This is a genomic window from Microbispora amethystogenes, from assembly GCF_016863015.1.
Classification (GTDB): Bacteria; Actinomycetota; Actinomycetes; order Streptosporangiales; family Streptosporangiaceae; genus Microbispora; species Microbispora amethystogenes.
The window spans coordinates 1-56,958 of record NZ_BOOB01000046.1 but is presented as its reverse complement, the minus strand read 5'-3'; the positions used below and the strand labels follow the sequence as shown (position 1 = coordinate 56,958).

Annotated in this window: 53 protein-coding genes and 1 pseudogene (1 of these 54 only partly in view); 32 read left to right on the top strand and 22 right to left on the bottom strand. The window is 69.8% G+C overall.

Going from position 1 to position 56,958, the window contains the following annotated elements; all coding sequences use genetic code 11:
* Positions 1–105, top strand: partial view of an MOSC domain-containing protein gene (locus tag Mam01_RS28220; protein WP_204288188.1) — the final stretch only. 543 nt of this gene lie to the left of the window's left edge; only the last 105 of its 648 coding nucleotides appear in the window; its start codon lies beyond the left edge, outside the window; it ends in the stop codon at positions 103–105.
* Positions 106–580: 475 nt separating this feature from the next.
* Positions 581–2,242, top strand: a complete 1,662-nt coding sequence (locus tag Mam01_RS28215) for a cellulose binding domain-containing protein (protein WP_204288187.1) — start codon at positions 581–583, stop codon at positions 2,240–2,242.
* A 59-nt stretch (positions 2,243–2,301) separates the two neighbouring features.
* Here the strand turns inward: Mam01_RS28215 and Mam01_RS28210 are convergent, their stop codons facing one another.
* The 3 genes from Mam01_RS28210 to Mam01_RS28200 form a co-directional block, all read right to left on the bottom strand.
* Positions 2,302–2,760, bottom strand: a complete 459-nt coding sequence (locus tag Mam01_RS28210; RefSeq protein ID WP_239101683.1) for a glycosyl hydrolase family 18 protein — start codon at positions 2,758–2,760, stop codon at positions 2,302–2,304.
* Entirely contained in the window at positions 2,750–3,982 is a 1,233-nt protein-coding gene (locus Mam01_RS28205) for an RNA-guided endonuclease InsQ/TnpB family protein (RefSeq protein WP_204288186.1), read from the bottom strand. Before Mam01_RS28205 ends, Mam01_RS28210 begins: the two co-directional genes overlap by 11 nt.
* A 983-nt stretch (positions 3,983–4,965) precedes the next feature.
* Entirely contained in the window at positions 4,966–5,562 is a 597-nt protein-coding gene (locus Mam01_RS28200) for a fascin domain-containing protein (protein WP_204288185.1), read from the bottom strand.
* A gap of 157 nt (positions 5,563–5,719) precedes the next feature.
* On the opposite strand from Mam01_RS28200, the gene hemW reads away from it, so the two are divergent.
* Positions 5,720–6,940 (top strand): radical SAM family heme chaperone HemW, encoded by a 1,221-nt coding sequence (gene hemW, locus Mam01_RS28195; protein WP_204288184.1) that lies wholly within the window; start codon positions 5,720–5,722, stop codon positions 6,938–6,940.
* Here the strand turns inward: hemW and Mam01_RS28190 are convergent.
* Positions 6,937–7,752: a DUF3097 domain-containing protein gene (locus Mam01_RS28190; RefSeq protein ID WP_204288183.1), complete on the bottom strand. Its 816-nt coding sequence runs from the start codon at positions 7,750–7,752 to the stop codon at positions 6,937–6,939. The genes hemW and Mam01_RS28190 overlap by 4 nt on opposite strands.
* Before the next feature lie 176 nt (positions 7,753–7,928).
* Here Mam01_RS28190 and hrcA point away from each other — a divergent pair, with 176 nt between their 5' ends.
* The 3 genes from hrcA to Mam01_RS28175 all read left to right on the top strand — a co-directional run bounded on the left by hrcA (position 7,929) and on the right by Mam01_RS28175 (position 10,900).
* Positions 7,929–8,942, top strand: coding sequence for a heat-inducible transcriptional repressor HrcA (gene hrcA / locus Mam01_RS28185; protein ID WP_111697206.1), 1,014 nt, complete (start codon positions 7,929–7,931; stop codon positions 8,940–8,942).
* Positions 8,943–10,079 (top strand): molecular chaperone DnaJ, encoded by a 1,137-nt coding sequence (gene dnaJ, locus Mam01_RS28180; protein ID WP_204288182.1) that lies wholly within the window; start codon positions 8,943–8,945, stop codon positions 10,077–10,079.
* A gap of 86 nt (positions 10,080–10,165) precedes the next feature.
* Complete coding sequence (locus Mam01_RS28175; RefSeq protein ID WP_204288181.1) at positions 10,166–10,900, top strand: 16S rRNA (uracil(1498)-N(3))-methyltransferase; 735 nt, start codon at positions 10,166–10,168, stop codon at positions 10,898–10,900.
* A 30-nt stretch (positions 10,901–10,930) separates the two neighbouring features.
* Here the strand turns inward: Mam01_RS28175 and Mam01_RS28170 are convergent, their stop codons facing one another.
* Both Mam01_RS28170 and Mam01_RS28165 read right to left on the bottom strand, forming a co-directional pair.
* The gene (locus tag Mam01_RS28170; protein WP_204288180.1) at positions 10,931–11,605 is read right to left on the bottom strand and encodes a hypothetical protein; all 675 of its coding nucleotides are present in this window, start codon (positions 11,603–11,605) and stop codon (positions 10,931–10,933) included.
* A complete protein-coding gene (locus Mam01_RS28165) occupies positions 11,602–12,081 on the bottom strand; it encodes a SigE family RNA polymerase sigma factor (protein ID WP_150937145.1) in 480 nt (159 codons plus the stop codon). The genes Mam01_RS28170 and Mam01_RS28165 overlap by 4 nt, the downstream gene beginning before the upstream one ends.
* Positions 12,082–12,328: 247 nt before the next feature.
* Between Mam01_RS28165 and Mam01_RS28160 the strand changes: the two genes are divergently transcribed.
* The 8 genes from Mam01_RS28160 (at position 12,329) to era (ending at position 20,221) form a co-directional block, all read left to right on the top strand.
* Positions 12,329–12,673, top strand: a complete 345-nt coding sequence (locus Mam01_RS28160; RefSeq protein WP_239101682.1) for a histidine triad nucleotide-binding protein — start codon at positions 12,329–12,331, stop codon at positions 12,671–12,673.
* 59 nt (positions 12,674–12,732) lie between these two features.
* Complete coding sequence (locus tag Mam01_RS28155) at positions 12,733–13,755, top strand: PhoH family protein (protein WP_204288178.1); 1,023 nt, start codon at positions 12,733–12,735, stop codon at positions 13,753–13,755.
* 28 nt (positions 13,756–13,783) lie between these two features.
* Positions 13,784–14,254, top strand: coding sequence for an rRNA maturation RNase YbeY (gene ybeY / locus Mam01_RS28150; protein ID WP_150937078.1), 471 nt, complete (start codon positions 13,784–13,786; stop codon positions 14,252–14,254).
* The gene (locus tag Mam01_RS28145; RefSeq protein WP_204288177.1) at positions 14,251–15,546 is read left to right on the top strand and encodes a hemolysin family protein; all 1,296 of its coding nucleotides are present in this window, start codon (positions 14,251–14,253) and stop codon (positions 15,544–15,546) included. The genes ybeY and Mam01_RS28145 overlap by 4 nt, the downstream gene beginning before the upstream one ends.
* 39 nt (positions 15,547–15,585) lie before the next feature.
* Positions 15,586–17,913, top strand: a complete 2,328-nt coding sequence (locus tag Mam01_RS28140; protein WP_204288176.1) for an ATP-binding protein — start codon at positions 15,586–15,588, stop codon at positions 17,911–17,913.
* Between the two features lie 250 nt (positions 17,914–18,163).
* Positions 18,164–18,976, top strand: a complete 813-nt coding sequence (locus Mam01_RS28135; RefSeq protein ID WP_204288175.1) for a hypothetical protein — start codon at positions 18,164–18,166, stop codon at positions 18,974–18,976.
* Positions 18,973–19,308: a cytidine deaminase-like protein gene (locus tag Mam01_RS28130; protein WP_204288174.1), complete on the top strand. Its 336-nt coding sequence runs from the start codon at positions 18,973–18,975 to the stop codon at positions 19,306–19,308. The genes Mam01_RS28135 and Mam01_RS28130 overlap by 4 nt, the downstream gene beginning before the upstream one ends.
* 1 nt (position 19,309) lies before the next feature.
* Positions 19,310–20,221 (top strand): GTPase Era, encoded by a 912-nt coding sequence (gene era / locus Mam01_RS28125; protein WP_204288173.1) that lies wholly within the window; start codon positions 19,310–19,312, stop codon positions 20,219–20,221.
* 9 nt (positions 20,222–20,230) lie between these two features.
* Here era and Mam01_RS28120 read toward each other — a convergent pair whose 3' ends face one another.
* The 7 genes and pseudogenes from Mam01_RS28120 to Mam01_RS28085 form a co-directional block, all read right to left on the bottom strand.
* Positions 20,231–20,710: a hypothetical protein gene (locus Mam01_RS28120; protein ID WP_204288172.1), complete on the bottom strand. Its 480-nt coding sequence runs from the start codon at positions 20,708–20,710 to the stop codon at positions 20,231–20,233.
* Between the two features lie 289 nt (positions 20,711–20,999).
* The gene (locus Mam01_RS28115; RefSeq protein WP_239101681.1) at positions 21,000–21,767 is read right to left on the bottom strand and encodes an urease accessory protein UreD; all 768 of its coding nucleotides are present in this window, start codon (positions 21,765–21,767) and stop codon (positions 21,000–21,002) included.
* 293 nt (positions 21,768–22,060) lie between these two features.
* A pseudogene (ureG, locus tag Mam01_RS28110) lies at positions 22,061–22,717 on the bottom strand (urease accessory protein UreG); the annotation flags it as partial.
* A 76-nt stretch (positions 22,718–22,793) separates the two neighbouring features.
* Positions 22,794–23,897: an urease accessory protein UreF gene (locus Mam01_RS36990; RefSeq protein WP_239101680.1), complete on the bottom strand. Its 1,104-nt coding sequence runs from the start codon at positions 23,895–23,897 to the stop codon at positions 22,794–22,796.
* A gap of 8 nt (positions 23,898–23,905) precedes the next feature.
* On the bottom strand, positions 23,906–25,624 hold the full coding sequence (locus tag Mam01_RS28095) for an urease subunit alpha (RefSeq protein WP_204288171.1): 1,719 nt from the start codon (positions 25,622–25,624) through the stop codon (positions 23,906–23,908).
* On the bottom strand, positions 25,617–25,964 hold the full coding sequence (locus Mam01_RS28090; RefSeq protein ID WP_204288170.1) for an urease subunit beta: 348 nt from the start codon (positions 25,962–25,964) through the stop codon (positions 25,617–25,619). The genes Mam01_RS28095 and Mam01_RS28090 overlap by 8 nt, the downstream gene beginning before the upstream one ends.
* Positions 25,961–26,263, bottom strand: coding sequence for an urease subunit gamma (locus Mam01_RS28085; protein ID WP_150937091.1), 303 nt, complete (start codon positions 26,261–26,263; stop codon positions 25,961–25,963). The genes Mam01_RS28090 and Mam01_RS28085 overlap by 4 nt, the downstream gene beginning before the upstream one ends.
* Positions 26,264–26,493: 230 nt before the next feature.
* Here Mam01_RS28085 and urtA point away from each other — a divergent pair, with 230 nt between their 5' ends.
* The 5 genes from urtA to urtE all read left to right on the top strand — a co-directional run bounded on the left by urtA (position 26,494) and on the right by urtE (position 31,181).
* Positions 26,494–27,672, top strand: a complete 1,179-nt coding sequence (gene urtA / locus Mam01_RS28080; RefSeq protein ID WP_239101694.1) for an urea ABC transporter substrate-binding protein — start codon at positions 26,494–26,496, stop codon at positions 27,670–27,672.
* Positions 27,673–27,747: 75 nt separating this feature from the next.
* Positions 27,748–28,602: an urea ABC transporter permease subunit UrtB gene (urtB, locus tag Mam01_RS28075; RefSeq protein WP_204288169.1), complete on the top strand. Its 855-nt coding sequence runs from the start codon at positions 27,748–27,750 to the stop codon at positions 28,600–28,602.
* Entirely contained in the window at positions 28,599–29,684 is a 1,086-nt protein-coding gene (gene urtC / locus Mam01_RS28070; protein WP_150937097.1) for an urea ABC transporter permease subunit UrtC, read from the top strand. Before urtB ends, urtC begins: the two co-directional genes overlap by 4 nt.
* A 56-nt stretch (positions 29,685–29,740) precedes the next feature.
* Positions 29,741–30,502: an urea ABC transporter ATP-binding protein UrtD gene (gene urtD, locus Mam01_RS28065; RefSeq protein WP_204288233.1), complete on the top strand. Its 762-nt coding sequence runs from the start codon at positions 29,741–29,743 to the stop codon at positions 30,500–30,502.
* Positions 30,489–31,181 (top strand): urea ABC transporter ATP-binding subunit UrtE, encoded by a 693-nt coding sequence (urtE, locus tag Mam01_RS28060; RefSeq protein ID WP_204288168.1) that lies wholly within the window; start codon positions 30,489–30,491, stop codon positions 31,179–31,181. Before urtD ends, urtE begins: the two co-directional genes overlap by 14 nt.
* Positions 31,182–31,320: 139 nt before the next feature.
* Here urtE and Mam01_RS28055 read toward each other — a convergent pair whose 3' ends face one another.
* From Mam01_RS28055 to Mam01_RS28040, 4 genes are all read right to left on the bottom strand, one after another.
* Positions 31,321–33,579, bottom strand: a complete 2,259-nt coding sequence (locus tag Mam01_RS28055; RefSeq protein WP_204288167.1) for a tetratricopeptide repeat protein — start codon at positions 33,577–33,579, stop codon at positions 31,321–31,323.
* 302 nt (positions 33,580–33,881) lie between these two features.
* A complete protein-coding gene (locus Mam01_RS28050) occupies positions 33,882–34,340 on the bottom strand; it encodes an alpha/beta fold hydrolase (RefSeq protein WP_275409094.1) in 459 nt (152 codons plus the stop codon).
* A 103-nt stretch (positions 34,341–34,443) separates the two neighbouring features.
* Positions 34,444–35,457 carry a GNAT family N-acetyltransferase gene (locus tag Mam01_RS28045; RefSeq protein ID WP_204288166.1) on the bottom strand — a complete coding sequence of 338 codons (1,014 nt, stop codon included), beginning with the start codon at positions 35,455–35,457 and terminating at the stop codon, positions 34,444–34,446.
* Positions 35,458–35,564: 107 nt separating this feature from the next.
* Entirely contained in the window at positions 35,565–35,810 is a 246-nt protein-coding gene (locus tag Mam01_RS28040; protein WP_150937108.1) for a DUF2630 family protein, read from the bottom strand.
* 307 nt (positions 35,811–36,117) lie between these two features.
* On the opposite strand from Mam01_RS28040, the gene leuA reads away from it, so the two are divergent.
* The 6 genes from leuA (at position 36,118) to Mam01_RS28010 (ending at position 44,841) form a co-directional block, all read left to right on the top strand.
* Entirely contained in the window at positions 36,118–37,842 is a 1,725-nt protein-coding gene (gene leuA / locus Mam01_RS28035; RefSeq protein WP_204288165.1) for a 2-isopropylmalate synthase, read from the top strand.
* A gap of 359 nt (positions 37,843–38,201) precedes the next feature.
* On the top strand, positions 38,202–40,667 hold the full coding sequence (gene hsdR, locus Mam01_RS28030; RefSeq protein WP_204288164.1) for an EcoAI/FtnUII family type I restriction enzme subunit R: 2,466 nt from the start codon (positions 38,202–38,204) through the stop codon (positions 40,665–40,667).
* A gap of 82 nt (positions 40,668–40,749) precedes the next feature.
* Entirely contained in the window at positions 40,750–41,352 is a 603-nt protein-coding gene (locus Mam01_RS28025) for a type IV toxin-antitoxin system AbiEi family antitoxin domain-containing protein (RefSeq protein WP_204288163.1), read from the top strand.
* The gene (locus Mam01_RS28020; RefSeq protein ID WP_204288162.1) at positions 41,349–42,218 is read left to right on the top strand and encodes a nucleotidyl transferase AbiEii/AbiGii toxin family protein; all 870 of its coding nucleotides are present in this window, start codon (positions 41,349–41,351) and stop codon (positions 42,216–42,218) included. The genes Mam01_RS28025 and Mam01_RS28020 overlap by 4 nt, the downstream gene beginning before the upstream one ends.
* The gene (locus Mam01_RS28015; protein WP_204288161.1) at positions 42,218–43,684 is read left to right on the top strand and encodes a class I SAM-dependent DNA methyltransferase; all 1,467 of its coding nucleotides are present in this window, start codon (positions 42,218–42,220) and stop codon (positions 43,682–43,684) included. Before Mam01_RS28020 ends, Mam01_RS28015 begins: the two co-directional genes overlap by 1 nt.
* Positions 43,685–43,686: 2 nt before the next feature.
* Positions 43,687–44,841, top strand: coding sequence for a restriction endonuclease subunit S (locus Mam01_RS28010; protein WP_204288160.1), 1,155 nt, complete (start codon positions 43,687–43,689; stop codon positions 44,839–44,841).
* 55 nt (positions 44,842–44,896) lie between these two features.
* Here the strand turns inward: Mam01_RS28010 and Mam01_RS28005 are convergent, their stop codons facing one another.
* Both Mam01_RS28005 and Mam01_RS28000 read right to left on the bottom strand, forming a co-directional pair.
* Positions 44,897–45,118, bottom strand: coding sequence for a DUF397 domain-containing protein (locus tag Mam01_RS28005; protein WP_204288159.1), 222 nt, complete (start codon positions 45,116–45,118; stop codon positions 44,897–44,899).
* Positions 45,106–45,930, bottom strand: a complete 825-nt coding sequence (locus Mam01_RS28000; protein WP_204288158.1) for a helix-turn-helix domain-containing protein — start codon at positions 45,928–45,930, stop codon at positions 45,106–45,108. Before Mam01_RS28000 ends, Mam01_RS28005 begins: the two co-directional genes overlap by 13 nt.
* Before the next feature lie 151 nt (positions 45,931–46,081).
* On the opposite strand from Mam01_RS28000, the gene Mam01_RS27995 reads away from it, so the two are divergent.
* Positions 46,082–46,525 (top strand): ATP-binding protein, encoded by a 444-nt coding sequence (locus Mam01_RS27995; RefSeq protein WP_275409093.1) that lies wholly within the window; start codon positions 46,082–46,084, stop codon positions 46,523–46,525.
* A 291-nt stretch (positions 46,526–46,816) separates the two neighbouring features.
* On the opposite strand, the gene Mam01_RS27990 is transcribed toward Mam01_RS27995, so the two are convergent.
* The gene (locus tag Mam01_RS27990; protein WP_239101679.1) at positions 46,817–47,329 is read right to left on the bottom strand and encodes a carboxymuconolactone decarboxylase family protein; all 513 of its coding nucleotides are present in this window, start codon (positions 47,327–47,329) and stop codon (positions 46,817–46,819) included.
* A 149-nt stretch (positions 47,330–47,478) separates the two neighbouring features.
* On the opposite strand from Mam01_RS27990, the gene sigJ reads away from it, so the two are divergent.
* Positions 47,479–48,447, top strand: coding sequence for an RNA polymerase sigma factor SigJ (gene sigJ / locus Mam01_RS27985; protein WP_239101678.1), 969 nt, complete (start codon positions 47,479–47,481; stop codon positions 48,445–48,447).
* A gap of 156 nt (positions 48,448–48,603) precedes the next feature.
* On the opposite strand, the gene Mam01_RS27980 is transcribed toward sigJ, so the two are convergent.
* Positions 48,604–49,839, bottom strand: coding sequence for a hypothetical protein (locus Mam01_RS27980; protein WP_239101677.1), 1,236 nt, complete (start codon positions 49,837–49,839; stop codon positions 48,604–48,606).
* A 206-nt stretch (positions 49,840–50,045) separates the two neighbouring features.
* Between Mam01_RS27980 and Mam01_RS27975 the strand changes: the two genes are divergently transcribed.
* A complete protein-coding gene (locus Mam01_RS27975; protein WP_204288156.1) occupies positions 50,046–50,768 on the top strand; it encodes a hypothetical protein in 723 nt (240 codons plus the stop codon).
* Between the two features lie 62 nt (positions 50,769–50,830).
* On the opposite strand, the gene Mam01_RS27970 is transcribed toward Mam01_RS27975, so the two are convergent.
* Positions 50,831–51,529, bottom strand: coding sequence for a TetR/AcrR family transcriptional regulator (locus Mam01_RS27970; protein WP_204288155.1), 699 nt, complete (start codon positions 51,527–51,529; stop codon positions 50,831–50,833).
* 107 nt (positions 51,530–51,636) lie between these two features.
* Here Mam01_RS27970 and Mam01_RS27965 point away from each other — a divergent pair, with 107 nt between their 5' ends.
* The 4 genes from Mam01_RS27965 to Mam01_RS27950 form a co-directional block, all read left to right on the top strand.
* Positions 51,637–51,984, top strand: coding sequence for a YrdB family protein (locus tag Mam01_RS27965; protein ID WP_204288154.1), 348 nt, complete (start codon positions 51,637–51,639; stop codon positions 51,982–51,984).
* 10 nt (positions 51,985–51,994) lie between these two features.
* Positions 51,995–52,927: an NAD-dependent epimerase/dehydratase family protein gene (locus Mam01_RS27960; protein WP_204288153.1), complete on the top strand. Its 933-nt coding sequence runs from the start codon at positions 51,995–51,997 to the stop codon at positions 52,925–52,927.
* A 148-nt stretch (positions 52,928–53,075) separates the two neighbouring features.
* Positions 53,076–56,081: an AfsR/SARP family transcriptional regulator gene (locus Mam01_RS27955; RefSeq protein ID WP_204288152.1), complete on the top strand. Its 3,006-nt coding sequence runs from the start codon at positions 53,076–53,078 to the stop codon at positions 56,079–56,081.
* A gap of 117 nt (positions 56,082–56,198) precedes the next feature.
* Positions 56,199–56,958: hypothetical protein (locus Mam01_RS27950; RefSeq protein ID WP_204288151.1), on the top strand; the 760-nt coding region annotated here is incomplete at its 3' end.

Sequence of the window (56,958 nt, the reverse complement as noted above, 5' to 3'; positions counted from 1 at the left end):
GGGGACCTGCTGCGGCGGATCCTCGGCCTGCCCGGCCACAGCGACAAGTGGGACAGAGTCGCCCGGCGCGTGCTCGGCAGCCGCACCGAGGCCACCAGCTCCTGATCGCCCGGCCCTGATCGCCTGGGCCCGACCCCGCGTCGCCTGATCGGCGCCGCTCTTCTGATCTCCGCCGTGGCATCGGGGGCGAGCCGGGCACGTACGCGCCCATGGGAGCCACCGCGGAGCGCGCTATCTCGGCCGTACGGTGTGACGGAGGGCGCGCGAGAATGCGGCTCGGACGCCTCTCGCCCAGGTGGGCGGGAGGTGAAAGTTACAGCCCGTGCTCCACGGCGGGGTGACCCGTCGCGGGCTCCCGCGCCCAGATCAGGCCGGTGCGGGCCGAATCGTGCGCCGGCGTCGCCCGCATGGGTGTCTTGACCGTTCTCCGTACATGGGATTGGCTCCGCGCCGTGGCGCCGTCCGTGGTGACCACCGGACCTTCGCCAAGGGGGATACGTCTGTGATCGGCAACGATCACTGGATTTGTTAACGCTAACATCCCCGTCAGTTGAAGCGCACCCGCTGAGGAGCGATGCCGATGGACAGGAAACGCATCCGCGCGAAGCTGGTCCCCGCCGTCACGGCGGCGCTGGCCCTCGCGTCGGGCGCCGTGGCGCTTACCACCGTGAGCCCGGCGCAGGCACTGGAGAACGGGGTGGCCAGGACCCCGCCGATGGGGTGGAACAGCTGGAACACCTTCGGCTGCAACATCAACGAGTCGCTGATCAGGGGGATGGCCGACGCCATCGTCAACAGCGGACTGCGTGACCTCGGCTACCAGTACGTGGTGGTCGACGACTGCTGGTTCAACCCCAACCGCGACTCGTCGGGCAACATCCAGGGCGACCCCTCCCGCTTCCCCAGCGGGATGAAGGCGCTCGGCGACTACCTGCACAACAAGGGCCTGAAGTTCGGCATCTACCAGGTGCCCGTGGACAAGACCTGCGCGCAGTACTTCAACAGCTACCCCGGCGCTACCGGCAGCCAGGGCCACGAGGCGCAGGACGCCCGGCAGTTCGCCGCGTGGGGCGTCGACTACCTGAAGTACGACTGGTGCTCCCCGAACGGCACGATCAACGACCAGATCACCACGTTCGCGAAGATGCGTGACGCGCTGAAGGCGACCGGACGGCCGATCGTCTACAGCATCAACCCCAACAGCATCCACGCGAAGACCGGCCCGCAGCGCAACTGGGGCGACGTCGCGAACATGTGGCGCACCACCGAGGACATCACGAACAAGTGGGACACCGGCCAGACGAACGGCTATCCCATGGGCATCCAGAACATCGTGAACGTCACCGTGCCGCTCGCCTCGTACGCCGGTCCCGGGGCCTTCAACGACCCCGACATGATGGAGATCGGCCGGGGCGGCATGAACGACACCGAGATGCGCAGCCACTTCGCGCTCTGGGCGATGATGGCCTCCCCGCTGATCGCGGGCAACGACATCCGGTCCATGGACTCGGCGACGCAGACGATCCTCAAGAACAAGAACCTCATCGCCATCAACCAGGACTCGCTGGGCCTGCAGGCCACCCAGGTCTCCAACGACGGCACCCGGCGCGTGCTCGCCAAGAAGCTCGCCAACGGCGACGTCGCGGTCGCCCTGTTCAACCAGGGCGGCTCGACCACCACGGTCTCGACGACCACCTCCGCCATCGGCAAGCCCGGCGGCACGGTGACGCTGACGGACGCGTGGACCAACGCGACCAGCACCACGAGCGGCACGATCTCCGCCAGCGTTCCGGCGCACGGCACCGTGGTCTACCGGGTCAGCGGCCCGGGGAGCAGCCCGAGCCCCAGCGCGAGCCCGAGCGCCAGCCCGAGTGCCAGTCCAAGTGTGAGCCCCAGCGTTAGTCCCAGCGCGAGCCCGTCGGCTTCGCCGACGAGGTCCCCGGTTCCCGGCGGATGCTCGGCGACGATCAAGACGATCAACAGCTGGGGTGGCGGGTTCCAGTCCGAGGTGACGGTGCAGGCGGGCAGCTCGGCGGTCAACGGCTGGACCGTGAAGTGGACCTGGCCGAGCGGCCAGAGCATCAGCAGCCTGTGGAACGGCCGGCAGAGCACGTCCGGTTCCTCGGTGACGGTCACCAACGAGTCCTACAACGGCTCGATCGCGGCGGGCGGCTCCACGACCTTCGGCTTCACCGCCAACGGCAACGCGGCCACCCCCACCGCCACCTGCACCAGCCCCTGACCCTCTGACGGTACGGATGGGGGACCGGGGCGGGGGCAGCGCCCCGGTCCCCCATCCGCTCACCTGAGGACGGAGTAGAGGGCGGTGGTGAGGGAGGCCTTGGCGTCGTCCTGGTCGATGGACCAGGGCATGGAGCCGCCGAGGCCCTTGAGGCGGATGTAGGCGGCCTTCTGCAGCATGACGGCGGGGTCGTCGTACGACCAGAACTCATTGCCGTCGTAGAGCCAGAGGGCGCCGGTGAGCAGGTCGCGGTGGCGCTTGCCGGGCTTGCCGACGAGGTTCTTGTAGTCGTCGCTGCCGGCGGCCCAGGTGCCGGGCGCGGGCCCGGCGGCGGGGGCGTAGCGGCCGTCGCCGCGGGAGGTGACCCCGGTCCAGCCCTGGCCGTACGCGGGGACGCCGACGACGATCTTGCGGGCGGGTACCGGGCGCTGCCAGTCGGGGGGGCCCAGGGGTCGGCCGATTGACGCGCTCCCCGGCTTGAGGGCTGGGGATTCAGTCCGTGCCGTGTTATGCGGCACCTCTGTGGCTTCCTGCTTCACCGGGCTGTGCCACCTGGTGGGGTGGTCTTACCTGCCCTCCACCGGGACGGCGTGTGCCGTCCCGCCCACGGGTGTGGGAGGCGTTTGACCTCTCCGCCCGTCCGGCGGCGAGGATGTTCTTCGCGGCGTTGACGTCCCGGTCATGGGCCGCCCCGCAGGGGCACCGCCACGACCGGACGTTCAACGGCATCGACCCGGCGACCGCCCCGCACGCAGAACACCGTTTCGAGGAGGGGAACCACCGGTCGATTCGATGGAAGGCCCGCCCGTGCAGGCGGGCTTTGTACTCCAGCATGCCGACGAAGGACGACCAGCCCGCGTCGTGCACGCTCTTGGACAGCCTCGTGCGCGCCAGTCCCTTGACCGCCAGGTCTTCCACGTAGATCGCTTGGTTGTCGCGAACTATCCGGGTGGACAGCTGGTGGTGGAACTCGCGGCGCGCGTCGGCGACCTTCGCGTGCCGGCGGGCGACCTCCTGCCGGGCTTTGGCCCGGTTGTTCGACCCTTTGGCCTTGCGGGACAGCGCCCGCTGGAGGTGTTTGAGTTTCTTCTCGGCCCGGCGCAGGAAACGTGGGGCGTCGATCTTCCGCCCGTTGGACAGGACCGCGAAGGCGGTCAGTCCGAGGTCGATCCCTGCCTCCGGCTCGACCGGCGGCAGGGGTTGTTCGGCGACCTCGACCACGAACGAGGCGAAGTACCGCCCGGCCGCGTCCTTGATCACCGTCACTGATGAGGGTTCGGAGGGTAGGGTGCGGGACCAGCGGACCGGAAGGTCTCCGATCTTCGGTAGGCGAAGCCTCCCGCTCGCGGTGATGGAGAACCGGGCGTTCTTGGTGAAGCGGATCGCCTGCCGGTTGTCCCTTTTGGACCGGAACCGGGGCGGGGCGACCTTCGGCCCCTTCCGCTTGCCGGTGATCGAGTCGAAGAAGTTCCGGTACGCCTTGTTCAGGTCCGCCAGCGCCTGCTGTAACACCACGGCGGACACTTCGCCCAGCCAGGAACGCTCGGAGGTTTTCTTCGCGTCGGTGATGACCCGCGTGGACAACTCCCCGTCGCAGATGTACGGCAAGCCGTGCTCCCGGGCGTCCTGCCGTGCCCGCAGCCCGTCGTTGAACACGACCCGCGCGCACCCGAACGCCCGTGCCAGCGCGGCACGCTGACCAGGCGTCGGGTGGAGGCGGAAGTTGTACCTGAGCTGCACACCGTGACGATACCGATTGGTCTGTGATCGAACATGGAGATGTCAGAGTCGGCAGGAATTGCGTTTTCGTCCTGCAGGCCCACGTGGTTTTCGTGACTACCGGGGCATGACGCTGCTTGAACGTCGATCCGCCTTGGCGGCGAATCGGCTTTACTTGCCCCGCTACGCGGGCGGGTCCGCTTCACCCCTGGCCTGCAGGCCAGAGCACTACGGGCGAATCCGGCAGCAGGTGCCCTCGGGGCCGACGAAGCCGAAGGCGTAGTTGAGATGGGTCAGTTTCGCCGCCGCCCCGCTGACGTCCACGTCCCGAACACGGAAGTTCTAGCCGTACACGCCCCACTGGATGAAGTACGCGACGCGCTTGTAGCGGTCCGCGCCCGTCGTGGCGTGCGCTTGGACCGGCGCGAGCCCGGCGGCCAGGTGGTGGAGCATGCTCGCGATTACGGCATGGGGGAGTTGTCTGGCCGACTTGACGATACCGTTGGAGTCGACAATTCATGGCAACGCCAGACAACCCCCCACGGAAGCGCCGAGACGTAGATGGCACAAGAACTCGCCCCGTCGGGAACCGGCGTCCGACGGTCGCTCGAAGTCCGGCGGCACAAGAGTGTTCGAGTGACTCTCGCTTTTCTTCTTTGGGTCGCCCTTGTGGCGTTTCCGATCAGTCTTTCGTGGTACGTTGACGACCAGATCGGCTGGCCGCTGCCCCTCCGGGACGCGCTGGCCGTGGGGGCTCGGCTTTCGCCTATGGCGGCCCTTTTCTTCCTGACGCCGAAGGTGTCCTACCGGCGGCGAGACTGTCTCATGTACCTGGTCCCCTTTTTCGGGGTTTTCGTATTTCCCTTCATAATCTTCTGGCGGGTCGTTCGTCTGCCTCTGCGCGACTGGCCGTTACGGCCCGACGAGTGTCACCCCTGACGGGCCTGTCCCGGTTCCGTCTCCGCCGGTCATCGCCCGCAGGCCGGACGGCCCGGGCGGCGGCCCTACTGGACGCTGAACTTCTCCCAAGGGCCGATCTTGTAGCTGACGTCGGGGGTGCGGCCGCGCAGCATCCCGTACCGGGAATCCGTCTTGCCGTAACCGAGTTCCGCCGCGACGTACTTCAAGTTGGCGGCTTCGATAAGCACGCAGCCCGTTCCGCAGGAGGTGATGAAGAACCTCTCCCAGGTGCCGGCGGAGGTCGCGCGGGCGCGCAGCATCCCATAGCGGGAATCCGACGTGCCGTAACCGAGTTCCGCGGAGACGTACTTGCCGTTGTGCCGGGACTGGATCGTGTAATTGCGGCCGTTGTAGCAGATCCGGAACTTCTCCCAGGGGCCGACGCCGGTGGCGCGGGCGCGCAGCATCCCATAGCGGGAATCCGACGTGCCGTAACCGAGTTCCGCGGAGACATACCTGCCGTTCGCCCGGGACTTGATGCTGCGGTTCTGGCACTTCAGGGCGGACGCGTCCCGAACGGTCGCCGAGGTGAGCGACGGAGCGGACGCCGGGGTCGCCGACCGGGCGAGAACGGGCGCGGGCGTGACGACCGTGCTCGCGCCGGCGAGGAGCAGGCACGCGGCCACCTTGAACTGTTTCATCAGATCCCCCATTAGTGTCCTACAGCAGCGATCATTGTGGTCGGCTGTTAAGGGGCATCCGATGATCTTCTGGTGCTCGTTGCCCATCTGTTACTCAGCGGGGGTGACGCCTCTCACGCCTGCCTCGGCAGGGTGCGACTGGCGGCAGACTGGAGGGGTGCCTTCCGTTCTTCCCGACGGCGATCCCGCCCCCGCGAGCGGCGCGCTGCCGCCCGGAGCCCTCGACGGGCTCGGCTCCCGTCCGTTCGGCTTCTACGTGCACGTGCCGTTCTGCGCGACGCGCTGCGGCTACTGCGACTTCAACACCTACACGGCCGCCGAGCTGGGCCCGGGCGCCGCGCAGCGCGACTACGCCGCCACCGCGATCGAGGAGGTGCGGCTGGCCCGGCGGGTGCTCGGGGACGCCGCGCCGCCGGTCGAGACCGTCTTCTTCGGCGGTGGCACGCCGACGCTGCTGCCCGCCGCCGACCTCGTACGGATCCTGGACGCCGTCGCCGAGGAGTTCGGCCTGCGGCCGGGCGCCGAGGTGACGACCGAGGCCAACCCCGAGTCCGTCGACCCGACCTACCTGAAGGAACTGCGGGAGGGCGGCTTCACCCGCGTGAGCTTCGGCATGCAGAGCGCGGGCGAGCACGTCCTCGCCGTCCTCGACCGGCGGCACACGCCCGGCCGCCCCGCCGAGGCCGTACGGGAGGCCCGTGCGGCCGGGTTCGAGCACGTCAACCTCGACCTGATCTACGGCACGCCTGGGGAGAGCGACGACGACTGGCGGGCCTCGCTGGAGGCCGCCCTGGCGGCCGGGCCCGACCACGTCTCGGCGTACTCCCTGATCGTGGAGGACGGCACCCGGCTCGCCGCCCGCATCCGGCGCGGCGAGCTGCCGATGCCCGAGGACGACGTGGCGGCCGACCGCTACCTCATCGCCGAGGAGGCGCTGACGGCCGCGGGCCTGAGCTGGTACGAGATCTCCAACTGGGCGGCGGGAGACGAGGCCCGCTGCCGCCACAACCTGCTCTACTGGACCGGCGGCGACTGGTGGGGGGTCGGCCCGGGGGCGCACAGCCACGTCGGCGGCACCCGCTGGTGGAATGTCAAGCACCCCGCGGCGTACGCCGCCCGCCTGGCGGAGGGGGCCTCGCCGGCACACGCCCGCGAGGTGCTGACGGCGGAGGACCGGGCCGTCGAGCGCGTCATGCTGGAGCTGCGCCTCGCCTCGGGCTTCCCGCTCGCCGACCTCGCCCCCGAGGCGCGTACGGCCTGCGCGCGGGCGCTGGGGAGCGGCCTGCTGGAGACCGAGGCGTTCAAGGCGGGCCGGGCCGTGCTCACGCTGCGCGGCCGGCTCCTCGCCGACGCCGTCGTACGCGACCTGACCCCCTAATCCGCCTGATCCGGGGCTGTGACGAAGTCGATGAGTTCTTCCACGCGGCCGAGCAGTTCGGGCTCCAGATCGGCGAAGGTCGTGACGCGGCCGAGGATGTGTCGCCACGCCTCCTGGGGGTCCATCCGCCAGCCCAGGGCGGCGATCACGCCCTCCTTCCACGGCACGCCGCGCGGCACGTCCGGCCACGCCGGGATGCCGAGCGAACGGGGCTTGACCGCCTGCCAGATGTCCACGAAGGGGTGCCCGACGACGAGCACGTCCGCGCCGGAGACCCGGGCGGCGATGCGGCTCTCCTTGGAGCCGGGCACCAGGTGGTCCACGAGCACGCCCAGCCGCCTGCCCGGCTCCGGGCCGAACTCCTCCACGATCGCGGGCAGATCGTCGACGCCCTCCAGGAACTCGACGACGACCCCCTCCACCCGCAGGTCGTGGCCCCAGATCTTCTCGACCAGCGCGGCGTCGTGGACGCCCTCGACGTAGATGCGGCTCTCCTTGGCGACCTGGGCGCGCAGCCCCTCGACCGCGATCGACCCGGAGGCGCTCCGCAGCGGGCCGGACGGCCGCGCCTGGGGACGGACCAGCGTCACCGGCCTGCCGTCGAGGAGGAACCCGGCGGGGGTCAGCGGGAACACCCGGCGCCGCCCGAAGCGGTCCTCCAGCGTCACGGCCTCCTTGTCGCAGTCCACCACCGCGCCGCAGAAGCGGCCCTCGGCGTCCTCGACCACGAGGTCGGGCTCGGCCGGGATCTCGGGGATCTGCCCCCGCCGTGGTCGCCGCCAGTCTCCGGAAAGCACGTCCCGCCCGTACATGCGGGGAACGCTAGCAAATCCCGGGCCGCCGGCTCGCCCGATGCGCCCGCAATCAAGTCGCGTTGCCCCTGATCGTCTCCTCGTTATCGCACGCCGAGCGGTCGTAGCCGTACACTTGGCACTCGGGAACACAGAGTGCCAGAGTCGGTGTTTCCAGGGCACAGGGAGGTGACACATTGCTCGACGACCGCAAGCTCGCCGTCCTGCGCGCCATCGTCGAGGACTACGTGTCCACCAACGAGCCGGTGGGGTCCAAGGCCCTGGCGGACAGGCACAACCTCGGCGTCTCCCCGGCGACCATCCGCAACGACATGGCGGCGCTGGAGGAGCAGGGCTACATCACGCAGCCGCACACCAGCGCCGGACGGGTCCCGACCGACAAGGGATACCGCCTGTTCGTCGACCGGCTGTCGCAGATCAAGCCGCTGTCCGGGGCGGAGCGCAGGGCCATCGAGACGTTCCTCGCCGGGGCGGTCGACCTCGACGAGATCGTCATGCGCACGGTGCGGCTGCTCGCGCAGCTCACCCGGCAGGTGGCCGTCGTGCAGTATCCCTCCCTCACCCGGTCGTCGGTCCGCCACGTGGAGATCGTCCCGCTGGCGGAGCGCCGGGTCATGCTGGTGCTGATCACGAACACCGGGCGGGTGGAGCAGCGGGTGGTCGACCTGCCCGAGGCGCTCGCCGAGGACCGGATCGCGAACCTGCGCTCCGTGCTGAACGGCTGCCTCGACGGGTGCTGGCTCTCGCAGGTGCCCGAGACCGTGGCCGGCATTCCCGAACGGCTGCCGCCGGAGGAGAGGCCGGTGGTGGCGACCATCATGTCCGTGCTCCTTGAGACGCTCGTCGAGCGGCACGAGGAGAAGATCGTCTTCGGCGGTACGGCCAATCTGGCGGGCGCCGACTTCAGCGTGGGCCTGCGCGACGTGCTCGAGGCTCTGGAGGAGCAGGTCGTGCTCATGCGCCTGCTGGGCGAGACCGGCGGGCTGTCCGAACTCACCGTCAGAATCGGATCCGAGAACCCCTACAGCGGGCTGCGCGGCACCTCTATCGTGGCCGCCGGATACGGTTCGGGCGACAAGGAACTGGCCCGGCTGGGAGTGCTGGGCCCGACACGAATGGACTATCCGGTGACGATGGGTGCGGTGCGCGCTGTGGCGCGGTACGTCGGCCAGATCCTGGCGGGGTCATAAGTGTCCAACGACTACTACGCGACCCTTGGCGTCCGGCGCGACGCCAGCCAGGAAGAGATCAAGAAGGCGTATCGCCGTCTCGCCCGTGAGCTGCATCCGGACGTCAACCCCGACCCGGAGACCCAGGAGCGGTTCAAGGAGATCAACCAGGCGTACGAGGTGCTGTCCGACGCGGGCAAGCGCCGCATGTACGACATGGGCGCCGATCCGTTCGCGAGTGGCGGCGGGCCGGCCGGTGCGGGCGGCTTCGGCGCGGGCTTCCCGTTCAGCGACATCATGGACGCCTTCTTCGGCTCGGCAGGCGCCGCGCGGGGCCCCCGCTCACGCGCCCGCCGGGGCCGCAACGCCACCATCCGGGTCGAACTGGACCTCGCGGAGTCGGCCTTCGGCACCACGCGCGAGATCGTGGTCGACACGGCCGTGGTCTGCGAGGTCTGCCAGGGCTCCGGGGCGGCGTCCGGCACCCACCCCGACACCTGCGACATGTGTCACGGGCGGGGCGAGGTCTCGCAGGTCACCCGCTCGTTCCTGGGCCAGGTCATGACGTCCCGCCCCTGCCCCCAGTGCGGGGGGTACGGCAGCGTCATCCGGCACCCCTGCATGGAGTGCTCGGGCGAGGGACGGGTCAGGACCCGGCGCACGATCAAGGTGCGGATCCCGGCCGGCGTCGAGGACGGCACGCACATCCAGCTCGCGGGCGAGGGCGAGGTCGGGCCGGGCGGAGGCCCTCCGGGCGACCTGTTCCTGGAGATCGTCGAGCGGCCGCACCAGATCTTCGAACGCCGCGGCGACGACCTCCACTGCACCGTCCAGATCCCGATGACCGCCGCCGCGCTCGGCACCGTGCTGTCGATCGACACCCTCGACGGCGCGGAGGCCATCGACGTGCGGCCCGGCACCCAGGCCGGTCAGGTCATCCCCCTGTACGGCAAGGGCATCCAGCGGCTCAACGAGACCGGCCGGGGCGACCTGCTGATCCACGTGAACGTCGAGACGCCGACCAAGCTCGACCCGCAGCAGGAGGAACTGCTCAGGGAGCTGTCGAAGCTGCGCGGGGAGGAGCGGCCGCCCGGCAAGTTCTCTCCCGGCCAGCAGGGCTTCTTCTCGCGCCTGCGGGACGCCTTCAACGGCCGCTGACGCCGGATGAGCGAGCGGAGCGAGCGAATCGGTGGGCACAGTGCGTTTCGCGCATGCGACCCCGAGCCGTCAGGCGAGGGGGTGGCATGAGCGTTCCGGTGTTCCTGTCGGAGGCGGCCGGTCAGGCGGGGGACACGATCGTCCTCGACGGGCCCGAGGGGCGGCACGCCGCGTCGGTGCGCCGCCTTCGGGCGGGGGAGCGGGTCGACCTCACCGACGGCGCGGGCCGGGTGGCCGAGTGCACGGTCACGACGGCCGGCAAGGACGCGCTGACCGCCGCCGTGCTGCGCCGCTACGAGGTGCCGCCCCCGCGGCCGCGGCTGGTGGTCGTGCAGGGCCTGCCCAAGGGCGATCGGGGCGAGCTCGCGGTCGAGATGATGACCGAGGCCGGGGTGGACGTGATCGTCCCCTGGGCCGCCGCCCGCTGCGTCACCCAGTGGAAGGGCGACCGGGCCGGCAAGTCGCTCGCCCGCTGGCGGAGCACAGCGCGCGAGGCGGCCAAGCAGGCCCGGCGCTTCCACCTGCCCGAGGTGACCGAGCAGGCCACGACGGCTCGGGTCCGCTCGCTCGTCTCGGCGGCGGCGCTCGCGGTCGTGCTGCACGAGGAGGCCGCCGAGCCGCTGAGCCGGCTCGAGCTGCCGGAGGACCCCGGCGACATCGTGATGATCGTCGGCCCGGAGGGCGGCGTCACCGACGAGGAGATCGCCGGGTTCCGCGCGGCGGGAGCCGTACCGGCCCTGCTCGGCCCCACGGTGCTGCGCACCTCGACGGCGGGCGTGGCCGCGGCGGCGGTCCTGCTGGCCCGCTGCGGCCGCTGGTGAGGGACCGCGGCCCGCACTCCCTGACGGCCGTCAGGGAGTGGGGGTGTCGGCCGCGTTGGGCGTGACCGTCTCCGTGGGCGGGGCGCTGGGAGTGGCCGAGGGCGTGGCGGTCGCCGTGGGCGGAGCCGACGAAGGGGCGGTGGTGTGCGTGGCCGACGGCGGCGCGGGCTGCGTCGTCTGGACGGGCGGGCACGTCGCGGGCAGGGTCGGCTCGGGGTCGACCACTCCGGCCCGTGCCGGGGGCGACGCGCAGGGGTCGGACGGCGACGGAGACGGCTTGGTGGCCGGGCCCGGCCGGTGTGAAGGAGACGGGCTGGTCCGCCCGTGCGACGGGCTCGGGCTGGTGGTGACGATGATCACCACGCCGGGCCGCGAGGGGGCCCCGTCGGCGGGCGGGCGCGTCACGGTCGAGCTCTGCGGGTCCTCCTCGCGGGCGTCGCCCGACACCGCGATACCGGTGCGGTCGGCGACCTGCTCGCGCAGGCCGGGGACGAGCATCACGACCGCGCCCGCCGCGAGGACGGCTCCGGCGGCCGCGGCGCCCACCCGCAGCCACAGCACGTTCCGCAGGCCGCGCAGGCCCCGCTGGTCGATCCGCCGGCGGATGATGTCGAGTCCTTCGGGAGACGGCACGACCGAGTCCGCCTCCGCGCGCAGGGCACGGCGAAGCGACTCGCCGTACTCGTCGTCGGACGGGAAGGTCATGAGAACTGCTCCAGTGCCATCCGTAGTGCGGCCATGCCGCGGGACGTGTGACTCTTCACCGCGCCCTTGCTGATGCCCATCGCGTGTGCGATCTCGGCCTCCGACAGGTCGCCGTAGTATCGCAGCACCAGCGCCTCGCGCTGCCGGGTGGGCAGGCCGCGGAGCGCCTCGATGACGGCGGAGCGTTCGAGCTCGCCGATCGCGCCGTTCTCGGCGCTCGGCGCGTCCGGCAGGCCCTTCGGGGCGTACTTCTCGACGACCGCGCGGTGCCGCAGCACCGAACGCGAGCGGTTCACGACCGATTGGCGAAGGTAGGCCAGTGCCTTGTCGGTGTCCCTCAGGCGCCGCCACGCTCCGTGGAGAGCGACGAAGGCGTCCTGAACGACCTCTTCCGCGCTGGCCACGTCACGGACCAGCAGCACCGCGAGACGCACCAGTGACCGATAGTGAGCGCTGTAGAGCGCCGTCACGGCCATGTCGGCATCCCACCCGACGGGCACCGTCCCCAACGACCTGTCGGCCACGAGGGTCTCGGTGGTCACGTCAATAGGACGCTCGTCATCCCCGGGGGGTTTACGTTCTTCCGAATCATTAGAGGGCATGGCCCGACGGTGTCCTCGCGCGACACTAGGGGGGTGGTCTGGTGAAGTCTCGCACAACCACAGTAGCCGGGAGGATCATTGCCGTCATCAATCATCGTCGGCGACCGTTAGGCTGAGGCGCGTGACCGACTGCCTATTCTGCAAGATCGTGGCCAGGCAGATCCCAGCGGAAATCGTCCTGGAGACCGGGCGGGCGCTCGCCTTCCGCGACATCAACCCGCAGGCCCCGACACACGTCCTCGTCGTGCCCAAGGCACACCACGAGAACGCCGCCGCCCTGGCCGCGGCCGACGACGGCCTCGCGGACGACCTGCTCAAAGCCTGCCACGCGGTGGCCGTCCAGGAGGGTGTGGCCGAGCCGGGCTACCGGGTCGTGCTCAACACCGGGCCGGGCGCCGGGCAGACGGTCTTCCACGTCCACGCGCACGTGCTCGGCGGCCGGAGCCTCACCTGGCCCCCAGGCTAGGGACACCCTAGTAGCATGAGAGGGAACCGAGGAGGCGATCAGGGCCGCAAGGGCCGCCCATGTCCGAGTCACAGCACATCAACCAGACCCAGGCCAAGGTAGTCATCCCCGAGGGGCAGCCGATGGTCAGCCTCCTCGGGTCGGGTGACGAACTCCTGCGGGTCATCGAGGGCGCCTTCAGCGCCGACATCCACGTGCGGGGCAACGAGATCACCATCACCGGCAGTCCCGAGGAGAGCGGCGTCGTCGTCCGCCTCTTCGAGGAGCTGGTGGAGTTGATCGGCTCGGGTGCCGAGCTGTCCCCCGACGCCGTCGAACGCAGCATCCACATGCTGCGGATGGCCACCGACCGCCCGGCCGAGGTCCTGTCCCTGGACATCCTGTCCTCCCGGGGCCGGACCATCCGCCCGAAGACGGTCAACCAGAAGCGGTACGTCGACGCGATCGACAGGCACACCATCGTCTTCGGCATCGGCCCCGCCGGCACCGGCAAGACGTACCTGGCGATGGCGAAGGCCGTGAAGGCCCTGCAGAACAAGAGGGTCAACCGCATCATCCTCACCCGCCCCGCCGTCGAGGCGGGGGAGCGGCTCGGGTTCCTGCCCGGCACGCTCTACGAGAAGATCGACCCCTATCTGCGGCCGTTGTACGACGCCCTGCACGACATGCTGGACCCCGACTCGATCCCCCGCCTCATGGCGGCCGGGACGATCGAGGTCGCGCCGCTCGCCTACATGCGCGGGCGCACGCTCAACGACGCCTTCATCATCCTGGACGAGGCGCAGAACACCTCGCCCGAGCAGATGAAGATGTTCCTGACCCGGCTCGGGTTCAACTCGAAGATCGTGGTCACCGGCGACGTGACCCAGATCGACCTGCCCGGCGGCCAGGACAGCGGCCTGAAGGTCGTCCAGCACATCCTCGAAGGCATCGAGGACATCCATTTCAGCAGGTTGACCAGCGCGGACGTGGTCCGGCACAAGCTGGTGAGCGACATCGTCGACGCCTACGGCCGATATGACGCAGCGATGGCCTCCGAGCCGCGGGCGATCAGCAAACGGCCGCGGAACAACCGGCGGTGAGCACGACCATGGCGGGTGAGGAGACCCCGTGAGCATCGAGGTGGCCAACGAGTCCGGCGTCGAGGTCGACGAGACGGCACTCGTCGAGCTCGCCGGGCACGTCCTGGGCCGGATGGGGATCAACCCGCTGGCCGAGCTGTCGATCCTGGTGATCGACGCGGGGGCGATGGCCGAGCTGCACGAGCAGTGGATGGGGGAGCCGGGCCCGACCGACGTGCTGGCCTTCCCGATGGACGAGCTGCGGCCCAACACCGGGCGGGACGAGGACGCCTCCCCCGACCCGGCGCTGCTGGGCGACGTGGTGCTGTGCCCGCAGGTGGCCGCCAAGCAGGCCGCCGAGGCCGGGCACAGCGCCCAGGACGAGCTGGAGCTGCTGTGCACGCACGGCATCCTCCACCTGCTGGGCTACGACCACGCCGAGCCCGAGGAGCACGCCGAGATGTTCGGGCTCCAGGACGAGCTCCTCGGCGCCTGGCGGGAGGTGCGGCGGAAGCCGTGAACAACGGCTGGCTGATCTCGGCCGTCGTCCTCATCGTGGTCGGCGGCCTCCTCGCGAGCGCCGAGACCGCGCTGACCCGCATCTCCCGCGTACGGGCCGAGGAGTTCGTCAAGGAGGCGCGGCGCGGCGCGGCGCGGCTGCAGACCATCGTCGCCGACCCCCCGCGCTACCTCAACCTGGTGCTCCTGCTGCGGCTGAGCTGCGAGCTCGTCGCCACGGTGATCGCGACGCTGCTGTTCATCGACTGGCTCGGCGACCGCGGCCAGGCGTACGCCGGGGCGGCCGTGGCCATGATCCTGGTGAGCTACGTGATCGTCGGGGTCATGCCGCGCACGCTCGGGCGCCAGCACGCCGAGCCCGTCGCCCTGGCGAGCGCGCCGGTCGTGTACGGCCTGACCAAGATCTTCGGGCCGCTGCCGGAGCTGCTGATCCTGCTGGGCAACGCGCTCACCCCGGGCAAGGGGTTCCGGGAGGGGCCGTTCACCTCCGAGGCGGAGCTGCGCGACCTGGTCGACCTCGCCGAGCAGCGCCGGGTCATCGAGCCCGACGAGCGCGAGATGATCCACTCGGTCTTCGAGCTGGGCGACACGCTGGTGCGCGAGGTCATGGTGCCGCGCACCGACATGGTCTTCATCGAGCGGGGCAAGACGTTGAGCCAGGCGCTCTCGCTGGCCCTGCGCAGCGGCTTCTCCCGCATCCCCGTCGTGGGGGAGAACGAGGACGACGTGGTGGGCATCGCCTACCTCAAGGACATCGTCCGCCGCATCCAGGACACCGGCGACGACGGCGTCCGGGTGGACGAGCTCATGCGCCCCGCGACCTACGTGCCGGAGAGCAAGCCCATCGACGAACTGCTGCGCGAGATGCAGGCGCGGCAGATCCACCTCGCCATCGTCATCGACGAGTACGGCGGCACCGCCGGCCTCGTCACGATCGAGGACGTGATCGAGGAGATCGTCGGGGAGATCGCCGACGAGTACGACCAGGAGACCCCGCGGATCGAGTGGCTCGACGACGGCGCCGCCCGGGTGACCGCGCGGCTCCCGGCCGGCGAGCTGGGCGAGCTGTTCGGCACCGAGATCGAGGTCGAGGACGTCGAGACGGTCGGCGGCCTGCTGGCGCACGCTCTGGGCCGGGTGCCGATCGCGGGCTCCGAGGCCCTGATCGGCGACCTGCGCCTGACCGCCGAGAACCTCGCGGGACGCCGCAACCGGATCAGCACCGTCGTCGTACGCCGTGAGGAGCCCGCTCCCGGCGACGAGGTCGTGGCCGCGAGCGCCGACCACGAGTGAATCTGGTCTGGAAATATCCAGCCTTGTAATGTGCCCCCCATGGCGGTCTTCTCCGTACTTGGAGCGCTACAAGCCATCGGCGAAGACGGGCCGATCGAGTTCGGCGGCCCGCGTCAGCGCTCGGTGCTCGGGCGTCTTCTGGTCGCCCGGGGCCAGGTCGTGCCGGTCGGGCGGCTGATCAGCGACCTGTGGCGGAACCAGCCGCCGCCGGGCGCCGCCGGTTCCATCCAGACGTACGTCTCCCACCTGCGCCGGGCCCTGGAGCCGCAGCGGACGATCCGCACGCCCGCGCGGCTCCTCGTGACCGTGCCCCCGGGGTACGCCCTGCGCGCCGAGAACGTGGACGCCTGGCGGTTCGAGGAACTGGTGCGGCAGGGCAGCCGCCGGCTGCTCGACGGTGACGCCACGGCCGCGGTCGCCGCCCTGGAGGAGGCACTGGCCCTGTGGAAGGGCCCGGCGTACCAGGAGTTCGCCTCGGCGGACTGGGCGCTCAACGAGATCGCCCGGCTCGACGAGGTCAGGGCGACCGCCGTCGAGCAGCGTGCCTCGGCGGTGATGGCGCTCGGCACGCCCGGCTCGGTGATCGCGGACCTGCGCGCCCACCTCGCCGAGCACCCGCTGCGCGAGGAGGGCTGGCGGCTGCTCGCCACCGCGCTCTACCGGCAGGGCAGGCAGGGCGACGCGCTCGCCGCGCTCCGGGAGGCCCGCCGCCTGCTCGCGGCGGAACTCGGCGTCGATCCCGGCCCCGCGCTGCGCCGCCTGGAGGCCGGCATCCTCGCCCATTCCCCGGAGCTGGACCTGCCCGGCCCGGCCCGTACGGCCGAGCCCGACAACCCGGCCGCACGTCTCCCTCTCCCGCGCGACATCCCCGCAGTTCTCCTCGAGGTCTCCACAGAGGTTCCCGCAACGGCTCCCGCGGCGGGCCTCGCGGAGATCTCCACAGCGGTTCCGGTGGCGGCGGCCCGCCAGGAGGGCCGGATCCGGTTGTTCGGGCGGCGGAGCGAGGTGTCGCTTCTGCTGGGCCTGTCCGAGGGGGTCGCACTCGTCACGGGCGAGGCGGGCATGGGCAAGACCGCGCTCGTGGAGGAGGTCGCCGCCGTCCGGGCCGGGCAGGGCGCGCGGGTCGCCGTCGGGCGCTGCCCGGCGACCAGGGGCGCGCCGCCCGGCTGGGCCTGGGCCGAGATCCTCCGTACGCTCACGGCGGCCGTGCAGCCCCGCGAGCACACGGCCGAGTCGATCACCCGGCTGCTCGCCGCCTTTCCCGAGGCCGCGCGGAAGGACGGCTCGTACGAGGGCGGGTCGCAGGTGAGCGAGGCGCCGGAGGAGCGTTCGCGGCGGGAGGGCGTGCGGGGGGAGGGGTTCCACGGGCGGCGGGCGGTCGCGGCCTACCTGCGCGACGCCGCGGCGGAGGCGCCGATCCTGCTCGTCGTGGAGGACCTGCACCGGGCCGACCGCGAGACGCTGGACACCCTCCTGGACGTCGTCGCGGAGACGGCCGGCGCGGCCGTCTCCGTCGTCTGCACCTTCCGGCAGGAGGAGGCGGGCCGGCTGGCGGGAACGACGGCGGCGCTCGCCCGGCACGAACCGCTCCGGGTCGGCCTGCGCGGCCTGCGGCCCGGCGCCGCCGCCGGCCTCGTGACCGCCGTCGCCGGCGTGCCCGTCACCCGCCCGGCCCTGACCGCGGTCGTCGCGCGAACCGGGGGCAACCCCTTCTTCCTCCGGGAGACCGCACGCCTGATCGCGGCCGAGGGCGAGGCGGCGGCCCTGACGACCGTTCCCGCCGGGGTTCGCGACGTGCTCAACGCGCGCCTCGCCGTCCTGCCCCCCCGGGTGCGTACGGTGCTGGGCGTGGCGGCGGTGCTCGACGCCGAGGTCCCGGGGAAGCACGCCGGGGGCGTCGACCTCGACGTGCTCGCGGCCGTCCACGGCGGTGGTGAGGACGCAGTGGTGGAGGCCGTGATGGACGCGGTGGTGGACGCGGCCGAGGAGGCGCTCCTGGCCGGGGTGCTCGTGGAACCCGACGACGGCGGGCTCCGCTTCGCCAGCCCCGTCATCCGCGACACCGTGTACGGCGCGATGCCGCGACTGCGCCGCGCCCGCACGCACGCCCGGGTGGCGGCGGTGCTCGAACGGCTGCGCCCGGACGAGGCGGCGGCGCTCGCGCACCATTACGCGCTGGGCGGCGACCCGGTGAAGGCGGCGCGGTACGCCCTGACCGCCGCCGAGCGGGCCGACCTCCGCTACGCGCGGCGGGAGAGCGGGCTCACCCGGGCACCCGGGTCGCGGCCCGCCCGAGACTACGCCTCGGTGGCCCGGGACCGGCTCCGCGAGACACAGAGCCCACCGACGGGTGCAAGCCTCCTTTAAGCAGGTTGCAAGTGTGGCCTGCCACTGTTGTCCCAGGCGCCCAGAAGGGGTTCGGGGCGCCTCATAGGGAGTCCGGCGCTTCGGGAGGGGTTCGCGGAGCACCGGCAACTCCCATGGGGGATCCGTAAGCGGTGCGGGGCTTTCACCTTCCGAGGTGGAAGCCCCGTATCGGTTACGCAAAGTGATTACCCGCTTCCGGTCCGGGGAAGGAAAACCTCCGGCAATGCGCCCGAGCGGCGGGGAGGCGGGCATGCGAATCGTCCACGCGGCAGTCGCGGGCTTCCTGGCCCTCGCCACCGGGCCCAGCGTCGCGACGCACGCCACCGTGGGAGTCACTGGGGGAGCCACAGCGGGAGTCGCAGGGGGAGCCACAGCCACCGAGCGGGCCGCCCGCGACACCCCTGCCATGCACGGCGCGGGCGCGCGAACAGGGTCCGGCGCGGGCGCGGGCGCGGGGGTCGCCCGGGGCGCGGGAACCACACGGGACGCCATGGCGGCGCGGAGCGCCGGGCGGCTGAGGGGCATGCTGGGGACGATGCGAGATCTCCCCGAGGGATTCTTCAGCCACGCGCGGGCCCCCTGGCGGGCGCCGTTCCGCCCCCGTGCGAGCGCCTGCCGTGCGCTCTTCGACGCCGCGGCGGGCAGACCTGCGCGTGACGGCCTCGGCGGCGCCACCGCAGTGACCGCCGCGACGTACGACGGCCCGCACCTCGGCGAGCTGGCCGGCGTCGGGCTCGCCGTCTACGACGGGAACGAGGCGGCCGGGCGCCTCGACGCGCTGCGTGCCGCCCTGATCCGCTGCGTCACCGCCGACGCGGGCACGCCGTACGACCGCCTGAAGGCCTCGCCGATGCCGCTGCCGGGCATCGGCGGCCCCGACGCCGCCGGGCGTGGCCTGACCGGCCGGGTCGGCGGCTATCCCTACCGCATGCACCTGGTCGTGGCCCGCTCCGGCCACACCCTGATCACGCTCGTGCACGCGGGCCTGACCCCGCCCGATCCCGCCCGTACGGCCGAACTGGCCCGTTTGCTCGTCCGGGAGGTCGGTACGCTTGACGGGTGACAGAGACGCTGGACCCCGAGGACACCAAAATCATCACGCTGGCCAGGTCGGCGCGGGCACGCGCGGGCGTCGCGGAGGGCGCCGCGGTGCGTGACGAGACGGGCCGCACGTACGCCGCGACCACGGTGGCGCTGCCCTCGCTCCGGCTCTCGGCCCTCCAGGCGGCCGTGGCCATGGCCGTGTCCAGCGGAGCGAAGTCGCTGGAGGCGGCGGCGATCGTCAGCGAGGCCGACGAACCCGGCGAGCAGGACGTCTCCGTCGTCGAGGACATGGGCAACGGCACGCTGTTCCTGGCCGCCCCGGACGGCTCGCTGAAGGGCCGGTACATCTGACGTGAACGCCGAACCCAGCGGTTTCCGCGCGGGCTTCGCCTGCTTCGTCGGCCGGCCCAACGTCGGCAAGTCGACGCTGATGAACGCACTGGTCGGCACGAAGGTGGCGATCACGTCGTCGAAGCCGCAGACCACGCGGCGGGCCATCCGCGGCATCGTCCACCGGCCGGACGCCCAGCTCGTCATCGTCGACACCCCCGGCTTCCACCGTCCGCGCACCCTGCTGGGTGAGCGGCTGGACAGCCTGGTGCTGTCCACGCTCACCGAGGTCGACGTCATCGGGTTCTGCGTCCCGGCCAACGAGCCGATCGGCAAGGGCGACCGGTTCATCGCCGAGAAGCTCGCCGCGGTCAAGAAGACGCCGGTCGTGGCCGTCGTGACCAAGTGCGACCTCGCCACCCGCGAGCAGATCGCGCACCAGCTTCTGGCGGTGTCCGCGCTGGCCGAGTTCGCGGAGATCGTCCCGGTGTCCGGGCAGAGCGGCGAGCAACTCGACATCCTCGCCGACGTGCTGATCAAGCGGCTGCCCGAGTCGCCCCCGCTGTACGCCGGCGGCGAGCTGACCGACGAGCCGGAGCAGGTGCTCGTCGCCGAGCTGATCCGCGAGGCGGCGCTGGAGGGCGTGCGGGACGAGCTGCCCCACTCGATCGCCGTCATGGTGGAGGAGATGAACCCCCGGGAGGGCCGCGACGACCTGCTCGACGTGTACGCCCACATGTTCGTCGAGCGGCAGTCCCAGAAGGCGATCGTCATCGGCCCGGGCGGAGCCCGGCTCAAGGACGTGGGCACCCGCGCCCGGCAGCAGATCGAGGCCCTGCTCGGCACCCGGGTCTACCTCGACCTCCGGGTGAAGGTGGCCAAGGAGTGGCAGCGCGACCCCAAGCAGCTGCGCCGGCTCGGCTTCTACGACTGACCCCGCCGGTCACCGGCGGCGGAGCAGCGCGACGCAGGCCAGCACGGCCAGCGCGACGGAGGCCAGCAGCCCGGTGAACCAGCCGTACTGGACCGTCGGGTGCACCCGGAGCAGCCCGGAGACGTGGAAGTCGAGCCGGCTCACCAGGTCGCGCGGATCGGCGAGGAACATCGCCAGCGCGAACGCCGCGACCGCGCCGGGCAGGATCGCCAGCCCGGTGAACAGCCAGCTACGCGCCGCGCCCAGCACGCCGAGCAGCATCGCGGCGATCCCGGCGCCCAGGACGATCCACCCGGGGCCCTCGTCGACGCCGCGTACGGCGGTGAGCGACGCGTCGAACACGCCGAACTCGGCCGTGAGCCCGGCCCACGGGAGCAGTGCGGCGACGGCCAGCACAAACCCCGCGGCGATCACCCCGGCGGCCCGCAGGGCGCCGGCCACGCTCGTGCGGCGCGGACGGGAGGCGGAATGCGGCGTGGGTTCCGACACGATCACCAGGCTACGGCCCGGCGCCGCCCGATGCGGAGATCGGGTGCGTTCCGGCTGGTGATTGTGTGCGGTCCGTTGTGAGGGCCGGGTGCGGCTCTGGACGGGGATCCGCCGGGGTGGGGGGGATTCGGGGAGTGCGGAGCTCGGGGTGGCAGGGGCGGGGTGGATTCGGTGTTCCCGGCATCACCGCCCACGGGGAAAGCGTCGCGTCGACCAGCCGGGCGGAGGCGTCGCGGGTCGTATCGGTCCACGGCACCAGGCGTGGGCGTGGTTCGGGCGTGGGTACGGTTCAGCCGGTCGCGTGTGACGCGGCGGCGTCCTCGCCGCGTTCGAGCCGCCGTCTGAGCTGCACCGCGTCCGCGCCGAGGGCGGAGACCAGCACGCCGGGACCGGCGAGCGGGAGCGCGGCCCAGCCTTCTCCGACCACCGCGCGCCGCTCCCGTTTGTCCTCGGGGGACGGCCGCCAGGCGGGGCCCGCGACCAGCGTGGAGCCGACGCACCGGGCGTCTCCGTAGACGGCGGGGCTGCCGTCCACGGTCTCCTCGCCGACCACCAGGTTCTGCCGGAGCAGGGGCCGTCCGGCGACGGTCGCGTCGAACCTCGCCTGACAGCGGCCCGGCCGTTCCCCGTGCCGCCCGAACACGATCTCCTCGCGCCACAGGACGGTCGCGTCCTCCGCCAGCGAGAGCCGTACGACGAGGTGGTGGGAGCATCCGGCGGCGAGCACGGTCGGCTCGGGGGAGAAGCGCAGCGTCGCGCCGGCCCCCACCCGGGCCCGCACCAGCATGATCGAGGGAGCCTCCGCGAGCCCCGGCAGCACCAGCGTGGCGGCCACCGAGCACACCTCCAGCGACGTGCCCGGCGCGACGTCCACGCCGAGATCGAGGTGGTCGCCCCGCAGGGGCCCGGCGCCCGTCGAGACCAGATGCACCCGATGCGGGCCGGTCTGCCGCAGGGTCAGCGGCGGGTCCGACCGCAGGGTCTCCAGCCGGGTGCCGCCGCCGGCCATGCTCGTCCTGATCAGCGACCGCGCGGTGACCGCCGCCGCCGTGCTCACGGCGCGGTGACGGGACGCGACGGCTGCTCCTCGTGCTCCTCGTGCTCCTTCCGCTCCGGTGAGACCCCGCCTGCGGAGATTCCGTCCGCGGCGACCCCGTCCACGGAGATTCCGTCCGCAGAGAGCCCGTCTGCCGAGATTCCGTCCACGATGACCCCGTCGATGGATATCCCGTCCGCTGAGAGGTCATCGAGGGAGACGCCTTCCGGGACGCGCCGCGCGGAGGCACCGTGCGTTGAGGCACCGTGCGTTGAGGCACCGTGCGCGGAGAGGCCGTGGTGGTGGGCGACGCCGTGTTCGTGCCGCCATACGTCGACCATGTCGGTCACCCACTGCGCGACCATGTGCGCGCTCCGGTCCTCCCTGATCGACGTGAACAGCACCGGCCTGCCCTCCCGTACGGCCGCCGCGTCGCGGGACATCACGGTCAGGTCGGCGCCGACCATCGGCGCGAGGTCGGTCTTGTTGATCACCAGTAGGTCGGCCGTCGTCACCCCCGGCCCGCCCTTGCGGGGCACCTTGTCGCCGCCGGACACGTCCAGCACGAAGATCTGCCGGTCGGCCAGGCCCCGGCTGAAGGTCGCGGTGAGGTTGTCGCCGCCGCTCTCGACGATGACCAGGTCGAGCGGGCCGAACCGTTCTTCCAGCGTCTCGACGGCGTCGATGTTGGCCGCGATGTCGTCGCGGATCGCCGTGTGGGGGCAGCAGCCCGTCTGCACCGCCTGGATCCGCTCCGGGTCGATCACTCCCGCCCGGCGCAGGAAGTCGGCGTCCTCGGTGGTGTAGATGTCGTTGGTCACGACCCCGAGCCGCAGGGACGGCCCGAGGCTGCGGCACAACGCCGCCACCAGGGCCGTCTTGCCGCTGCCGACCGGGCCGCCGATGCCGAGGCGGAGCGCCCGCCCGTCCGGCTCGGCCGCGTCGTGGAGGTCGTCGTGGTAAGCGCCCATGTCTGGACCCTTCTGCTCGTGAGCCGCTGTGTGAGACGCGGCTCGGTCGGCGACGTCGGGGGACGTCTCGGAGGTGTCAGGAGACGAAGAGCTTCATCGGGTTGGCCAGGTGTCCCTCCGCGAGGAGGTCGAGGGCCGGCGCGCTGTGTCCGGGCAGCCCCGCCCAGCCCCCTCGCCACTCCGCCCGGGCGGCTCCGGGCGCGTCCCCCGGCGGAGGACCGGCGTCGCCCGGCGGGGTGTCGATGCCCGCCGGGCCACCCAGGGCTGGATCACCCAGGGCTGGATCACCCAGGGCCGGGTCTGCCGGCGTTTTGCCCGTGAGTGTCGTGTCCATCGGAGCCCCGTCCGTCGGCACCCCGTCGATCAGCGCCGTGTCTGTCAGGACCGGCTCCGTCAGCACGGTGTCCATGAGGGACGCGCAGGCGGCGTGGGCCGCGTCGTTGAGCGCGGGCGCGAGGTCGGCGAGCAGGCGGTGGACGGTCACCGGATCGAGGCCGAGGAGCCGCACCGCGGCCGTGGCCGGGCCCGTCACCGAGGTGTAGGCGGCGGCCAGCGCCGCCTGCTGGGGCTCGCAGCCCGCGGACGCCGCCGCGGCGCCCAGCGCGATCGGGTGATGCGGGCCCTCCGGGATGGCCCGCGCCAGCGTGTCCAGGGCCGCCGAGGGCCACAACCGGCGGGCCGTGCGCAGCAGGAGCCGCCCCTGGGTCCGCGCGGCCTCCCGCTGCGCGGGCGACGCGGTCCGCGCGTCTGCCTCGTCGTCCAGCCGCCGCCACAGCCGCCGGCGGACGTCCTCCGCCGCCGCGACCCCGGCCGCCGCTCCCGGCCCGCCGTTGACGCCCGTCCGCCACGACGCGTCGGCGGCGTACGGCCGGGCGGGCGGGGCGTGCGGCCCCGGTGCGACGGCCGTGGCCCGCTCTCCGGCTTCGCCGCCGGAGCCCGGTCCTCCAACGAGGTCCGGTTCGCCGGCCGCGAGCTCGCAGGCGGCGGCCGACAGGGCCGCGGTCACGAGACCGGCGGTGGCGAGCCTGCCCCGCAGGAACCGCGCGAGGTCGTCGACGTCGGTGACCGTGCCGAGCCGTACGGCCTCCTCCACCCCGCCCGAATGGGCGTGACCGCCCGCGGGCAGCCGGGAGTCGGCCAGCAACAGCAGTGCCGCCGGGTCTCCGCGCATGCCGTCCATCGCACCTCTCAGAAGAGGAAGTAGCGCTGCGCCATCGGCAGCGACTCGGCCGGGGCGGGCTCGATGAGCTCGCCGTCCACGTGTACGGCGAAGGTGTCCGGGTCCACCCGGATGTCCGGCAGGGCGTCGTTGAGGGGCATCGCGTCCTTGCGCCGGGCGCGTACGTCGGCCACCGGAGCCAGCCGCCTGCGGACGGCCAGCCGGTCGGCGAGGCCGTCCTCCAGCGCGAGCGGTGCGACGAAGTGCAGCGACGTCGCCGCGGCGGTGACCGGGGCCGCGCCGAACATCGGGCGGGGCAGCACCGGCTGCGGCGTCGGGATCGACGCGTTCGCGTCGCCCATCTGCGCGTACGCGATGACCCCGCCCTTGATCACGAGCTCGGGCTTCACCCCGAAGAAGGCCGGGCTCCACAGGACGAGGTCCGCGAGCTTGCCGGGCTCGACCGAGCCGATCTCCGCGTCGAGCCCGTGGGCGACGGCCGGGTTGATCGTGTACTTCGCGACGTACCGGCGGGCGCGCAGGTTGTCGGCCGGGCCGTCGCCGGGCAGCGCGCCCCGGCGACGCTTCATGACGTGCGCCGTCTGCCAGGTGCGGATGACCGTCTCGCCCACACGTCCCATCGCCTGCGAGTCCGAGCCGATCATCGAGATCGCGCCGATGTCGTGCAGCACGTCCTCGGCCGCCATCGTCGACGGCCGGATCCGCGACTCTGCGAAGGCCAGGTCCTCCGGGATGGAGGGGTTGAGGTGGTGGCACACCATGAGCATGTCCAGGTGCTCGTGGTGGGTGTTGACCGTGTGCGGCCTGGTCGGGTTCGTGGACGACGGCAGCACGTTGGCGTGGGAGGCGACCGTGATGATGTCCGGCGCGTGCCCGCCCCCCGCGCCCTCGGTGTGGTAGGCGTGGATCCCCCGGCCGGCGATGGCCCCCAGGGTCGACTCCACGAACCCCGCCTCGTTCAGGGTGTCGGTGTGGATGGCGACCTGCACGCCTGTCGCGTCGCACACCCGCAGGCACGCGTCGATGGCGGCGGGGGTGGTGCCCCAGTCCTCGTGCAGCTTGAACCCCGAGGCGCCGGCCCTGAGCTGTTCGAGCAGCCCCTCCTCGCTGACCGTGTTGCCCTTGCCGAGCAGGGCCACGTTGACCGGGTACGCGTCCAGGGACTCCAGCATCCGGCCGAGGTACCAGGCGCCGGTCACGGTGGTGGCCTTGGTGCCCTCGGCGGGCCCGGTGCCGCCGCCGACGATCGTGGTCACGCCAGAAGCGAGCGCCTCGTCGAGGATCTGCGGGCAGATCAGGTGGACGTGCGAGTCGACCGCGCCCGCCGTGACGATCCTGCCGTTCGCCGCGAGGATCTCGGTGGACGGGCCTATGACCAGATCGAGGTGGACGCCGTCCATCGTGTCGGGGTTGCCGGCCTTGCCGATCGCGACGATGCGGCCGTCGCGCACCCCGATGTCGGCCTTGACGACCCCCCAGTGGTCCAGGATCACCGCGCCGGTGATGACGAGGTCGGCCGCGCCTTCGGCTCTGGTGGCGCGCGCCTGTCCCATCGACTCGCGGATGACCTTGCCGCCGCCGAACACCGCCTCGTCTCCGGCCCCGGACGGCCCCATCGAGAGGTCCTCGGTCACCTCGACGTACAGGTCGGTGTCGGCCAGTCGCACCCGGTCGCCGGTGGTCGGCCCGTACAGCGCGGCATAGCGGGAGCGCTCGATGCTAGACACCGGTCGTCCTTTCGTCCAGGGGCCCGGCCCACTCGGGGCGCAGGCCGGGCACCACCCGCGCGCCCGCGAGCGGAACCAGCGTCACGTCACGCTCCACTCCGGGCTCGAACCTGACGGCGGTGCCCGCGGGGATGTCGAGGCGGTGACCCCAGGCCGCCTCCCGGTCGAACTCCAGACCGGGGTTGGCGGCGGCGAAGTGGTAGTGCGACCCGACCTGCACCGGCCGGTCCGCGGTGTTGACGACTCTCAGGGTGATCCGCTCCCTGCCGGGGTTCAGTGGCACGTCACCCTCGCCGTACAGGATCTCGCCCGGCGCACCCGCCCCACTCGGCCCGGTCATGGGATCGGGTGGTGGACGGTGACGAGCTTGGTGCCGTCGGGGAAGGTGGCCTCGATCTGCACGGACTCCAGCATCTCGGGCACGCCCTCCATGACGTCCTCGCGCCGCAGCACCCTGCGACCGGCGTCCATGAGGTCGGCGACGCTCCGGCCGTCCCGGGCGCCCTCCAGGAGGAAGGACGCGATGAGGGCCGTCGCCTCCGGATGGTTGAGGCGAAGGCCGCGCTCCTTCCGGTCGCGGGCCACGCCGGCGGCGACGTGGATGAGGAGCCGTTCCTGTTCGTGTGGAGTGAGCCGCATGGCGGGACGATAGGTACCCGCGGTTTCTCCCGCGTTACCCAGGCATTTCGTATGCGTATCCGGACGGTGGTGAGGCTTCGCTAATGAGTTGTTAACCGTCGTGATTTCGACGGGAAATAGCGCGCGCTCACCTTTGCGGCAGACGGATCGGCGCGGGGGCCGTAGGCGGCAAGGAGAGGCACTTGCGTAACTCATTATGGCGTACCGGGGCGGTCATCGCGCTTTCGACGGTGACGCTCGCGGCATGCGCTGGACAATCTGGAAAAAGTGACACGTCGGCCTCGTCCGGGGGCGGAAACACCATCAAGGTCGGCATCCTGCACTCCCTGAGCGGCACCATGGCCATCAGCGAGGTCACGGTCAGGGACGCCGAGCTGCTCGCCATCGACGAGATCAACGCGGCGGGCGGGGTGCTCGGCAAGAAGCTGGAGCCCGTCGTGGAGGACGGCGCCTCCGACTGGCCGACGTTCGCGGAGAAGGCCACCAAGCTGATCGCGCAGGACAAGGTCGCCACCGTCTTCGGCGGCTGGACGTCGGCGAGCCGCAAGGCGATGCTCCCCGTCTTCGAGAAGCGCAAGGCGCTGCTGTGGTACCCCGTCCAGTACGAGGGCCTGGAGAGCTCCCCCTACATCTTCTACACGGGCGCCACGACCAACCAGCAGATCGTCCCGGGGCTCGACTACCTGAAGGAGAAGGGCAAGAAGAAGCTCTTCCTCGTCGGCAGCGACTACGTCTTCCCGAGAACCGCCAACAAGATCATCAAGGCGTACGCCGCGGCGAACGGCATGGAGGTCCTCGGCGAGGAGTACACCCCGCTCGGGCACACCGAGTACAGCACGCTCGTCAACAAGATCACCGAGGCGAAGCCGGACGCGGTGTTCAACACCCTGAACGGCGACAGCAACGTCGCGTTCTTCAAGCAGCTCAAGAGTGCCGGGGTCAGCGCCGAGCAGATGCCGGTCATGTCGGTCTCGGTGGCCGAGGAGGAGGTCAAGGGCATCGGCGTCGACAACGTCGCCGGGCAGCTCGTGGCCTGGAACTACTACCAGACGACCGACACCCCGGCGAACCAGAAGTTCGTCGCCGCCTTCAAGGCCAAGTACGGCGCGGACAAGGTGACCTCCGACCCCATGGAGGCCGGATACAACGCCGTCTACCTGTGGGCCGAGGCCGCCAAGAAGGCCGGGAGTACCGACGTCGAGGCCGTGAAGAAGGCGGCCGGCGGCGTCTCGCTCGACCGCCCCGAGGGCAAGGTCACGATCGACGGCGACAACCAGCACGTGTACAAGACCGCGCGCATCGGCGTCGTCCAGCCGGACGGCCAGATCAAGGAGGTCTGGAACTCCGGTGAGCCGATCAAGCCGGACCCCTACCTCAAGACGTACTCCTGGGCCGGCGGCCTGGTCTGACCGCCGCCGAATGACCGTGCACAGCCGCGACCGGGGCGCGCCGCGCCCCGGCGCGGGACAACGTCGGGAGGTGACGTGGAAGGGGTGCTGAACCAGCTGCCGATCGGACTGTCGATCGGAGCGGTCCTGCTGCTCATCGCTCTCGGGCTGACCTTCACGTTCGGGCAGATGGGCGTGATCAACATGGCCCACGGAGAGTTCATCATGGCGGGGGCCTACACGGCCTTCCTGCTGCAGAGCGTGGGTTTCCTGGTGGCCCTGCCGGCGGCGTTCGTGGTCGCCGGGCTCATGGGCCTGGTGCTGGAGCGCACGCTGATCCGGCGCTTCTACGGCCGCCCGCTGGACACGCTGCTGCTCACCTGGGGAGTCAGCCTGATGCTCCAGCAGCTGGCCCGGGACCTGTTCGGGGCGCCCAACGTGCAGGTCGTCTCGCCGGCCTGGCTGCGCGGCGGCCTCGGCATCCTGCCGTACAACCGGCTGTTCATCATGGCCCTCGCCGTGCTGTCGGTGCTCGCCATCTGGGCGTACATGCACAGGACCGGGCAGGGCCGGCGGATGCGGGCGGTGATGCAGAACCGCAGGCTCGCGGCCACCAGCGGCATCGACACCGGGCGGGTCGACCAGCGGACGTTCTTCATCGGCTCCGGCCTGGCCGGGGTCGCGGGGGTCGCCCTCACGCTGATCGGGCCGGTCGGGCCGACGCTCGGGACGTACTACATCGTCGACGCGTTCCTGGTGGTCGTGGCGGGCGGTCTCGGGCAGCTCCGCGGCGCGGTGCTGGCCGCGATCGGCCTCGGCCTGCTCAACTCCTACGCCGAGTTCTGGAGCGACGCCAGCCTCGCCAAGGTGATCGTCTTCGTGGCGATCATCGGGTTCCTGCAGATCCGGCCGCAGGGGCTGTTCTTCGTGCGATCGCGGGCGCTGACGTGACGGCCGTCGAGGCGCCCGTCGAGGCGCCCCCCGTCGTACGGCGGGAACCGCGCCGGTGGCAGGGCCCGGCGGCCTTCGCCGCGGTGGCGCTGCTCGCCCTGGTCGTGGCGCCGCTGCTGCTGGAGCCGTTCCGGCTCGGGCTGCTGGCGAAGTATCTGTGCTACGCGATCGTGGCTCTGGGCATCGGCCTCGCGTGGGGACAGGGCGGCATGCTGACGCTCGGGCAGGGGGTGTTCTTCGGCCTCGGCGGCTACGCGATGGGCATGTATCTCAAGCTCCACGACGCGGGCGGGGACCTGCCCGACTTCATGGTCTGGAGCGGGGTCGAGAAGCTCCCGGCGCTGTGGACACCGTTCGGCAACCCGGTCTTCGCGCTCGCCATGGCCGTCGCGGTGCCCGTCGTGGTCGCGCTGCTGCTCGGCGCGCTGGTGTTCCGCCAGCGCGTACGCGGGGCGTATTTCGCGATCCTCACCCAGGCGCTGGCGGCGGCCCTGGTGATCCTGCTGGTCGGGCAGCAGGGGCTGACCGGCGGCACGAACGGGCTGACCAACTTCTTCGACTTCTTCGGTCAGGACCTCGCCGCCGACGAGACGCAGCGGGGCCTCTACCTGACGGTGGCGGTCGTGCTGGGGGTGCTCTACCTGGGCGCCCGGCAGCTCGTCCGCAGCCGGTTCGGGCGGCTGCTGCTGGCCGTCAGGGACGGCGAGGACCGGGTGCGCTTCCTGGGCTACAACCCGGCCACCGTGAAGACGCTGACCTTCGCCGTCTCGGCGGGCATGGCCGGCATCGCGGGAGCGCTGTTCGTCCCGGTCGTCGGGATCATCTCGCCGGCGCTGCTCGGCGTCGTCCCCTCCCTGGAACTCGTCGTCGGTGTGGCCGTCGGCGGCCGCTTCGCCCTCGCGGGCGCGATCCTCGGCGCGGTCGTCATGGGCTACGCCCGGACGTACTTCAGCGAGGAGCTCCCGGCCGCCTGGCTGTATCTGCAGGGCGCCCTGTTCGTCCTCGTCATGACGCTCGCACCCAGGGGCATCGCCGGCCTGGCCGCCGGGCTCGTACGGAGGAGAAGGGAGGCCGGGACGTGAGCGAGGCCCCGGCGGAGACCACGCCTGCGGCGACGGCGTCTCCGGAGACGGCGCTACTGGAGACCGCGTTACTGGAGATCAGGGGTCTGCAAGTCGCGTTCGGCGGCTTCCGGGCCATCGACGGCGTGGACCTGACGGTCGGGCGCGGCGAGCTGCGGTTCCTCATCGGGCCGAACGGCGCGGGCAAGACCACACTCATCGACGTGATCACCGGCCTGACCAAACCCACCGCGGGAACGGTGCGGTTCGAGGGCCTGGACCTCGCGGGCCGCAGGGAGCACGAGATCGTCCGGCTCGGAGTGGGCCGCACCTTCCAGACCTCCGTGGTCTTCGAGGAGCTCACGGTGCTGGAGAACCTCGACCTCGCCGCGTCGTTCCGCCGTCCCCTGTGGTCGCTGCTGCGCCGCGGGCGCGGGGTGTCGGAGGAGGTCGCGGCGGCGCTGGAGACGATCGGCCTCACCTCGCTCGCGCGCAGCAGGGCCGGGGTGCTCTCCCACGGGCAGCGGCAGTGGCTGGAGATCGGCATGCTGATCGTCCAGCGGCCACGGCTGCTGCTGCTCGACGAGCCGGTCGCCGGCATGGCGTCCGACGAGCGCGAGCGCACCGGCGAACTGCTCACCGAGATCGCCCGCGACCACACCGTGATCGTGGTCGAGCACGACATGGACTTCCTGCGCCGGTACGCCTCCCAGGTGACCGTCCTGCACGAGGGCAAGGTGCTGATGGAGGGCTCGGTCGACGAGGTGCGGGCCGATCCGCACGTGCAGGAGATCTACTTGGGACGCGCGCGGGAGGATGCCGAGGATGCTGTCCGTTGAGGGACTCGAAGCGGGATACGGCCGGGCCCGGGTGCTGTTCGGAGTCTCGCTGGAGGTGCCCCCCGGCCGCCTCGTCTGCGTGATGGGCCGCAACGGGGTCGGCAAGACCACCCTGCTCAACACCGTCATGGGCGTGCTCCCGGCGACCGGCGGGAAGGTGACGTTCGAGGGCAGGGACGTCACCCGCCTGCGCCCCGACCAGCGCGTACGGCTCGGCATGGGCTACGTGCCGCAGGGACACGAGACGTTTCCGCAGCTCAGCGTGATCGACAACCTGCTGGTCACGCTGGAGGCGTCCGCGCACCGCGACCAGGCCGCGGTGGAGGAGGCCCTGGAGGTCTTTCCCCGGCTCAAACCGCTGCTCAAACGGCCGGCGGGCTTCCTGTCCGGCGGCCAGCAGCAGCAGCTCGCGATGGCCCGCGCCCTGGTCACCCGGCCGAAGCTGCTGATCCTGGACGAGCCGACCGAGGGCATCCAGCCCTCGATCATCCTGGAGATCGAGGAGGCGGTCGAGCGCCTGCACGCGTCCGGGCTCGCGATCCTGCTGGTGGAGCAGTATCTGGACCTGGCGCTGCGGCTGGCCGACGCGTTCCTGATCCTCGACGCCGGGCATGTGGTGCGCTCCGGCGCGGCCCAGGACCTGCAGGACGAGGAGGTCCACCGCCTCCTGTCGGTCTGACACTTGCTTGTGATCGATGTGCATGCCCCCTTCGCGTGGTTCCGGAGGTGACTGCCGTCAGCGGAGGGGATGCGGCCGGAATGCAGAGATCACCGGCGGCTTGTGCCCGGGCCGTGTGAACGATGCTGCGGCTCTGAACCTAGCCGTCCCGCCGAACCGCCGGATCTCCGGCGTCCAGAACGTCTGGACCCGGTCCGCCATGCTGGTGGAGGCGCCGGTGAAGGTCGCGAGCGTGGTGGAGGTGGGCACGTGCCGCCGTGTGGTCACCTGTGGCCTGCGCCAACTGGGCGAGTTCCGTGTGCGCGTCGGCTTGTCCTTGGAAGTGGTTGATCTGCGAGGCCAGGGCGAGGGCGGTGGTGGCGTGCTCGTGGGCGGTCACCAGCGAGCCCAGCCCGCGGTGTACGACGGCGAGGTTGTGGTGGGCGTCGGCCTGGTTCATGAGGTCTCCCAACTCTTGGAACAGGGAGAGGGCATGGTCCAGGTGAGCTCGCGCGTCGTGGTACCGGCTCAGGCGCTCGTCCAGCATGCCGAGTTGCCGGTGGCAGATGCCCAAGCCACGGCGTTGCCCGGCCTGCTCGAACAGTTTCATCGCCCGGGTGAGGTGTTCGCGGGCAGCGGTGTAGCTGCCTTCCAACCGGTCGAGGATGCCGAGGGTGGCGTGGGCGAATGCCAGCTCGACGAGGTCTTCGCCCGAGGAGGCGACTTCGAAGCAGAACGTCGCGTGGGCTCGGGCCTGGGCGAGGTCGCCGAGCCACTTGTTGACATTGCAGAGCTCGTGGTGGATCTCCGCTTGGCCGGCTCGGCTGCCGACCTGCTCGTAAAGCGCGAGCGCGGTCTGAAAGCGCGTGAGCGCGGCTTGGTAGTTGCTGGTGCGCATGTCCACCAGGCCGAGATTGTGGTGCATGGCTCCCTGACCGAGAGAGTCGCCGGTGTGCTGGGTCAGGCTCAGCGCCTGGCTGTGCAGTTCGATGATCTCGGTATAGAAGCCGCGCATCCGCTGGTAGAACTCCAGCTGGTAGATCAGCCGCCATGCTTCGGGGGAGCGAGCGGACAGGCACCGGCGGGCCACAGCGAGTAGATCCGGGTGATGCCGATCGAGCCATCGCAGCGCGGCGACATCCGATTCGTGCTGGAGAAGTGACGCCAGGTGATGTCCGTCGGCCTCTATACAGGCGATGAGTGCATTGGAGTCAACCATCAGAACCGCGGCGCCGATGGCGCTTCTTGTGTACCGGAAGAGTCGTTCGTCGGCGGCGGCCAGGTGTCGGGAGCTGTCGCGCTTGTCCGATTCGATCAGCGCGGCGGCGCGTACGGCGTCGTGTATGCGGTAGCCGCCGCTGGTCCGGTTGTCTGCGATGAGCAGACCGCGCTGATAGAGGGTGGCCAGCAGTGTGGTGGCCTTGCTGATTTGCTGATCGGCGAGGACGGCGGCGATGGGCGCGGTGATCAGCGAGCCGGGGTAGTGGGCGACACGGCGCAGCACGAGGCGGGCGGCTTTGGTCAGGGCCGCAAGAGAGCGGGCGAACGCAGCGGCCGTCTCGTCGCTGATTTTCTCCCCAGGAGAGGTGGGGATGTGTTGGGTGGGGTTGGCCGCTTTCAGATCGCTCATCTGACGGATCGCGAGTGGGAGCCGGAAGGCGGCGGCGATCGCGGCAACCGCCTGGGGGTCGTGAAGCCCGGCGCGGCGCAGGATGGCTCCGGCCAGGCCGGCCGCCTGGGCGCGGGTGAACGGCGTCAAGGTCATGCTCTGGTCGGGGTCGAGACCGATCAGCACGTGACGGGTGGTGACCAGAACCGCCGCTTCTTCCGCTGCAGGCAACAGAGGGCGGATCTGTTCGGCGGAATCGGCGTCGTCCAAGACGATCAGCATCTTCTTGCCCATCGTGGCGGCACGCCACTCGCGGCTGAGTGCGTTCACAGTGGTGGCGTTCGGGTTGGGTGGTACGTCCAGGGCGTTGAGCAAGGTGCGCAACGCTTCGGTGCCGGTCATCCGGGATTCGGCCGCGGCATAGGTGCGCAGGCCCAGCCAGAACAATCCGTCGGGGTAACGCGCGGTGAGTGCGTGGGCGGCGCGGATTGCCAGTTCAGTCTTCCCGGTCCCGGGCATACCGGTGATCACCAGTATGAGAGGTCCGAGCCGGCTCTCAGTGGAGGCAGGTGCTGTCAGTCGGCGCAGTTCCCTGCTGCGACCTATGAAGACTCGGGTGCCGGACGGAGGCTGTAGTAGCGCACCAGCCTCCTGATCTTCTGCCTGAGGCGTCACCGGGTGCGGCGGGCCGCCGCGCGGAAGAGCGATCAGTGTGCCCGCACTCACCAGGATCGTCATCAAGACCAGTCCGCCGAACAGCCACCAGTTCCACGTCATGGTGAGCAGGTTGGTGAGTCCTCCAGCGATCATGCCGGCCGTGGGACCCAACGCGACGATGACCAGACGCCCCCGCCGAGCCCCTGATCCACCCGTCATCGAATCACCTCGTGCGGCTGCGGGCCGGGCCGACGGTCCGCGAGGCGGCATGCGATTTCCGTAGATCGGAGATGCGGTCGTAGATACACGCCCGGACTGGCGCCGAGTCCGGCGGCCGCACCTGGTCGCGACGCCGATGCTGAGCTGTTCCTCGCATTCGCCATGCTTCCAGCGTGCTGCCCGGCCCCAGAAGTGTCGCGCAGAGTAACGAACGTGTCACCTCGCCGCATGGGCTTTCAGCCTCGCCAATGGTCGCCGGTGCCGTCCAGCCGGGGTGGGGGGAGACGCCGGGAGGGAAGGCGCTTACGCTGGAGGGGAGGAAGCGATCGCGCGTGTGAACGCCTTTGGCCGCGCCGTGGGTTCCACACCCTTCGGGATGGGAGCCGTACGGACCCGGCACTGCGCACGGCCCGACCGCTTCCTCCGTCGTCTCCGCCGCCGCTCGTGAGGGGCGATCCGGACTCGCCGAACGTGGTCGAGTATCGAAGACCAGGTGCCGCAGGCCCAGCGGCGTGAGGCGCGAGCGCAGCATTTCCCGGGCGATGGCGGCTCTCGTCCGGTGCGGCAGGCGGATGCTCGGGATGGCTGGAATCGACGAGGACGACCGCCGCGGCGGCGTCAGGCGTTTCGGCGGCGAACAGCCGGACGATGTTCCCCCCGGCGGAATGCCCGACGAGAACGTACGGGGGAGCGATCCCCGCTCCGTTCAGCTCGGGACACCTCGACGCGCCTGCGGTCAGCCTGGTGGCCCGGCCGAGGCGCCGGACAGGGCTGAACGAGCGGCGACCGTGCCCATGGTCAGATGGCGAGCTGCAGCACGTGCCAGGTGTCGAAGACCTCGAATCCGATCGTCTCGTTGATCGACCGCATGTGGGGGTTCTCGACGGAGTTCCACGTGATCACGCGCTCGGCCGAGGGTTCGCAGGCGCGCAGCCACATGAGATTGGCGAGCTTGAGCACCAGGCCGAGCCGCCGGCCGCGGTGCGCCTTGAGCACCGCCGTGGAGGACTGGCGGACCCACCCCTCCGGCCGCTCGGCGTCGATCACGAGCTGGGTGTAGCCCGCCGGGTCACCGCCGCCCAGGTGCCGGGCGATCACGGTGTAGGTCCGCTGGCCCGCCCGGGAGAGCATCTCGTCGCGGGCGCGCACGCGCTCCGCGGTCCACCGCTGGTCCTCCATCGCGAGGTCGCCGAGCGGCTCGTCGTTCATGCCCTCGTTCAGCCGGGCCATGTCGTCGAGCAGGTCGGCGGGGGTCGGCCCGGCCCACCGTTCGAGCGAGTAGCCGGTGGCGTGCCGTACGGCGCGGGCCCGCAGGAGTTCGAGGCCGGACCAGTCGGCGGTGGGCAGGTCGAGCACCAGCCGGGTCTCGGTGGTGGCGCGGGAGAAGCCGCGGGCGTCGGCGAAGGCCGAGCCCGGGCCGTCTGCGGGGGCCTCGCCGACCAGCACGCTCCGGCCTTCCGCGCGGGCCCGCGCGATGGCGTGGTCGAGCAGTGCTCCGCCGATGCCCTCGCGGCGGCGGCCGGGATGGGTCATCAGCTGGAGCAGGGCGACGTGGGTGTTGTCGTGCGAGGGCAGGCGGAGGATGTGGCCGCCGACCACCTGCCCGCCGTCACGCGCCACCCAGCTCTCCGTACGCTCACCGCTGGACCCGCTCGCGGCGCCCGCGACGAAGTGCGGCCACGACATCGCCGGGCCGGGCAGGGCGCAGACCCGGGCGATCTCGAACAGGCCGCCCAGGCCCGCCGGACTGTCCTCGGGGCCGTCTTCGGGGCCGTTCTCGTGCTCCGCGGCGGCGACGCGCTCGATATGCATGCGGACAGGAAACCGCACCGCCTTTTCGCGGCGCGAACCATTTTGTCACGGCGGCTGTGGGCGGCGGAGGCGGTGCGGGTCCGGGGGCCGGAGCGGTGTGGCCGGGTCTACTGGAGGTAGTTCTCGACCTCGCTGACGGGGCGGGGAGCGGCGTTGTCGGGGTCCTCGCCCATCTCGCGCCGCGCACGGCGCTGGCGGAGCAGGTCCCAGCAGCGGTCGAGCTGCTCCTCCAGCGAGGCGATCCTGGTGTGCTCCTCCTCGGAGGTCAGCTCACCCGCGACGAGCCGTTCGCGCAGCGAGTGCTCCTCCTCGACGAGGTCCTTGATCTGCCCCAGGATCTGGTTGTCCTCCATGTGACCCCTCCTTCGTCACGGCACACCCTAACCCGCCCCCGCTCGGCGGTCCGTCTCGGCATCTGATCGCGTGTCTCGTCCCGCTGAGGCGTCTGCTAGTCTGCTTGACATGCTGCGCGGACTTCTTCTTCTTATCCGCCGCGGCGAGGGCCTGTAAGAGGCCGGCTCCCTCGCCGCGGTGGCGAGAGTCATGCGCGTCGGCCGCCCTGGTTCATCCCTCGGCGCCCCCCTCACCCATCGTGACGACAGGATCGTCGTGTTCACATGGGCGGAAGACGGGGCCGCCGCGCGTCCGACGAGGAGCATCATGACCACCGAACAGCAGCCCAGCCCCATGCCCTTTCATCGCTACACGCCGTACGAGCCCGTACGGCTGACCGACCGCACCTGGCCCGACAAGGTCATCACGAAGGCGCCGCGGTGGTGCGCGGTCGACCTGCGCGACGGCAACCAGGCGCTGATCGACCCGATGGACGCCGACCGCAAGCTGAAGATGTTCGACCTGCTGGTACGCATGGGCTACAAGGAGATCGAGGTCGGCTTCCCGGCGGCGTCGCAGACCGACTTCGACTTCATCCGCCAGATCATCGAAGAGGACCGCATCCCCTCCGACGTGGTGATCCAGGTGCTGACGCAGGCCAGGCCCGAGCTGATCGAGCGGACCTTCGAGTCGCTGCGCGGCGCCCGCCAGGCGATCGTCCACCTGTACAACTCCACCTCCACCCTGCAGCGCCGGGTCGTCTTCGGCCAGGACAGGGACGGCATCACCGCGATCGCCGTCGAGGGCGCCAAGCTGTGCAAGAAGCTGGCCGCCACGATGGAGGGCACCGAGATCTACTTCCAGTACTCGCCGGAGTCCTTCACCGGGACCGAGCTGGAGTACGCCGTCGAGGTCTGCAACGCCGTAAACGACGTGTGGCAGCCCACACCCGACCGCAAGGTGATCCTGAACCTGCCGGCGACGGTCGAGATGGCCACCCCCAACGTGTACGCCGACCAGATCGAGTGGATGCACCGCAACCTGGCCTACCGCGACTCGGTCGTGCTGTCGCTGCACCCGCACAACGACCGCGGCACCGCGGTGGCCGCCGCCGAGCTGGGCTACATGGCCGGCGCCGACCGGATCGAGGGCTGCCTGTTCGGCAACGGCGAGCGGACCGGCAACGTCTGCCTGGTCACGCTGGGGATGAACCTGTTCTCTCAGGGCATCGACCCCGAGATCGACTTCTCCGACATGGACGAGCTCCGGCGGGTCGTCGAGCACTGCAACCAGCTGCCCGTGCACCCTCGCCACCCCTGGGGCGGCGAGCTGGTCTACACCGCCTTCTCCGGCTCCCACCAGGACGCCATCAAGAAGGGCTTGGACCACCTGGAGCGCGACGCGGCGGCGGCCGGGGTGCCGGTCGACCAGTTCGCCTGGGCCGTGCCGTACCTGCCGATCGACCCCAAGGACATCGGCCGCTCGTACGAGGCGGTGATCCGGGTCAACAGCCAGTCGGGCAAGGGCGGCGTCGCCTACATCATGAAGGCCGACCACCAGCTCGACCTGCCGCGTCGCCTGCAGATCGAGTTCTCCCGCGTCATCCAGGCCCGTACGGACGCCGAGGGCGGCGAGGTCACCGCAGCGGAGATGTGGGAGCGGTTCTCGGACGAGTACCTGCCCAACCCGGCCAGCCCCTGGGGCCGCATCGGCCTGCTGGCCCACCGGCACACCTCCGCCGTGGACGACAAGGACGCGATCAACGCCGACGTGCGGATCGACGGCCAGATCCGGGAGATCGAGGGCGTCGGCAACGGACCCATCTCGGCCTTCTGCGACGCACTGGAGAGCGTGGGGGTGCAGGTGCGCGTCCTCGACTACACCGAGCACGCGATGAGCGCGGGCGCCGACGCCAAGGCCGCGTCGTACGTGGAGTGCGAGGTCGGCGACGCCAACGGCACGCAGGTCCTGTGGGGCGTCGGCATCGACGCCAACACGACGACCGCCTCGCTCAAGGCCATCATCTCCGCCGTCAACCGCGCCACCCGCTGAAGACGGCCGGCAGTGCCCTAGATCTTCGCTGATCCACGGGCGCTCCCCAAGACCGGGCGCGACCGGCACGACCTGCCGGCGCGCCGGGGCGTAGGGACGGCATCCCGGTCCCGACGTCGAATCCTCGACCGCGCACACCGCAGATCCCGCGGCAGCGCGGTCGAGTCATTTCCAGCCCCGCCCACCTTCCCCCAACTCAGGATCCCCTTGGCCGCGACCAGGTCTGGATCAGGGAAAAGGGAGGCACCGGTGAATCCGAGCTCGATGGCAGCGCTCGACGCGGTGCTCCACGCGTCTCGTGATGATCACGTTCTGGCGAAACTGGGTCGGCTTTTTCTCTTCAAGGGTAAAAATCTTCCGTGGCGAGTGCATCTCACAGCCCGAACGAGGGCGAAACCAGGCGCATCCTCATCGAACGTCACCTGAAGCAGTCGGGTTGGAATCGGGACCAGATCGTCGACGAGTATCCGATCACCGACGGGCAGATCATGGTCGCGGGAGGCCGGCCAAGGCGGAAGGCGCCCCTGCGTGCCGATTACGTGCTCGAATATCGGCCGGGTCTGCCTGTCGCCGTCATCGAGGCGAAACGGACATCCATCGATCCCGGAGACGGCATCGAGCAGGTGAAGCGATACGCGAAGAAGCTCCAGGTGCCTTTCGCCTATGTCACCAATGGCCTCAAGATCCAGGAAGTCGACCGAGATTCGGGGAAGATCGCCGATGTCGGTGCGTTTCCCTCGCCGGAGCAATTGTGGGCGCGGTATCGCCGAGCGAAGGGGCTCGACGAGGGACCTGGCGCGGAGCTCGTCGCCGATCTGCTCCTGGCACCCTTCGACGAGAGCCTGCTGAATTGGGATCGCACTCTGAAGGTGCCGCGCTACTACCAGAGGCTTGCGGTCCAGCATGCGGTTGAGGCGATCGGGCGTGGGAGGAATCGGGTCCTGCTCGTCCTCGCCACCGGTACCGGCAAGACCATGGTCGCCTACCAGCTCGTGAAGAAGCTGGCGCGTGCTGGATGGGTTGAAGGTCGTCAGCCGAAGGTGCTCTACCTCGCCGACCGGAACATCCTGGTGGATCAGCCGAAGGATGACTACTTCATCCCCGGATTCGGCGAGGCCGTCCACAAACTGGGTGGGGGAGTGGCGAAGCTGGGCCGTCACATTTACTTCGCGCTCTACCAGTCCCTGGAGAAGGGCAAGGAGACGGATGGGGACGACAAGGCGCTGTTCGAGAAGTTCGACCCGGACTACTTCGACCTGGTGATCGTCGATGAGTGCCATCGGGGCAGTGCCAAGGAGGACTCGAACTGGCGGAAAATTCTGAAGTACTTTGATCGGGCTGTGCAGATTGGCCTCACCGCGACCCCCGTTCGTGAGCGCGATGCCGATACGTTTGAGTACTTTCGCGACCCGGTGTACGAATACTCCCTGAAGGAGGGCATCGAGGACGGATTCCTCGCCCCTTACCGTGTGCGCAGGGTGAACATCAACGTCGACGCCTTCGGCTGGCGGCCCGAGCCGGGCCAGGTCGACAAGTACGGCGCGCTGATTCCCGACAGGGTGTACACGCAGAGGGACTTCGAGCGGGTCATCGCGATCGTAGAGCGCACCGAGGAAGCCGCGCGATACCTGACGGATCTCCTGCACGAGACCGGCCGAATGAACAAGACCATCGTCTTCTGCGTGGACTCCGATCATGCGAACCGGATGCGTACCGCCCTGCACAACGCCAATGCGGATCTGTCCCGCCAGTACGGCGGTGATTACGTGGTCCGGATCACCTCAAGGGACGGCCAACCCGGGCTCGTCCACCTGGACGAGTTCAAGAAAGTGGACTCGGAGACGCCGGTGATCGCCGTGACAGCGAAGCTTCTGTCCACCGGCGTTGACATGCCGACGGTACGGAACATCGTCCTGTTCCGCCCCATCAGCTCGATGGCTGAGTTCAAGCAGATCATCGGACGCGGCACAAGGCTGTTTGGTGAAGGGGACAAGTTCAGCTTCGACATCATCGACTTCGTCTACGCCACCCGGTACTTCGACGATCCCGAGTTCGACGGCCCCCCGATCAAGCGGTATCAGGACACTATCGATGACCAGGGTCGCCTGGTCGACCGAGAGGATGAGACGCCGTCCGACGGGACATCGCAGGTGGCTGAGCCGGGGTTCGAGTACCGCGAGGAAGAGGGAGGGGAACTGCCTCCCCCAGCAGCGGACCTGGACGACGAGGACCTGGTCTCCGCAGTGACCACGCGAGCACGTCGGCTCTACGTGGACGGACAGGAGGTGTTCGTCTACAACGACACCCTGTATGTGCTGGACGAGAGCAGCCGGCCACGAGTGATCGAGTATCGCCTGTTCGCACGTGACCAGGTCCGCAGGCTCTATCTCAGCCCGGGGGAGCTGCGCGGTCGATGGGCGCGGGCGCGATCGCGGTCGGAGATCCTGCGAGAGTTGGACAGCCGGGGGATCGATGTCAACGAACTCGCCAAGCAGTTGCACGACCAGGACGCCGATCCGCTTGATCTGCTGCTGGCGGTCGCCTGGGAACTACCCAGGATGACGAGGCAGGAACGTGCCCGGCGTGTACGCCGGGAGCACCGGGCCTTCCTTGAGTCCTTCGCGGAGGACGCACAGGGGATCCTGGAGTTGATCCTCGACAAGTACGCAGAGCACGGCCCTGACCAGCTTGTGCCCGCAGTGCTCCAGGTGTATCCCTTCACCGATCTCGGTAGCGCCCCCGAGCTGGCCGCCCGGTTCGGCGGAAAGGAGGGGTTCCGAGAGGCACTGGACAGGCTCGGTCGGTGCGTCTATGACGCAGCATAACTACAAGCCACTTTTAGTTTCGTGTACGCGATATGCGTGAAACTAAAAGTGGCTTGTAGTTGCACTTTGCTACCATAGCCGCATGCTGATCGAACCCCGAGGCCCGCGCGACAAGCTGTGGGAACTCGCCGTGAGCCAGCGGGGCTACTTCACGGCCGCTCAGGCGGTCCAGGTCGGCTACTCGCACCAGGCGCAGCACTTCCACGTGCAGCGGGGAAACTGGCTGCGCATCGACCGGGGGCTTTATCGGCTCCGCGAGTTCACGATCCTGCCTGCGAATGAGCATGATCATCTGATCAGATGGTGGCTCTGGAGCAAGGGTCGTGCTGTGGTGTCGCATGCAACGGCCCTGGTTGTACACGATCTTGGCATCGCCAACCCGGAGAAGGTCCATCTGACGGTGGGGCCGGGCTTCCGGCAGCGGGATGACGCCCTCGTGATCCACCGGGCTGCGCTGGAGCCTGGCGAGGTTGAGGATCGGGAGGGTTTCCGCGTCACCACCCCGGTCCGTGCGATCGCCGAGTGTGCCGCCGAAGGCATCGGCCAGGACGTCCTGGATTCGGCGGTCGCCGAGATCCTCGCTCGCGGTGAGGCGACTCGGGGTCAGCTCCTGCGGGCTGCGCAGCGGCTAGGTGCACAGGCCGAGATGGGCGTAGAACGGGCGATCCGGGAGGAGCCAGCATGACGCGGTACGGCAATGCCGTTTCGCTACGCCAAGCTTTGGAAGCACGTCTCAAGCAACAGGCTGATGATCAGGGCACCGATCTAAGTCGGCTTCGTCGACGCGTCCTCTTCGAGCGAGTGGCCGCCCGACTGGCTGTCCTACAGCCGGGGCGATGGATACTCAAGGGTGGCGCCGCGATGGAGTTCCGGCTACTCGACCGGGCGCGGGCGACCAAGGACCTGGACCTGGCCGTCCGGTCGGGCGATATCAGCGGCACGGCCCTGCAGGAAGAGCTGATCGAGTCGCTTGTCGCAGACCTCGACGGAGACGGCTTCGTCTTCCGCGTCGCCTCGCCGTCTGAGCTCCGGCCGGATGGAGCCGGACGTCCCGCTTGGCGATTCGGCATCGAGGCGCGGCTCGCCGGCAAGACTTTCGCCGCGTTGAGGCTGGACGCCGCACTTCGCGGCGAAGAACTCGCCGAGACGGATAACCTGCGGCTACCTGGAACCTTGGCCTTCGCTGGCGTCCCCACTCCGACCGTTGAGGCCGTCCACCCGCGGCAGCACTTCGCCGAGAAGTTGCACGCACTCACCCGTGACTTCGGGGGCCGGCCGAACACGCGGGTCAAGGATCTAGTAGACCTCGTCCTGCTCATCGAGATGGGGCTGCTTCCGAACGAGGAACTCGTGAAAGTCGTCCGGCATGTCTTCCGGGTCCGTGCGACACATGATCTGCCGACTGAGATCAACGACCCGCCGCCGCGATGGGAGATCGACTACCCGGTCCTGGCACGCGGTCTCACGCCGACGGTTCATTTTGCAGAGGCGATGGTACTTCTGCGAGGCTTCTGGGCTCGCGCGATCATTCTTGACGGAAGGGAATCTTGATGGCGACGGCGGACAAGACCTCTCGGGCTCGGCTGACCGCGGTCATCAAGGCCGCACGTGACATCATGCGCAAGGATGCCGGCCTCAATGGCGACCTCGATCGCCTGCCGCAGCTTTCGTGGCTGCTGTTCCTCCGGGCCTTCGACGCGATGGAGGACACCCGGGAACTGGTCGAGGAGGATTACCGGCCCGCCATCGACAAGCCTTACCGCTGGCGCGACTGGGCACCGAACGCCGATTTCACGGGTGATGACTTCCGGAGCTTCGTGAACAATGAGTTGCTGCCGTACCTGCGGGGGGACCTTGACGGAACCGGGCCCAAGGATCCGGTGCTGACGTCGTTGTTCAAGGAGATCCACAACCGGATGCTCTCGGGCTACCTGCTGAGGGACCTCGTGAGCAGGCTGAACGAGATCAATTTCACCTCCAGCGACGACATTCACACGATGGCCTACCTCTACGAGTCGATCCTCAAGGAGGTGCGTGACGCGGCCGGAGACTCGGGCGAGTTCTACACCCCGCGCCCGGTGATTCGGTTCATGGTCCAGCAGTCGTTCCTCTCGTTAGGCGAAAGCATCCTCGACCCGGCCTGTGGGACCGGCGGCTTCCTCGTCGAGGTGTTGGAGGAGTTGGCGGACAAGGCCGACACCACAACCTCACGTAAGCGGTTGCACACCGATCTGCGTGGCATCGAGAAGAAGCCGCTGCCGTACCTGCTGTGCCTGATGAACCTGATCCTGCATGGTGTCGACACGCCGGCCGTCGTGCGGAACAACGCGCTCGTGCAGATGACCAACGAGATCGGCCCGGCGAGCAAGGTCAACGTGGTGCTCACCAACCCGCCCTTCGGCGGGGAGGAGGAGACCTCGGTTTCACAGCGTTTCCCGGCCGGGGTACGCACCAAGGAAACGGCCTGGCTGTTCCTGCTGGCGATCCTCGACAAGCTCAAGCCAGGTGGCCGATGCGCCATCGTCCTGCCGAACGGCGTACTGTTCGGCGAAGGTGCCGGTGCTCGAATCAAGGAACGACTGCTGCGTGAGTGCGACCTGCACACGGTCATACGGCTCCCGCAGGGTGTCTTCGCCCCGTACACACAGATCCCGTCGAATCTCCTCTTCTTCGAGAAGACGGGGCCGACGAAGGAGACCTGGTTCTACGAGATATCCCCACCCGAAGGACGCAAGGGCTACAGCAAGACCAAGCCGATGCGCGACGAGGAGTTCGCCGAGTGCGCCGACTGGTGGGGCGGAAAGTCGCGCGAGGGTCGCGTCGAGAACGAGCATGCCTGGCGCGTCCCCATTGCCGACATCGCAGCCAACGGCTTGAACTTTGATCTCACGAATCCCCACCAGGGTGACGACCTCGCGCATCGTCCTCCGCACGAGCTTCTCGCTGAGCTGATCAAGACCGAAAAGGAGATTCTTCACCTTCTTGAAGATCTCGCTAAAGATCTGATGGAGGCATAAATATGACTTCGATGAAGAGGGTGCGGGTTGGGGATATTCTGCAACTTGAGCGATATCCCGTTGAGATTGAACCCGATTGTGCATACCAGGCTATCGGCATCAGGTCATTCGGGAAGGGGATATTTCACTATCCGGCAGCCCCAGGCGGGCAGCTTAGCAAGCTGAGGTATTTTAGATTTCCTGATAATGCCTTGGCTATTAGTAATATCAAGGCGTGGGAGGGTGCGATTGGGGTATCGGCTGCGAGCGACTTGGGGGCTGTGGCATCGAATCGCTTTCTTTTCTATACTCCTGTCGTCGAGGATATTGAAATTCGCTATCTGTTCCACTATTTCCTTTCGGAAAAAGGGCTTGCGCAAATAGGGCGGGCGTCTCCAGGATCTGCGGACCGGAATCGTACCCTGGGCATCAAGGCATTTGAATCTATTGAACTTCAACTGCCTGACCTATATGAGCAGCGCAGGATGGCTGCTCACTTGGATGCTGCTGGCAAGAAGATCAGTTCGATTGAGCAGCTTCGATCGCAGATGCGTCGTCAGCAGGCCGCACTCGCCGAGTCGTTATTCTCATCCGTTGTGGACGCCGACGTCCCTCGACCGGCTGTCGATGAGCTCCTCCTATCCCGCAGAACTCCTGTAGGGATCGATCCCGATGCTCGCTACAGGGCGCTCGGTCTGCGGTCCTTTGGTAAGGGGACGATCCGATATGATTTCGTTCCCGGCTCCGAGCTCAGCAAGCTGCGCTACTTCCGATTTCCCGAGGGTGCGCTCGTCCTTAGTAATATTAAGGCATGGGAAGGTGCGATCGGTGTCACTGCTCGGGAAGACACCGAGTGCGTAGCGTCGAACCGGTTTCTCTTCTACCTTCCACGTGATTCCCGTGTCAACATCAGCTATATCCGGCACTATCTTCTGACGAGGACAGGCCTGGCGGACATTGGAGTTTGTTCTCCGGGAATGGCGGATCGAAATAGAACACTAGGAATCAAGGCTTTCGAGAGGCTCCGCGTCCCGATTCCTGATCGCTCCGTTCAAGATCGCATCGCCAGGTTGCTGGATGGCCTTGCGCAGGGCATGAGGACGGCCGCACAGACGGACGGGCATGTAGCCGCGCTACGGACATCCTTGCTGAACGCCGCGTTCACGGACCGACTCTGACACTACAGCTTCAAGCCGCCGATGAGAGATATGAGCGGGCGTGGCTATAGGAGGATCAGGGCAGATTGTCGAACTCGCCGTGCTTCACGCCCTGGACGAAGGCATCCCACTCGGCGGCGGTGAATACCAGGGTCGGGCCGGTGGGGTTCTTGCTGTCGCGAACGCCCCGACGTCCTTGGGACAGCTCAGCCACCTCAACGCAGTTGCCGCCATTGCTTCCGGAACGGGACGACTTGGTCCAGGTCGCTGCCCGTAGTTCCTGGATCAGTTCGTCCATCGTTGTATCGTCTCCTTGATCAATTTTAGGGAATCGCGCTGTGGCAGGGCTTCGGCGCGGATCCCCTCGTATCTCAATGCTAGGGTCCCGACGCTCTCCGTCCAGTCGGTTACCTGAGCGTCGCATGCCGCCTCGACATAGGCGGTTTCGGGAGTACCGCGTGCCGAGGCTATGGCGAAGCCGCCAAGGAGGCCGGTAGTGGAGCAGGCGCTGAGAGGGAGAACCTGAAGGGTGATTCTGGGGGCTTGGCCGGCTTCGAGGAGATGGGTGAGTTGTGCCGCCATTACGGCCGGGCTGCCGATCGGGCGGTGCATGACGCCCTCGTCAATGACGACCCACAGCATCGGCGGCTTGGGACGGCGAAGGATCGTCTGCCGTTCCATCCGGGCCACGACGTGCATCTCGATCTCTTCGTCGCTCGCCCCGGGCTCGCCGCTCAGGATGGCTCTCGCGTAGTCCTCGGTCTGGAGTATGCCGGGCACGAGTAGTGGTTCCCAGGTGCGGATCGCCTCCGCCGTCGCCTCGACGTCGAGCCAGGGCCGGAACCACGGGGGAGCGGAGGCGTGGCTGACCATCGGCCACAGCCGCATGAGCGCGCCGTCGGCCTCCAGCGCCTCGTCGCAGTGCCGGGCGAACTGCTCTGAGGGTGACCGCTTCGCGGTCTCGATCATGCTGATCGTTCCCACCGAGTACGGCACCGCGCGGGCCAGTCGCAACTGCGACCAGCCTCGCGCCTTGCGGTGCCGCCGCAACTCGAAGCCGAAGAGCGCGGTGGGGGAGTCGGTGGGGTTGAGAACGCTTTCCGGTGGCATCCGGATCTCCTCGTCGCCTCTCAGGGGGTTTCATCGTGGCTTCCACTGCAACCGTTAATAGCTGGTTGAATCCGTTTGGCTACTTAAAGTAGCAAAGGATGGGAAGGTCGGAGGGCAGATCGGGGCTCACGTCTCTCAAGTGGGTGAAGTCATGAAAACAGCCGGCACGTTGCCCGAGGCCCGGCACGAGGTCCGTCTTTCCTGCGACCCTGCCTCGCCTTCCCGCGCACGCTCAGAGGTTCGTCGGCTGCTCGGCCATGAGCACCCGGTGGTGGACGATGCCGCGCTGGCGGCGTCCGAACTGGTGACAAACGCGATCAGGCATTCCGGCTGCCAGGCCGATGACGTCATCGGTTTCACGCTGGTCGTGACGGACGCGTTCGTCCGGGTGGAGGTGCGGGACCCGGGAGCGTCGCTCACCGGTCCTCGTCTCCGTTCCGAACCGGACGAGGAGGACGGCCGGGGCCTGCTGATCGTCCAGGCGATCGCCGCCGCGTGGGGCGTCGGCCGGCACGACGACCGCCCGGGCCGTACGGTCTGGTGCGCTCTGCGAATCGCCTGGCCCACGTCCGGCCCGCCCGATGCCGCGCCCTGACCACGCGAGAACCACGCCAGTAGCAGCGAGAACCGGAGAAACGCCCCACAAACGTGCCCGGCCGGGACCTTCCCCCGTAGTTCCCGGCCGGGCACCTCAGCGCCTGGACGCCGCCGCCGAGATCGGGCCGTCGAGTGTCCTTATCGGTGGGTCAGGTGCTCCAGGAACTCCTGACCGGTCGCGTCGGGCAGTCCGTAGGCCACCGCATGGGGGGCGGCCGTGAAATAGGTGAGAGGCGGCGCCCCCGCATCCATGTGCCGCCTCTCACGGTTCTTCAGGGCAGGCGGTGTGTCACTTCCGGTAGTTCTTGCCGGGGGCCTCGCCGGGGATCGGCCTGGCGATGAGGGCGACGGGGATGAAGAAGCAGATCTGGCCGATCGCGATCGTGAGCGTCCAGAGGGCCTTCTCGTCGTACTGCTGGGCGACCTTGGCGTACAGCTCGTCGGGCACGCGTTCCCCGGACGGGCTCGGGGTGAGCACGGCCTCCACGAGCTCCAGCGCGACCCGTTCGGCGTCGGTGAAGTAGGGGGAGTCCCGCCAGGTCGCCACGGAGGTGATGCGCTCCTCGGTCTCCCCGGCCTTGCGAAGCTCGCCCGTCTGCCTGATGGTGTGGTAGGTGCTGCCGACGAGCTGCCCGGCGCGGAGTTGCACCAGGCTGATCGTGGTCTGTGGGATCGAGCCGTTCCGGGTGGCCTTGAGCATGACTCCGGCGAGCGCGGCCACCTCTTCGGGGAAGAACTGGACGGGGTCGGGCAGACGCGACTGGAGACTGTCGTCCTTGGTGGCTGTGGGAATGGACATCATGAGGTCTTCCTCCTGAGTCTGAGCGGTCTTGCGGAGCAGGGGCGGCGCGGCTCCGGCCGTACGCCGTCCCGGTTGTCCGACGACGCGGTAGCCCGGAATGTGAGGTGATGCGCCGGCCTCACATTCCGGGCGGTCGTCTCGTCGTACTGATGAAGGCAGGCGAGACCGAGGGAGCCCGCGAGACCATGACCATCCAGTCCGAGCCGGCGGAGGGCCCGATCGATCCAGGGCTGAGCGCGATCGTGAGCGAGCGACGTCAGCTGACCAATCTCGCGTACCGGCTCCTCGGCTCCCTGGCCGAGGCGGAGGACGTCGTGCAGGAGACGTACGCCCGCTGGTACGCCATGTCTCCCTCACGGCGGGAGGCCGTCGAGTCCCCGGGGGCCTGGCTGACGAAGGTGGCCGGCCGTATCTGCCTCGACCTGCTGGGCTCGGCGCGGGCCCGGCGGGAGCGCTACGTCGGCGCGTGGATCCCCGAGCCGCTGCCGGACCGCGCGGAGTGGGTCACCGGACAGGCGGCCGACCCGGCCGACCGGGTGACTCTGGACGAGTCGGTCAGCATGGCCTTCCTCGTCGTGCTCGAATCGATGACCCCGGCCGAGCGCGTCGCGTTCGTGCTGCACGACGTCTTCTGCCACTCCTTCGCCGAGGTGGCCGAGATCGTCGGCCGTACGCCGGGGGCGTGCCGCCAGCTGGCCTCCTCGGCCCGCCGCCGCGTCCGCGCGTCGCGGCCCGCCGCGGCTCCGACGGCCCGGCAGGCCGGTGTCGTCAGGGATTTCAAGCAGGCGTGGGAGGCCGGGGACATCGACGCCCTCATCGGCATCCTCGACCCCGGCGCCACCGTGACCGCAGACGGCGGCGGAGTGGTCGACGCCCTGCTGGTCCCGCTCGAAGGCGCCGAGGAGCTCGCGCGCTACGCCGCGGCCCTCATCGGCAAGGCGGGCGGCCTGACGCTCCTGGAGCGTACGGTCAACGGCCAGCCGGGCTTGATCGGGCAGCGAGACGGCGTCACCGAGGTCGTGATGGCGTTCGACATCGTGGACGATCGGATCCGGCACATCTGGGCGGTTCGCAACCCCGAGAAACTCCACCCGTGGCGAGAGGAGCCACAGCCCTGACGGCGTGGGTTCCCGCGGCTGTGCTGACTCCTTCCGTGAGCGGAGCCACAGCACCGCTAACGGAACCGGGTGCCGCGCCGACTCGTCTCGCCGCCGCGTCCCTTCGCCACAGGGCCCACTCACCTTCGGGCCCATGTGACCGACGGCGGCGCTCGCTCAGCCTTTCTCGGCGTCCCCGCGTCGGCGGAGTGCTCGCTCGGCGAGCCCGCTGGAGAGCTTGCCGGTCACCGATCTGGCCCGGTCGAGGGTCTCGTTGCCGAGGTTCCTGGCGGCGTCGACGCCCTCTGCTCCTGTTTCCAGCACCTTGTCCCGCACCTCCGCGGCCGCGTCCACCCATCGTCGCGCTTCCAGCGACTGCCGGCCGCGCTCGATCCCGAGCCGCCCGTGGAAGTCGACGACGGCGATCGCGACGCGGTCGCTCGAATGCACCACAGCCCGCGACGTGGTCGGGTGCAACAGCACCTTCGTGTTGGCCGTCTCGGCGGCCGCGTCCATGCGGGCCATCAGACGCTCGGTGCTCCGGAAGATGAGCTCCAGCCGGTTCTGCCGTGCGGTCCGGAGCCCGAGGCGATGCCGGTCCAGCTCCTCCGGAGACGTTTCCAGCACCCGGTCGAGTTCGAGCACGGCGATCGCGTCCTGCAGCTGGAAGCAGCGAGCCAGGACGGCGAGCCACTCCTGAACCGTGAGCTCGGCCTCCTTGGACGTCCTGGCGAGATCACCGATCTTGTTCTGCTGCTCCATCTTCTTCGCGAGTCCGTCGAGTTGCCTCAAGGCGTACCCCTGAGTGCTTGCGATCGTGGTCGGCGTGGTCTGCACCTTCGACCACGTGACCTCGGAGACCCGGCCCACCTGCTCCCGGATGGTCATGGCCTCCTCGATCACGAGGTCCACGCCGATCATGTTCGCCAGCGCGGCGTCCTTCTGGGCGCGGAGCACGTCGTCGACCTTCTCGTCTATGGCGGCGAGATAGTCGGTGATCTCGTCCATGGTCTGCCGCATCGCGAGCTGCGCCATGAGCCCAGCGGCACCGGCGAGAAGCGCCGGATTGGTCAGACGCGCCCCCTTCGAGAATTCGACGAATCCCTTGATCTGGCCCTTGTTTCCCTTCAACACGCCTGTGCTCAGACCCGTCTTCGAGCTTTCCCTCAGCCCGTACTTATTGACCAGCTGCGCCGACTCCTGGGTCAGCTTCACCCAGCGCCCCGAGTCGGCGGCAATCTTGGAACCCGCCTGTGCGGCTCCAGAACCGGTACGGAGAACAGATCCGAGCCTCGGCAGCCCGAGGTCCTTCGACGGTAGTCCTTCGGAGACGAGGAAGCGCTCGACAGCAGTCGGATCCCCGATGACCGCCAGGCCATCGCCGTCACTGATCAGCTGAATCTCGTCGTCCATCGTCGGCTCCTGAAGTGGGGTAGGGGATAAAACGGGAAATTTGCCTACAGGTCATATAAGTATCAGAAGTAAACCTGCGTCTCATCCGAGCGTCCTCTCTTCGGTTGTTCCATCCGAGTCGAGGAGTGGTTTTGCGCGTTCGTTCTCTGTTGTTCGCCGTAGCTGTGGCTATCGGCCTGTTTGTACCGATTCAGACCCAATCGGCCGTGGCTTCGTCCGCGTCCGTCGCGAGTTGTTACCGCCAGGTCGGGGACCACTGGGAATGCGTCACCCCCGGCGCATTCTGCCCTGCCGCAGCCCACGGCCTGTACGGATATTCCGAGAGCGGCGCCAAATACCAGTGCGTCCAGGACGGCTCGTACTGGAGATGGAAGCCCGCCGGTTCCTCGTCTGGCTCGAATCCCGAACCGAGCCCCAAGCCGACTCCCAAGGCGACACCGACTCCCAAGCCGAGCCCGAAGCCGACGACCACGCCCGGCGGAAAGCCGGCGAAGGCGAAGTGCTCGCGGGCCTACCTGCCCCTGCCCGATCCCCGCTGCACGCCCGGGACGCGCAACCCCGCCGTCACCCAGGCGACCATCCGTACGACGATCTGCAGTCCGGGCTTCGACGCGAAGACGGCGCCCACGGCGAGCTACTTGAGCGCGCTGAAGGTCAGGCAGATCGCCGAGTACGGCTACCCGGACCGCAGGCCGGCCCGCTACCAGGAGGACCATCTGATCCCGCTGCTCCTCGGCGGGTCGCCCAAGAGCGTGAAGAACCTCTGGCCGGAGCCCGCGTGGAAGGTCAAGGGCAGGAGCGCGGCGGACAAGAACGCCGTGGAGCGTCGTCTGTGGAAGGCCGTCTGCGCCGGTGACGTGCCGCTGGCCCGCGCGCAGAAGGCGATCGCGAAGGACTGGCGCACCGCGGTCAGGCAGGCCGGGCTGTAACAGCCGAGACAGAGCGAAGGCGGCCGGGACGCCTCCCGGCCGCCTGCGCGCACAGAGAAGCGCTACGAGGAGAAGCCGAGCAGATGGGCCAGGCAGGTCATGTTGTGGTCGAACAACTCGGCCCGGTGCTCGATCACGCTGTTGAACTGGCCGAACAGTTCGAAGCTGACCATTCCGAACAGCCCGGTCCAGGCGACCAGCGCCCGCGCGACCACGTCGTCGGACACGCCCGGCATCACCGACCGTACGGCCTCCGCGTCCTGGGACAGGATCGCGGGCGGCGGCGGGCACATCGGCGGAGGGGAGAGGCGGCCGGCCCGCTGGGCGTCCGCCAGGATGCGGCCGTACACGATCGTGCCCCGTGACGCCGGGCCGATCGTGTCCTCCGGGGCGCGGTAACCCGGCACCGGCGAGCCGTACAGCAGGGCGTACTCGTGCGGATGGGCCAGGGCCCATTCGCGGACGGCGCGGCAGGCGGCGAGCCAGCGCCCGGTGAAGTCGTCGCGCGGGCGGGTGGCGTCGGCGCGCTCGACGGCCTCGCCGATCGCGTTGTACGCGTCGACGATCAGCACGGTGAGCAGGTCGTCGCGACTGGGGAAATAGCGGTAGATGGCGGAGGAGACCATCCCCATCTCCCGGGCCACCGCACGCAGGGACAGGCCCGGGGCGCCGTCGGTGGCGAGATGACGCCGCGCGATGCCGGTGATCTCCCGGATGAGTTCCGCCCTGACCCGCTCCCGCGCGGTACGACTCGCGTTCATGGCCTGATGTTATCAGAGCACCGATTCGAGAGCACTGCTCTTGACGGCTGACGCTCACATGAGAGAGCATTGCTCTCGTAACGGAGCGACCTACGCAAGGAGTGCCGATGCTCACCATGACCAAGGGGGCGGCCGCCGCCCTCATGTTCTTCCTGGAGCTCGGCGTGCTGATCGCGCTGGCGCGCTGGGGTTTCACCCGGGAGGCGAACATCGTGGTCAGAATCCTGCTGGGGCTCGGCACACCGGCCGCGTTCGCGACGCTCTGGGGACTGTTCATGGCCGGCGGCAAGGCGCCGTACCAGCTGCACGGGATCGCCCGGGGAGCCTTCGAGGTCGTGTGGTTCGGCGCGGGAGCGGCCGCGCTGGCGGCCTCGGGGCTGGTGACCGCGGGTGTGGTGTTCGCGGTGGTGTACGTGGTCGACGCCGCGCTGCGGCTGCTGACGAATCAGGTGTGAAGGAGAGATCATGGGTAGGCATGTCGTGGTGGGAGCGGGACAGGTCGGCGGAGCGCTCGCCGTGGCGCTGGCCGAGCGGGGGCACGAGGTGACCGTCGTCACCCGCTCGGGCTCCGGCCCGAGGCGGTCGGGGGTGTCGCCGGTCGCGGCGGACGCGGGCGACGCCGCCGTGATGCGGCGGCTCGCGGAAGGGGCCGGCGCGATCTACAACTGCGTCAACCCGCCCTACCACCGCTGGCAGGAGGACTGGCCGCCGGTCGCGGCCTCGCTCCTGGCCGCCGCCGAGTCGTCCGGGGCCGTGCTGGTCACGCTGGGCAATCTCTACGGGTACGGCCCGGTGGACGGCCCGATGACCGAGGACCTGCCGCTCGCCGCGACGGGCACGAAGGGCAGGGTCCGGGCGCGGATGTGGGAGGAGATGCGGGCGGCCCACGAGGCGGGCAGGGTCCGGGTGACCGAGGTGCGCGGCTCGGACTACTACGGCCCGGGCTCGTCCGACCAGTCCTACCTGGGGCCGCGGCTCCTGGAACCGCTGCTCGGCGGCAAGCCCGCCACCGTCGTGAGCGACCCCGACATCCCGCACAGCTGGACGTACCTGCCCGACGTCGTGCGGGCGCTGGCCGCCGCGGCCGAGGAGGAGCGCGCGTGGGGGCGGCCGTGGCACGTCCCGACCGCGCCGCCCGTGACGATGCGGGAGTACGCCGGGATGGTGTGCGAGGCCGGGGGCGTTCCGGCGCCACGTCTGCGGCGGCTGCCGGGGTGGATGCTGAAGGCGGGTGGCCTCGCCGTGCCGTTCCTGCGCGAGCTGGGGGAGACCCGTTACCAGTTCGACCGGCCGTATGTGCTCGACTCGTCGGCCTCGCAGGAGGTCCTCGGCTTCGCGCCGACGCCGGTCGAGGACGGGGTGAAGGAGACGGTCGCCTGGTGGCGAACGCGCCGATAAGCGCGCAGGTCCTGATATCCACCCCCTTGCATTGGGGATTCCGACTGGCCATGCTGGCGTGAAGATCATCGGGACCGCGTTTCACGCCCCGGCAGCACGGGAGCCGCCGGGGCTGCGTCCGGGGGGACGACGTGACAGGGGAGTGGCGGTGGAGTTTCGGCTGCTGGGGCCGGTTGAGGTGTCGGTCGGCGGGGTCCCGGTCCCGCTGGGGGGAGCCAAACCGAAGACGCTGCTCGCAGCGCTGCTCCTGGAGCGGGGGCACGTCCTGCCGACGCACCGTCTCATCGACATCCTCTGGCCGGACGAGCCGCCGGAGAGCGCCAAGGCGGCGATTCAGACCTATGTGAAGACGTTGCGCCAGGCGCTGACCCGGGCCGGGGCTCCGGACGTGATCGTCACCCGCGCACCGGGCTACCTCGTGCGGATCCCCGCCGAGTCGCTGGACGCCGACCTGTTCGAACGGCTCCTCGCCGACGCGCGCGGCGCGGCCACGCCCGAGGAGGCCTCCGGGCTGCTCGACTCCGCGCTGGAGTTGTGGCGCGGGCCCGCCCTGGCCGGACTGGGCGACTCGCCGCTGGCTGGGGAGGCCGCACGACTGGAACAGCTGCGGCTGACCGCCACCGAGGAACGCGTCGCCGCCGGCCTGGCGCTGGGCCGGCACGGCCGGCTGGTGGGGGAACTGGCCGCGCTGGTCGGGGCCCATCCGCTCAACGAGCGGCTGCGCGGCCAGTACATGACCGTTCTGTACCGGCTCGGCCGGCAGTCCGACGCGCTGGCCACGTTCCGGGAGGGCCGCCGGATCCTGGCCGAGGACCAGGGAGTGGACCCGGGGCCTGAGCTGACCGCCCTCCACCACGCCGTCCTGCGCGGCGACCCCGCACTGCTGGCGCCGCCGTCCGGAGAGACGGTCCGCCTCGCCGTACCCGCCCAGTTGCCGTTGGCGCCGGCGGACTTCACCGGCCGTTCCGTGCAGAGCGCGGCCCTGGTGACGGCGCTGACCTCGGGAGAAGCCCCGATGATCCAGGTCGTCGCGGGTCGTGCCGGCAGCGGCAAGTCGGCCCTGGCGATCCACGTCGCCCACCAGGTCGCGGATGCCTTCCCCGACGGACGGCTGTACGCCGAGCTCCGCGGGATGAGCGAGGCTCCCACCGATCCGGGCGAGGTGCTGGGGAGGTTCCTCAAGGCGCTCGGGGTGCGTCAGGATGATCTTCCCTCCGCGACCGCCGAGCGGGCCGAGCTCTATCGGAGCCTGCTGGCCGGACGCCGGGTGCTGGTGCTGCTCGACGACGCCGCCGGGGAGCCGCAGGTACGCCCGCTGCTGCCGGGTGGCGCCGGCGGCGTACTGATCACCTCACGCGACCGGCTCGGAGGACTCAGCGGTGCGCGCCGTACGGACCTGGACGTCCTCGAACCGGTCGAGGCCGTCGAGCTGCTCGCCCGGATCGTGGGAACCGAGCGGGTGGCCGCCGAGGAGGCGGTGGCCCACGACATCGTCGACCTGTGCGGCCGGCTGCCGCTGGCGATCCGCATCGCCGGGGCCCGGCTGGCCACCAGGCAGCGATGGCCGCTGCGGTTGCTCGCCGACCGGCTGGCCGACGAGCGGCGCAGGCTGGACGAGCTGGCGATCGCCGACCTGGAGGTGCGGGCCGGTTTCGAGCTGAGCTACCGGGGGCTGGACGACGACGAACGCCGGGCGCTGCGGCGGCTCGGTCACCTGGGGGTTCCGGAGTTCTCCCCGTGGATCGCCGCCTGGCTGTGCGACATCGACGGCAAGCTCGCGGAAGACATCGTGGAACGCCTGGTCGACGCCCAAATGGCGGACTTCAGCCGAGTCGACGACCTGGGCGCGCTCCGCTACCGGATCCACGACCTGGTGCGCATCTACGGACGCGAGCGTGCCGAGGCGGAGGAGCCGTCCGAACGGCTCACGGCGGCCGCGGGCCGGGTGCTCGGGGGCTGGCTCGCCCTGGCCGACCGGGTGGCGGCCGACGCCCCGCCCGATGAGGTCGATTGGATGCACCCCGCCGCGGCCGCCCCGGCGATCCCGGACGAGCTGACCGCGCGGGTGCTGGCGGCCCCGCACGACTGGTTCGAGATCGAACAGCCCGCGCTGGTCGTCGGCCTGGAGCGCGCCGCCGTGCTGGGCCTGCACGACATGGTCTGCCAGTTCGCCTCCACACGACTCGGCCCGTCGTTCCTCGGCGTCAACAGGTTCGAGTCCCGGGAGCGGATCAACCATGCGGCGCTGGCCGCGGCCCGCCGGGCGGGCGACCGGCGCGGCGAGGCGACCATGCTGGCCGAACTGGGCGACCTGCGCTATCTCCAGGACCGGTTCCCGGAGGCGCGCCGGCTTCTGGGCCACGCGCTCGCCGCCTTCCGGGAGATGGGTGACACGCGCGGCCAGGCCGTGGCGCTGGCCGGGCTCGGCGTGACCTGCCGGGAGGCGAGCCGCCTGGCCGAGGCACTGCATTTTCTGGACCAGGCCGACGTCCTGCTCACCGGCCTCGGCGACGATCTCGGCGTCACGTACCTGCGGCGGCTGGCCGCCTCGGTGCGACTGGAGCGTGGGGACTATCCGGCCGCCTGGCGTGGTCTGGAGGAGTCCATGGCCGGCTACCGCCGCCTCGGCAGCCGCCGCGGCGAGGCGGTGACCCTGCGCACCATGAGCCTGTTCCACCGGGCGGCCGGCGACTACGACGCGGCCATCCGGACCGCCGAGGCCGCGACGGAGATCTTCGTCGAGCTCGGCGATCGGTTGCTGGAGGCGTATTCCGTCCGTACGTGGGCCAAGGCCCGGCTCCGCCTGGGTCAGACGCGGCAGGTCCTGGCCCCACTGGAAGGCGCGCTGTCCACCTGTCAGGCGATGGGAGACCGGTGGGGGCTCGGCATCGCTTTGCGGACCCTGGGCGAGCTGCACCTCGCCGACGGCAACCTGACGGACTCGGCCGCGTGCCTGACCTCGGCCATCGGCGTGTGGGACGGCATGGAGGCCCCGCTCTGGCAGGCACGTACGGAGCACACGCTGGCCCTGCTGCACGAGGCGAGGGGGGACGTCGAGACGGCGGCGACGATCCGGGCGCGGGTGCTGACGGTCTTCCGCGATCACGGCGCCCGCGAGTACGGCGAGCTCACCGGCGACACCCCCGCTCCCTGAAACACCCGCCGCGAACCGCTGAAAAGCATCCCCCACGGAGTTTCACCGGATTTTCAGCGCCTTGCTCGAGTCTTCCGGTGCAAGAGGACGAACACCACCTCTCCACCGGAAGGCCCCATGAAACTCAACCGCCTTATCGCGGGCACGCTCAGCATGGTGGCGGCGGCTTCCCTCGGCTTCGCGGGAGTCGCGGTGACCACCCTCACCACCGCCACGCCGGCCGCGGCCTCCACGGCCGGCGGTCAGATCACCCGCTCCGAGGTGCTCGCCCGCGCCCAGAACTGGGTCGACCGCGGGGTCAAGTACAACCAGAGCCGCAGCGCGAGCAGCCTCTACACCGACGTGGACGGAGGGCACAAGTACGGCCCCGACTGTTCCGGCCTGGTCTCCATGGCGTGGCACATCACCGCGAACTCCGGCAAGGGCGGCAACAGCACCTACGACTTCGAGGGCTGGAGCGGAAAGGAGTATCTGGGCAGCCTCCACGATCTGAAGCCCGGAGACGCGATCCTCAAATCGACCCACATGGAACTGTTCGCCCGGTGGAAGGACTCCGCCGACCACACCAAGGGCGCGTGGACCTACTCCCTCAACGGCACGGGCAGTCCCGACGGCAACGGCTGGGAGCAGGACTGGGCCAAGGGGCCGACGGCGAACTCCCACGGCCAGGTGGGCGACGAGTCGTGGTCGAGCATGCAGAACTTCCGCCCGATCCGGTACAAGAACATCGTCGACGACACGCAGTCGCCGCCTCCGGCACCCCAGTATCAGACGCTCGGTGACTTCGACGGTGACGGGAAGAAGGACATCGCGGGGGTCGCGGGCGGTGATCTGTGGATTCACCGGAACACGAGTTCGCCGGGGGACTTCTCCACTG

Excerpts from the sequence above, each read along its gene's own strand:
- Mam01_RS36990 (WP_239101680.1), bottom strand. The coding sequence starts at position 23,897 with ATGGACGGCATGCGCGGAGACCCGGCGGCACTGCTGTTGCTGGCCGAC.
- Mam01_RS28170 (WP_204288180.1), bottom strand. The coding sequence starts at position 11,605 with ATGACCTTCCCGTCCGACGACGAGTACGGCGAGTCGCTTCGCCGTGCC.
- Mam01_RS28190 (WP_204288183.1), bottom strand. The coding sequence starts at position 7,752 with ATGTACGGGCGGGACGTGCTTTCCGGAGACTGGCGGCGACCACGGCGG.
- Mam01_RS28045 (WP_204288166.1), bottom strand. The coding sequence starts at position 35,457 with ATGCATATCGAGCGCGTCGCCGCCGCGGAGCACGAGAACGGCCCCGAA.
- Mam01_RS28215 (WP_204288187.1), top strand. The coding sequence starts at position 581 with ATGGACAGGAAACGCATCCGCGCGAAGCTGGTCCCCGCCGTCACGGCG.
- Mam01_RS28040 (WP_150937108.1), bottom strand. The coding sequence starts at position 35,810 with ATGGAGGACAACCAGATCCTGGGGCAGATCAAGGACCTCGTCGAGGAG.
- urtE (WP_204288168.1), top strand. The coding sequence starts at position 30,489 with ATGCTGTCCGTTGAGGGACTCGAAGCGGGATACGGCCGGGCCCGGGTG.
- Mam01_RS28085 (WP_150937091.1), bottom strand. The coding sequence starts at position 26,263 with ATGCGGCTCACTCCACACGAACAGGAACGGCTCCTCATCCACGTCGCC.
- Mam01_RS27960 (WP_204288153.1), top strand. The coding sequence starts at position 51,995 with ATGGGTAGGCATGTCGTGGTGGGAGCGGGACAGGTCGGCGGAGCGCTC.
- Mam01_RS28005 (WP_204288159.1), bottom strand. The coding sequence starts at position 45,118 with ATGGACGAACTGATCCAGGAACTACGGGCAGCGACCTGGACCAAGTCG.
- Mam01_RS28135 (WP_204288175.1), top strand. The coding sequence starts at position 18,164 with ATGCGAATCGTCCACGCGGCAGTCGCGGGCTTCCTGGCCCTCGCCACC.
- Mam01_RS28055 (WP_204288167.1), bottom strand. The coding sequence starts at position 33,579 with ATGATCGCTGGAGGACTCACCAACCTGCTCACCATGACGTGGAACTGG.
- Mam01_RS27970 (WP_204288155.1), bottom strand. The coding sequence starts at position 51,529 with ATGAACGCGAGTCGTACCGCGCGGGAGCGGGTCAGGGCGGAACTCATC.
- leuA (WP_204288165.1), top strand. The coding sequence starts at position 36,118 with ATGACCACCGAACAGCAGCCCAGCCCCATGCCCTTTCATCGCTACACG.
- Mam01_RS28140 (WP_204288176.1), top strand. The coding sequence starts at position 15,586 with ATGGCGGTCTTCTCCGTACTTGGAGCGCTACAAGCCATCGGCGAAGAC.
- Mam01_RS27995 (WP_275409093.1), top strand. The coding sequence starts at position 46,082 with ATGAAAACAGCCGGCACGTTGCCCGAGGCCCGGCACGAGGTCCGTCTT.
- Mam01_RS28015 (WP_204288161.1), top strand. The coding sequence starts at position 42,218 with ATGGCGACGGCGGACAAGACCTCTCGGGCTCGGCTGACCGCGGTCATC.
- Mam01_RS28090 (WP_204288170.1), bottom strand. The coding sequence starts at position 25,964 with ATGACCGGGCCGAGTGGGGCGGGTGCGCCGGGCGAGATCCTGTACGGC.
- sigJ (WP_239101678.1), top strand. The coding sequence starts at position 47,479 with ATGAAGGCAGGCGAGACCGAGGGAGCCCGCGAGACCATGACCATCCAG.
- Mam01_RS28175 (WP_204288181.1), top strand. The coding sequence starts at position 10,166 with ATGAGCGTTCCGGTGTTCCTGTCGGAGGCGGCCGGTCAGGCGGGGGAC.
- Mam01_RS27990 (WP_239101679.1), bottom strand. The coding sequence starts at position 47,329 with ATGATGTCCATTCCCACAGCCACCAAGGACGACAGTCTCCAGTCGCGT.
- Mam01_RS28010 (WP_204288160.1), top strand. The coding sequence starts at position 43,687 with ATGACTTCGATGAAGAGGGTGCGGGTTGGGGATATTCTGCAACTTGAG.
- Mam01_RS28200 (WP_204288185.1), bottom strand. The coding sequence starts at position 5,562 with ATGAAACAGTTCAAGGTGGCCGCGTGCCTGCTCCTCGCCGGCGCGAGC.
- Mam01_RS28165 (WP_150937145.1), bottom strand. The coding sequence starts at position 12,081 with ATGGCCGTGACGGCGCTCTACAGCGCTCACTATCGGTCACTGGTGCGT.
- Mam01_RS28155 (WP_204288178.1), top strand. The coding sequence starts at position 12,733 with ATGTCCGAGTCACAGCACATCAACCAGACCCAGGCCAAGGTAGTCATC.
- Mam01_RS27965 (WP_204288154.1), top strand. The coding sequence starts at position 51,637 with ATGCTCACCATGACCAAGGGGGCGGCCGCCGCCCTCATGTTCTTCCTG.
- Mam01_RS28000 (WP_204288158.1), bottom strand. The coding sequence starts at position 45,930 with ATGCCACCGGAAAGCGTTCTCAACCCCACCGACTCCCCCACCGCGCTC.
- Mam01_RS28025 (WP_204288163.1), top strand. The coding sequence starts at position 40,750 with ATGCTGATCGAACCCCGAGGCCCGCGCGACAAGCTGTGGGAACTCGCC.
- Mam01_RS28020 (WP_204288162.1), top strand. The coding sequence starts at position 41,349 with ATGACGCGGTACGGCAATGCCGTTTCGCTACGCCAAGCTTTGGAAGCA.
- Mam01_RS27980 (WP_239101677.1), bottom strand. The coding sequence starts at position 49,839 with ATGGACGACGAGATTCAGCTGATCAGTGACGGCGATGGCCTGGCGGTC.